General features: G+C 71.7%; 53 protein-coding genes, 1 tRNA gene and 1 pseudogene (1 of these 55 cut by a window edge). 25 read left to right on the top strand and 30 right to left on the bottom strand.

The features are described from left to right. Positions 1–1,144, top strand: partial view of a 2-oxoacid:acceptor oxidoreductase subunit alpha gene (locus EAD98_RS15370; RefSeq protein ID WP_121654741.1) — the 3' portion only. It extends 704 nt beyond the left edge of the window; only the last 1,144 of its 1,848 coding nucleotides appear in the window; the start codon falls outside the window, past its left edge; it ends in the stop codon at positions 1,142–1,144. Beyond that, complete coding sequence (locus EAD98_RS15365; protein ID WP_121654740.1) at positions 1,137–2,171, top strand: 2-oxoacid:ferredoxin oxidoreductase subunit beta; 1,035 nt, start codon at positions 1,137–1,139, stop codon at positions 2,169–2,171. Before EAD98_RS15370 ends, EAD98_RS15365 begins: the two co-directional genes overlap by 8 nt. A 120-nt stretch (positions 2,172–2,291) precedes the next feature. Here the strand turns inward: EAD98_RS15365 and EAD98_RS15360 are convergent, their stop codons facing one another. Then, a complete protein-coding gene (locus tag EAD98_RS15360) occupies positions 2,292–4,055 on the bottom strand; it encodes a trypsin-like serine protease (RefSeq protein ID WP_158609801.1) in 1,764 nt (587 codons plus the stop codon). A gap of 462 nt (positions 4,056–4,517) precedes the next feature. Beyond that, the gene (locus EAD98_RS15355) at positions 4,518–5,162 is read right to left on the bottom strand and encodes an FMN-dependent NADH-azoreductase (RefSeq protein WP_233583837.1); all 645 of its coding nucleotides are present in this window, start codon (positions 5,160–5,162) and stop codon (positions 4,518–4,520) included. Between the two features lie 82 nt (positions 5,163–5,244). On the opposite strand from EAD98_RS15355, the gene EAD98_RS15350 reads away from it, so the two are divergent. Beyond that, on the top strand, positions 5,245–5,733 hold the full coding sequence (locus EAD98_RS15350) for a MarR family winged helix-turn-helix transcriptional regulator (RefSeq protein ID WP_199723419.1): 489 nt from the start codon (positions 5,245–5,247) through the stop codon (positions 5,731–5,733). Positions 5,734–5,755: 22 nt separating this feature from the next. On the opposite strand, the gene EAD98_RS15345 is transcribed toward EAD98_RS15350, so the two are convergent. Further along, positions 5,756–6,769 carry a TrkA family potassium uptake protein gene (locus EAD98_RS15345; RefSeq protein WP_121654736.1) on the bottom strand — a complete coding sequence of 338 codons (1,014 nt, stop codon included), beginning with the start codon at positions 6,767–6,769 and terminating at the stop codon, positions 5,756–5,758. A gap of 205 nt (positions 6,770–6,974) precedes the next feature. On the opposite strand from EAD98_RS15345, the gene EAD98_RS31780 reads away from it, so the two are divergent. The 4 genes and pseudogenes from EAD98_RS31780 (at position 6,975) to EAD98_RS15330 (ending at position 9,443) form a co-directional block, all read left to right on the top strand. Further along, a complete protein-coding gene (locus EAD98_RS31780; protein ID WP_255421226.1) occupies positions 6,975–7,109 on the top strand; it encodes a hypothetical protein in 135 nt (44 codons plus the stop codon). Between the two features lie 113 nt (positions 7,110–7,222). Further along, positions 7,223–7,456: pseudogene (locus tag EAD98_RS15340) on the top strand (helix-turn-helix domain-containing protein); the annotation flags it as partial. Between the two features lie 400 nt (positions 7,457–7,856). Further along, positions 7,857–8,456, top strand: coding sequence for a ClpP family protease (locus EAD98_RS15335; protein WP_121654735.1), 600 nt, complete (start codon positions 7,857–7,859; stop codon positions 8,454–8,456). Positions 8,457–8,684: 228 nt separating this feature from the next. Further along, on the top strand, positions 8,685–9,443 hold the full coding sequence (locus tag EAD98_RS15330) for a hypothetical protein (protein WP_121654734.1): 759 nt from the start codon (positions 8,685–8,687) through the stop codon (positions 9,441–9,443). Positions 9,444–9,519: 76 nt separating this feature from the next. Here the strand turns inward: EAD98_RS15330 and EAD98_RS15325 are convergent, their stop codons facing one another. Continuing rightward, complete coding sequence (locus EAD98_RS15325) at positions 9,520–10,005, bottom strand: hypothetical protein (RefSeq protein ID WP_121654733.1); 486 nt, start codon at positions 10,003–10,005, stop codon at positions 9,520–9,522. A 437-nt stretch (positions 10,006–10,442) separates the two neighbouring features. Between EAD98_RS15325 and EAD98_RS15320 the strand changes: the two genes are divergently transcribed. Beyond that, on the top strand, positions 10,443–11,636 hold the full coding sequence (locus EAD98_RS15320; protein WP_233583839.1) for a hypothetical protein: 1,194 nt from the start codon (positions 10,443–10,445) through the stop codon (positions 11,634–11,636). A 229-nt stretch (positions 11,637–11,865) separates the two neighbouring features. Here the strand turns inward: EAD98_RS15320 and EAD98_RS15315 are convergent, their stop codons facing one another. Continuing rightward, entirely contained in the window at positions 11,866–12,330 is a 465-nt protein-coding gene (locus EAD98_RS15315) for a hypothetical protein (protein WP_121654731.1), read from the bottom strand. A gap of 67 nt (positions 12,331–12,397) precedes the next feature. Next, positions 12,398–12,470 (bottom strand) — tRNA-Arg (locus EAD98_RS15310). Positions 12,471–12,776: 306 nt separating this feature from the next. Between EAD98_RS15310 and EAD98_RS15305 the strand changes: the two genes are divergently transcribed. Beyond that, the gene (locus EAD98_RS15305) at positions 12,777–14,006 is read left to right on the top strand and encodes a serine protease (RefSeq protein WP_121654730.1); all 1,230 of its coding nucleotides are present in this window, start codon (positions 12,777–12,779) and stop codon (positions 14,004–14,006) included. A gap of 65 nt (positions 14,007–14,071) precedes the next feature. Here EAD98_RS15305 and EAD98_RS15300 read toward each other — a convergent pair whose 3' ends face one another. From EAD98_RS15300 to EAD98_RS15270, 7 genes are all read right to left on the bottom strand, one after another. After that, positions 14,072–15,217, bottom strand: a complete 1,146-nt coding sequence (locus EAD98_RS15300; protein ID WP_121654729.1) for an alanine racemase — start codon at positions 15,215–15,217, stop codon at positions 14,072–14,074. Beyond that, complete coding sequence (locus EAD98_RS15295; protein WP_121654728.1) at positions 15,214–16,812, bottom strand: IucA/IucC family siderophore biosynthesis protein; 1,599 nt, start codon at positions 16,810–16,812, stop codon at positions 15,214–15,216. The genes EAD98_RS15300 and EAD98_RS15295 overlap by 4 nt, the downstream gene beginning before the upstream one ends. After that, positions 16,809–18,440, bottom strand: coding sequence for an IucA/IucC family protein (locus tag EAD98_RS15290; RefSeq protein ID WP_121654727.1), 1,632 nt, complete (start codon positions 18,438–18,440; stop codon positions 16,809–16,811). The genes EAD98_RS15295 and EAD98_RS15290 overlap by 4 nt, the downstream gene beginning before the upstream one ends. Beyond that, entirely contained in the window at positions 18,437–19,606 is a 1,170-nt protein-coding gene (locus EAD98_RS15285; RefSeq protein WP_121654726.1) for an acetyl-CoA carboxylase biotin carboxylase subunit family protein, read from the bottom strand. Before EAD98_RS15285 ends, EAD98_RS15290 begins: the two co-directional genes overlap by 4 nt. An 86-nt stretch (positions 19,607–19,692) precedes the next feature. After that, positions 19,693–21,159, bottom strand: a complete 1,467-nt coding sequence (locus EAD98_RS15280) for an MFS transporter (protein ID WP_121654777.1) — start codon at positions 21,157–21,159, stop codon at positions 19,693–19,695. Positions 21,160–21,251: 92 nt separating this feature from the next. After that, positions 21,252–22,508: an MFS transporter gene (locus EAD98_RS15275; RefSeq protein ID WP_121654725.1), complete on the bottom strand. Its 1,257-nt coding sequence runs from the start codon at positions 22,506–22,508 to the stop codon at positions 21,252–21,254. Then, a complete protein-coding gene (locus EAD98_RS15270) occupies positions 22,505–23,215 on the bottom strand; it encodes a siderophore-interacting protein (protein ID WP_121654724.1) in 711 nt (236 codons plus the stop codon). Before EAD98_RS15270 ends, EAD98_RS15275 begins: the two co-directional genes overlap by 4 nt. A gap of 214 nt (positions 23,216–23,429) precedes the next feature. On the opposite strand from EAD98_RS15270, the gene EAD98_RS15265 reads away from it, so the two are divergent. The 3 genes from EAD98_RS15265 (at position 23,430) to EAD98_RS15260 (ending at position 25,324) form a co-directional block, all read left to right on the top strand. Continuing rightward, complete coding sequence (locus tag EAD98_RS15265; RefSeq protein ID WP_121654723.1) at positions 23,430–23,990, top strand: GNAT family N-acetyltransferase; 561 nt, start codon at positions 23,430–23,432, stop codon at positions 23,988–23,990. Between the two features lie 218 nt (positions 23,991–24,208). Beyond that, positions 24,209–24,394 (top strand): hypothetical protein, encoded by a 186-nt coding sequence (locus EAD98_RS30690; RefSeq protein WP_147457400.1) that lies wholly within the window; start codon positions 24,209–24,211, stop codon positions 24,392–24,394. A 129-nt stretch (positions 24,395–24,523) separates the two neighbouring features. Continuing rightward, on the top strand, positions 24,524–25,324 hold the full coding sequence (locus tag EAD98_RS15260) for an SDR family NAD(P)-dependent oxidoreductase (RefSeq protein ID WP_121654722.1): 801 nt from the start codon (positions 24,524–24,526) through the stop codon (positions 25,322–25,324). 24 nt (positions 25,325–25,348) lie between these two features. Here the strand turns inward: EAD98_RS15260 and EAD98_RS15255 are convergent, their stop codons facing one another. The 4 genes from EAD98_RS15255 to EAD98_RS15245 all read right to left on the bottom strand — a co-directional run bounded on the left by EAD98_RS15255 (position 25,349) and on the right by EAD98_RS15245 (position 29,281). Beyond that, entirely contained in the window at positions 25,349–26,416 is a 1,068-nt protein-coding gene (locus tag EAD98_RS15255; protein ID WP_121654721.1) for a DUF2855 family protein, read from the bottom strand. A gap of 104 nt (positions 26,417–26,520) precedes the next feature. Further along, positions 26,521–26,694 (bottom strand): hypothetical protein, encoded by a 174-nt coding sequence (locus EAD98_RS31260; protein ID WP_199723418.1) that lies wholly within the window; start codon positions 26,692–26,694, stop codon positions 26,521–26,523. 359 nt (positions 26,695–27,053) lie between these two features. Next, complete coding sequence (locus EAD98_RS15250) at positions 27,054–27,386, bottom strand: nuclear transport factor 2 family protein (protein ID WP_121654720.1); 333 nt, start codon at positions 27,384–27,386, stop codon at positions 27,054–27,056. 287 nt (positions 27,387–27,673) lie between these two features. Further along, entirely contained in the window at positions 27,674–29,281 is a 1,608-nt protein-coding gene (locus EAD98_RS15245; RefSeq protein WP_121654719.1) for an MFS transporter, read from the bottom strand. 112 nt (positions 29,282–29,393) lie between these two features. Here EAD98_RS15245 and EAD98_RS15240 point away from each other — a divergent pair, with 112 nt between their 5' ends. Beyond that, on the top strand, positions 29,394–29,873 hold the full coding sequence (locus tag EAD98_RS15240; protein ID WP_121654718.1) for a helix-turn-helix domain-containing protein: 480 nt from the start codon (positions 29,394–29,396) through the stop codon (positions 29,871–29,873). A gap of 152 nt (positions 29,874–30,025) precedes the next feature. Here EAD98_RS15240 and EAD98_RS15235 read toward each other — a convergent pair whose 3' ends face one another. The 5 genes from EAD98_RS15235 to EAD98_RS15215 are packed head-to-tail and all read right to left on the bottom strand — an operon-like array spanning position 30,026 to position 37,408. After that, the gene (locus EAD98_RS15235) at positions 30,026–32,242 is read right to left on the bottom strand and encodes a glycoside hydrolase family 27 protein (RefSeq protein WP_121654717.1); all 2,217 of its coding nucleotides are present in this window, start codon (positions 32,240–32,242) and stop codon (positions 30,026–30,028) included. Positions 32,243–32,288: 46 nt separating this feature from the next. After that, a complete protein-coding gene (locus EAD98_RS15230; protein WP_121654716.1) occupies positions 32,289–34,376 on the bottom strand; it encodes an alpha-galactosidase in 2,088 nt (695 codons plus the stop codon). Next, complete coding sequence (locus EAD98_RS15225; protein WP_121654715.1) at positions 34,373–35,194, bottom strand: carbohydrate ABC transporter permease; 822 nt, start codon at positions 35,192–35,194, stop codon at positions 34,373–34,375. The genes EAD98_RS15230 and EAD98_RS15225 overlap by 4 nt, the downstream gene beginning before the upstream one ends. Further along, complete coding sequence (locus EAD98_RS15220) at positions 35,194–36,111, bottom strand: carbohydrate ABC transporter permease (protein ID WP_121654714.1); 918 nt, start codon at positions 36,109–36,111, stop codon at positions 35,194–35,196. Before EAD98_RS15220 ends, EAD98_RS15225 begins: the two co-directional genes overlap by 1 nt. Before the next feature lies 1 nt (position 36,112). Beyond that, a complete protein-coding gene (locus EAD98_RS15215; RefSeq protein WP_121654713.1) occupies positions 36,113–37,408 on the bottom strand; it encodes an ABC transporter substrate-binding protein in 1,296 nt (431 codons plus the stop codon). A gap of 146 nt (positions 37,409–37,554) precedes the next feature. Here EAD98_RS15215 and EAD98_RS15210 point away from each other — a divergent pair, with 146 nt between their 5' ends. The 9 genes from EAD98_RS15210 (at position 37,555) to EAD98_RS15170 (ending at position 45,320) form a co-directional block, all read left to right on the top strand. After that, complete coding sequence (locus tag EAD98_RS15210; protein WP_233583835.1) at positions 37,555–38,313, top strand: SDR family NAD(P)-dependent oxidoreductase; 759 nt, start codon at positions 37,555–37,557, stop codon at positions 38,311–38,313. Positions 38,314–38,350: 37 nt separating this feature from the next. After that, entirely contained in the window at positions 38,351–39,061 is a 711-nt protein-coding gene (locus EAD98_RS15205; RefSeq protein ID WP_121654711.1) for a FadR/GntR family transcriptional regulator, read from the top strand. Then, the gene (gene dgoD, locus EAD98_RS15200; RefSeq protein ID WP_121654710.1) at positions 39,058–40,203 is read left to right on the top strand and encodes a galactonate dehydratase; all 1,146 of its coding nucleotides are present in this window, start codon (positions 39,058–39,060) and stop codon (positions 40,201–40,203) included. Before EAD98_RS15205 ends, dgoD begins: the two co-directional genes overlap by 4 nt. Beyond that, on the top strand, positions 40,197–41,054 hold the full coding sequence (locus EAD98_RS15195) for a hypothetical protein (RefSeq protein ID WP_121654709.1): 858 nt from the start codon (positions 40,197–40,199) through the stop codon (positions 41,052–41,054). The genes dgoD and EAD98_RS15195 overlap by 7 nt, the downstream gene beginning before the upstream one ends. After that, positions 41,051–41,671: a bifunctional 4-hydroxy-2-oxoglutarate aldolase/2-dehydro-3-deoxy-phosphogluconate aldolase gene (locus EAD98_RS15190; RefSeq protein ID WP_121654708.1), complete on the top strand. Its 621-nt coding sequence runs from the start codon at positions 41,051–41,053 to the stop codon at positions 41,669–41,671. The genes EAD98_RS15195 and EAD98_RS15190 overlap by 4 nt, the downstream gene beginning before the upstream one ends. Next, positions 41,668–42,600 carry a sugar kinase gene (locus EAD98_RS15185; protein WP_121654707.1) on the top strand — a complete coding sequence of 311 codons (933 nt, stop codon included), beginning with the start codon at positions 41,668–41,670 and terminating at the stop codon, positions 42,598–42,600. Before EAD98_RS15190 ends, EAD98_RS15185 begins: the two co-directional genes overlap by 4 nt. Before the next feature lie 43 nt (positions 42,601–42,643). Then, the gene (locus EAD98_RS15180) at positions 42,644–43,516 is read left to right on the top strand and encodes an SMP-30/gluconolactonase/LRE family protein (RefSeq protein ID WP_121654706.1); all 873 of its coding nucleotides are present in this window, start codon (positions 42,644–42,646) and stop codon (positions 43,514–43,516) included. 99 nt (positions 43,517–43,615) lie between these two features. Beyond that, complete coding sequence (locus tag EAD98_RS15175) at positions 43,616–44,719, top strand: L-dopachrome tautomerase-related protein (RefSeq protein ID WP_121654776.1); 1,104 nt, start codon at positions 43,616–43,618, stop codon at positions 44,717–44,719. 73 nt (positions 44,720–44,792) lie between these two features. Continuing rightward, positions 44,793–45,320 carry a DUF421 domain-containing protein gene (locus EAD98_RS15170; RefSeq protein ID WP_121654705.1) on the top strand — a complete coding sequence of 176 codons (528 nt, stop codon included), beginning with the start codon at positions 44,793–44,795 and terminating at the stop codon, positions 45,318–45,320. 32 nt (positions 45,321–45,352) lie between these two features. Here the strand turns inward: EAD98_RS15170 and EAD98_RS15165 are convergent, their stop codons facing one another. Beyond that, complete coding sequence (locus EAD98_RS15165; RefSeq protein WP_121654704.1) at positions 45,353–46,108, bottom strand: dienelactone hydrolase family protein; 756 nt, start codon at positions 46,106–46,108, stop codon at positions 45,353–45,355. Positions 46,109–46,273: 165 nt separating this feature from the next. Between EAD98_RS15165 and EAD98_RS15160 the strand changes: the two genes are divergently transcribed. Both EAD98_RS15160 and EAD98_RS15155 read left to right on the top strand, forming a co-directional pair. After that, a complete protein-coding gene (locus EAD98_RS15160) occupies positions 46,274–46,723 on the top strand; it encodes a hypothetical protein (RefSeq protein ID WP_147457399.1) in 450 nt (149 codons plus the stop codon). Positions 46,724–46,783: 60 nt separating this feature from the next. Then, positions 46,784–47,167 (top strand): SAV_915 family protein, encoded by a 384-nt coding sequence (locus tag EAD98_RS15155; RefSeq protein ID WP_121654702.1) that lies wholly within the window; start codon positions 46,784–46,786, stop codon positions 47,165–47,167. Here EAD98_RS15155 and EAD98_RS15150 read toward each other — a convergent pair. The 7 genes from EAD98_RS15150 to EAD98_RS15115 form a co-directional block, all read right to left on the bottom strand. After that, positions 47,155–47,835, bottom strand: coding sequence for a response regulator (locus EAD98_RS15150; RefSeq protein WP_121654701.1), 681 nt, complete (start codon positions 47,833–47,835; stop codon positions 47,155–47,157). The genes EAD98_RS15155 and EAD98_RS15150 overlap by 13 nt on opposite strands. Beyond that, on the bottom strand, positions 47,832–50,384 hold the full coding sequence (locus EAD98_RS15145; RefSeq protein WP_121654700.1) for a DUF4118 domain-containing protein: 2,553 nt from the start codon (positions 50,382–50,384) through the stop codon (positions 47,832–47,834). Before EAD98_RS15145 ends, EAD98_RS15150 begins: the two co-directional genes overlap by 4 nt. A 74-nt stretch (positions 50,385–50,458) precedes the next feature. After that, complete coding sequence (locus EAD98_RS15140) at positions 50,459–51,340, bottom strand: potassium-transporting ATPase subunit C (protein ID WP_121654699.1); 882 nt, start codon at positions 51,338–51,340, stop codon at positions 50,459–50,461. Next, positions 51,340–53,547 carry a potassium-transporting ATPase subunit KdpB gene (gene kdpB / locus EAD98_RS15135; protein WP_121654775.1) on the bottom strand — a complete coding sequence of 736 codons (2,208 nt, stop codon included), beginning with the start codon at positions 53,545–53,547 and terminating at the stop codon, positions 51,340–51,342. The genes EAD98_RS15140 and kdpB overlap by 1 nt, the downstream gene beginning before the upstream one ends. Before the next feature lie 20 nt (positions 53,548–53,567). After that, positions 53,568–55,223 (bottom strand): potassium-transporting ATPase subunit KdpA, encoded by a 1,656-nt coding sequence (gene kdpA / locus EAD98_RS15130; RefSeq protein WP_121654698.1) that lies wholly within the window; start codon positions 55,221–55,223, stop codon positions 53,568–53,570. Further along, positions 55,223–55,312: a K(+)-transporting ATPase subunit F gene (gene kdpF, locus EAD98_RS15125; RefSeq protein WP_036390805.1), complete on the bottom strand. Its 90-nt coding sequence runs from the start codon at positions 55,310–55,312 to the stop codon at positions 55,223–55,225. Before kdpF ends, kdpA begins: the two co-directional genes overlap by 1 nt. Positions 55,313–55,737: 425 nt before the next feature. Continuing rightward, complete coding sequence (locus EAD98_RS15115; protein WP_121654697.1) at positions 55,738–56,778, bottom strand: TRM11 family methyltransferase; 1,041 nt, start codon at positions 56,776–56,778, stop codon at positions 55,738–55,740. A 72-nt stretch (positions 56,779–56,850) separates the two neighbouring features. On the opposite strand from EAD98_RS15115, the gene EAD98_RS15110 reads away from it, so the two are divergent. Then, positions 56,851–57,109: zf-HC2 domain-containing protein (locus tag EAD98_RS15110; RefSeq protein WP_147457398.1), on the top strand; the 259-nt coding region annotated here is incomplete at its 3' end.

Raw genomic sequence — 57,109 nt, 5'->3', positions numbered from 1 at the left:
CATCACCGGCAACGCGGCGCTCTCGCTGGGTCTGGTCGCCGCTGGCGTCCGCTCCGGGCTGCCGGTCTTCCTCGGCGCGTACCCGATCACGCCGGCGTCGGACATCCTGCACGAGCTGAGCAAGCACAAGCGCTTCGGCGTGCTCACCATGCAGGCGGAGGATGAGATCGCGGCGGTCGGCGCGGCGCTGGGCGCGTCGTACGGCGGGTCGCTCGGGGTGACCACCACCAGTGGCCCCGGCGTGGCGCTCAAGAGCGAGACGATCTCCCTCGCGGTGGCGCTGGAGCTGCCGCTGGTGATCGTGGACGTGCAGCGTGCCGGCCCGTCCACGGGCATGCCGACCAAGACCGAGCAGGCCGACCTCAACATGGCGCTCTACGGCCGGCACGGCGAGGCGCCCGTCGCGGTGATCGCGCCCCGGTCGCCGTCGGACTGCTTCTTCGCCGCGCTGGAGGCGGCCCGGATCGCGCTGACCTACCGCACTCCGGTGATCCTGCTGTCCGACAACTACGTCGCCAACGGCTCGGAGCCGTGGCTGCTGCCCGACGTGGAGTCGCTGCCCGACCTGCGGGTGGAGTTCGCCACCAAGCCCAACGGCGACGACGGCACCACCTTCCTGCCCTACCTGCGCGACCCGGAGACCCTGGCCCGGCCGTGGGCGATCCCGGGCACGGCGGGTCTGGAGCACCGGATCGGCGGCCTGGAGAAGGCCGACAAGACCGGCGACATCTCCTACGACCCGGCCAACCACGACTTCATGGTGCGCACCCGGGCGGCCCGGATCGAGACGATCCCGGTGCCGGACATCGAGGTGGAGGACCCGGACGGCGACGCCCGCGTGCTGGTGCTCGGCTGGGGTTCGACGTACGGGCCGATCGGTGCGGCGTGCCGGCAGCTCCGCCAGCGGGGCCTGTCCATCGCCCAGGCGCACCTGCGGCACCTGGCCCCGATGCCCGCCAACCTGGCCGAGGTCCTGCGCTCCTACGACCGGGTGGTCATCCCGGAGATGAACCTGGGCCAGCTCGCCCACGTCATCCGGGCCCGCTACCTGGTCGACGCCATCAGCTACAACCAGGTCCGCGGCCTGCCGTTCACGTCCACGGAGCTGGAGACGACGCTGGAAGAGGTGCTGAAGAATGTCTGAGCCCGTCGCCCTCAAGCTCACCGCCAAGGACTTCAAGTCCGACCAGGAGGTGCGCTGGTGCCCCGGCTGCGGCGACTACGCGATCCTGGCGGCCATCCAGCAGTTCATGCCGGAGCTGAACATTCCCCGGGAGCGGACCGTCTTCGTCTCCGGCATCGGCTGTTCCTCCCGGTTCCCGTACTACATAAACACGTACGGGATGCACTCGATCCACGGCCGCGCCCCGGCGATCGCGACCGGTCTCTCGGTGTCCCGGCCCGACCTGTCGGTCTGGGTGGTCACCGGTGACGGCGACGCGCTCTCCATCGGCGGCAACCACCTGATCCACGCGCTACGGCGCAACGTCAACCTCAAGATCCTGCTGTTCAACAACCGGATCTACGGGCTGACCAAGGGGCAGTACTCGCCCACCTCCGAGGTCGGAAAGGTCACCAAGTCGACCCCGGCCGGTTCGGCGGACGCCCCGTTCAATCCGCTCTCCCTCGCGCTCGGCGCGGAGGCCAGCTTCGTCGGTCGGACCATCGACTCCGACCGCAAGCACCTGCAGTCGGTGTTGCGGGCCGCCGCCGAGCACCAGGGCTCCGCGTTCGTGGAGATCTACCAGAACTGCAACATCTTCAACGACGGGGCGTTCGACCAGCTCAAGGATCCGGCCACCCGGGACGACTACCTGATCCGCCTGGAGCACGGGCAGCCGATCACCTTCGGCGCCGACGGCCGGTTCTGCGTGGTGCACCCCCCGGGCGGGTTCGGCCTGGAGGTCCGGGAGACCAGCTCGGTCCGCCCGGAGGAGATCGTCGTGCACGACGCGACGGTGGCCGACCCGGCGTACGCGTTCGCGCTGTCCCGGCTGCCCGGCCTGGACCTGCGGAACACCCCGATCGGAGTGTTCCGCTCGGTGGACCGCCCCTCCTACGACAGCGTGGTGCAGGAGCAGCTCGCCGCAGCGCGTGCGAAGGTCACCGAGACCCCCGAGCAACAGCTCGCCGGGCTGCTGGGCAGCGGGGACACCTGGACCATCCTCTGACCCTCGCGGCGGCGGTGGCGCAGCGCGCCGGACCGACCGCCCGGAGCTGCAGACACGACGAGAAGGGCCCGCAACCGATCCGGTTGCGGGCCCTTTCCGTTCGCGGTGGCGCAGCCCCGATCAGAAGATCGGGTTGAAGCCGCCCCAACCGCTGGAGATAACCTTGCCGCTCGCGTCGAGCCACTGGCCGTAGCCGTTGGTGGTGTACAGACGCATCTGGTTACTGCTGTTGACGCCCAACAGATCCATCATGTTGTCGCCGCTCCAGTCCCCCGGAACCATGATGTTCTTGTAGTTGGCCCAGCCGCTGCCGATCTGGGTGCCGGACGGGTTGGTCCAGCCGCCCGCGCCGTTGGACTGGTACATCTTCAGCACGCCCGTGGAGGTGCGGCCGATCAGCACCTCCAGCCCGTCACCCTTCCAGGCGCCCGGGGTGAGGAACAGGTTGAACCCGTTCCAGCCGGTGCCGATCCGGGTGCCCGACGGGTTCTCCCAGCCGCCCGCACCGTTGCTGGTGTAGCGGATCAGGTCGCCGTTGGACTTGCGGACCATCAGGCTCGGCCGGTTGTTGCCCAGCCAGTTGTTCGTCACCATGAGAGCGGTGAAACCCGCCCACCCGCTGCCGATCTTCCGGGCCCCGCCGACGAAGTTGCCCGCGCCGTCGGAGTCGTAGATGAACAGCTCACCGGTCGGCTTCATGGCCATGATGGACGGCTTGTTGTCGCCGTTCCAGTTGTAGACCCGGAAGACCCGGGTGAAACCGGACCACCCCGCGTTGATCTTCTTCTTGTCGTAGAAGCCGCCGCTACCGTCGTTGGAGAAGCCGCTGCCGTAGTACAGCTGGAGGTTGCCCGCGCTGTCCCGACCGATCAGGTCGGTGTGCCCGTCGCCGGACCAGTCGGCGTTGATCAGCTTCGGCCGGGTCAGGTCCGCCTTGACGGCGTTGCTGTAGTAGCTCAGCCGCTCGTAGTAACCCGGGGACGAGCCGCACGGCTCGAAGCCCCAGTCGGTGATACCGACCTGGACCCCGTTGACGAGCAGCGGACCTCCCGAGTCACCCCCGCAGGTGTCGCTGCTCGGCGTGTTGTCGGTGCCCGAACCGGCACAGATCATCCGGTCGGAGCGGTAGAACGTGCCAGCAACCGCCGCACAGTCCGCGTTGGACCGCATCGGGACGGTCGCCTTGCGCAGCCGGCTGTCCATCACCGCGTCGTCCGACGCGGTGACGCCGTAGCCCGCGATCTGGGCCGAGGTGCCGGCGGCGTACGGGCTCTGGTCGCCCTGGGCGCTCAGCGCCACCGGGGTGTACGCGCTGGGCAGGTTCTGCTTGAGCGTGAGGACCGAGACGTCGTCCAGGATCGGAGCGTAGGGGTCCTGGTACTGCTGGGCGATGTTCCAGCTCGGGTGGGTCCAGGTCGAGCTGACCTCGGCGACGTAACCGCTGCCGGGGATGATCTGACCGTTGCTGTCGAACAGCCGGTCCTTGCCGGCGAGGACCCGCGTGGTGCCGGGCCCGTCGGCGGTGCAGTGCGCGGCCGTCAGCACCTTGTTGGGGGCGATGATCGTGCCGGTGCACCAGTAGAAGTAGGACTCCCCATCTTCCTGGAAGCTGGTGATGATGCCCACGATGTACGGAAACTCGGAGGCGCTCGCCAGGCTTCCCTGGAAGACCTTGGGAGACGCAATCGAGCCGGACTCGAACACCCGGCCCTTGGCACCCGGCTCGGGAAGCGTGAGCTTCCCCTTGCGCAGGTTCGGCAGCTTGTTGAACCGGTCCGGTTGCGAACTGCTCGCCGCGTCGTACACGCCACCCCCGGTGGGGGCGGCCTGAGCACTGGTCGCGGGTGCGACGGCCGCTGCGCCCGTGAGAGCGAGGGCCGCCACGACACCGGCGTACCACCGCCGTCGGGCTCCTGCGGATGTTGCCACTTCAGCCACTGATTGCTTCCCGTCGTTCGATTAACGAGGCGCTCGGAACGGCCCGGATGAGATGCGTCCGACCGGACGGGAAGAGCACGATCGACGCCGGGAGCGATGGCCCCGTGCGAAAAGTGTTGCCCCCGTCGTGCCTGCGCCAACGACACCGCGCCGAACACTCGCTACGGCGACCCCATTGGCAGTTCCAAGCCGCCACACCGTAGCAAGCATCCCGGGACGAAAGAAGCTCCAAATAGAGGAGCTTCGCTCAGCCTAGGGGTCGAATCGTGCAGCTCGAAGGATCATCGGCGGGAGCACGTGCGATCTGCACGTTGGCAGCCTCCGGCCAGTCGAACGTGGGTGCCGGAGGGGCGGTGGCTGGCCTTTCGATGCGGAACGGCCAGCCACCGTCCGAACGGGAAGCTCCGGTCAGCGCTGCGCGGAAGCCGGCAGCCAGAGGTTGTCGATCTCCTTCTCGGTTGCCGCGAGGCTCGCCTCGTGCAGTGGGATCAGTTCGGCCATCGCCGGGACCGACGGGGCGAGTGTCAGCTCGGTGCTGATGAAGCGCGGCTCCAGGCCGGTCTGCGAGAGGCCGTGCGGAAGCCACGGCTCGGCGTGGTCCCAGCCGTTGCGAGGCGTGCCCTCGCCGTAGCCGCCACCACGGGTGGCCAGCACGACGAATTCCCGCCCGCCGAGCAGCCCCTCCATGGACGCCGGGTCGTACGCCAGGCCCGGCACGATCAGGTGGTCGACCCAGGCCTTGACGCTGCTGGGCGCGCCGTAGTTGTAGAGCGGCAGCCCGAGCAGCACCACGTCGGCCTGCTTCACCTCGTGGACCAGCTGCTCGCTGAGCTCCCAGGATTCGCGCTGCGCAGGGGTGTGCTGGTCGGGGGGCGTCATCCGGGCCAGGCCGCCGGCCGCGTCCAGGTGCGGCAGCGGCTCGGTGCCCAGGTCCCGGTACGTCACGCTGCCGTCGGGGTGGGCCGCCTGCCAGACGGCGACGGCGCGGGCGGTGAGCCGTCGGCTGACGGACCACTCACCGCGGATACTCGAGTCGATATGCAGGAGATGCATTATTTCCCTTCCGGAGATCGTCTGTGCAGCACCAACTATTTATAGCAGGCCGATGTTCCCCGGGCTCGGTAGACTGGGTCACATGTCCGCCGCGCCGCTCGACTCCTCGGAGCACCGCTCAGGCCCGCTGCTGGACCATCTGGCCCGGCGCATGCGGCTGCGGTCCGAGTCGGTGCTGACGCCGCTCGGCCTGCGGCCCCGGCATCTGGTCGCGCTCACCGTGTTGCGGGACGGCGGCGGCACCAGCCAGCAGGCGCTCGCCAGCACCCTGTCCATGGACGGCACCAACATCGTCGGGCTGCTCAACGACCTTGAGTCGATGCAGCTGATCGAGCGGCGGCGCTCGCCCGAGGATCGCCGCCGGCATGTCGTCGAACTGACCGATGACGGGGCAAAACGCCTCAACGAGGCCGAGTGCGCCCTCGCCACCGCCGAGAACGAGGTGTTGGGGGCACTGGAGCCCGACGCACGGGAGACGCTCTACCAACTGCTCCGGCGGGCTGCCAGCGGGACGACGATCGCCTGCGAAGCGGTGATCCTGGAGGACACGTCGCCCGCCGACAACCGCTGACGCCGCTGCTGCGACGGGCGGCTCAGACCGCCGAGGTCGACTGGGGGCGGTCGTCGCGGACGTGCACCAGCATGTCGCCGGTCTCGATCACCGCGCCGGCCCGGTCGGCCAGGGTGACCACCTTGCCTCGCCGCACCAGGGCGATGACCAGGGATTCCAGCTCACGGGGCGAACGACCTACCTCGTCCCGCTCCGCCGAACGCATCGCCAGCGCCATGCCCTGACCCGGGGTGAGCAGGTCCTCCACCACGTCGATGAGCGGCGGCGCCGAGGTGGAGAGACCGAGCAGGCGACCCGCGGTGGCCGAGGAGACGATCACGTGGTGCGCGCCGCTCTGCTTGAGCAGCGGGGCGTTCTCCGCCTCCCGGGCGGCCGCGATGATGCGGACCTGACCGGCGGTGAGCTGCCGTACGGTCAGCGCGACAAGCACCGACGCGTCATCACTGTCGGTCGCGATGATCACGGCCTTCGCGTTCCGTACGTGCGCCTCGTTGAGCACCGACGACCGGGTCGCCGAGCCCTCGATGGCGACCAGCCCGGCCGAGGTGGCCTGCCGCAGGGCGGCGGTGCTGCGCTCCACCACCACGATCCTCGACCGGTCCAGGCCGTTCTCCATCAGGGCGGAGACCGCGCTGCGGCCCTTGGTGCCGTAGCCGCAGATGATGACGTGGTCCTTCACGGTTCTCCTCCACCGCGACAGGCGACGGCCGGTCCGGTACTGCTCGGTCAGGACTTCCAGGGTGGTGCCGACCAGGATGATCAGGAAGAACACCCGGGCGGGCGTGACGAAGAGGACGTTGACCAGCCGGGCCGACTGCGCGGCCGGGGTGATGTCGCCGTAGCCGGTGGTGGAGAGCGAGACGACCGCGTAGTAGAAGCAGTCGAGCAGCGTCAGGCCGTCCTCGTTGACGTCGCGGTAGCCGTCCCGGTCCAGGTAGACCGCGCTGACCACGGCCAGGACCAGGCCCAGGGCGGCGGCCAGCCGTAGGCTCAGCGCGCTCAGCGGGCCCCGGCGCTGCGCAGGGAAATGGATCACCGTCGGACCTGCTCCGCCACCGTCGCCTGCACGCCCACAACATAGCCGGTACGGCGCAACCACCGGCCCGGGGTGGCCGACCGGGCAACCGATCACGGAACCGGGCCCGACTACCGGGCGACAACGACGAACCGTCGACCCGAACACTACGGTCGATGGGCACCCGGCGCGGTTCGGCGGGCAGGGTGGCAACGAGTCGCTGACCGTGTACGACGTCGACGGGGCGACCGTGGCGATCGACGACCACGCGCTGCTGCCCGCTGGCGGCACCCGGGCCCTGTTCCGGGCGGTCACGCTCGTGCCCGAACCGGCCGAATGGCACACCCACCTGCGCCGATGAGGCTGCGGGCCCGCGCCGGCGACTCGGCGCGGGCCCGTACCGGGCGGCCAGCACGGCCGGCAACAGGCATGATGGGGGTGTCCCCGGCCGACGACCGCGAGAGTGAGGCCCGCATGTCGTTGCTGCGACGAGTGATCGGCGGAGTGCTGCGCCGCCACCGTCAGCGTCAGGGCCGCACGCTGCGCGAGGTGGCCCAGTCGGCCGGCGTGTCCGTGCCCTACCTGTCGGAGGTCGAGCGGGGCCGCAAGGAGGCCTCCTCGGAGGTGCTCGCGGCGATCTGCCGGGCGCTCGGCATCAGCCTCTCCGACCTGCTCGGTGAGGCCCGCGACGACATGCGCCGCGTCGAGCCCCGCCTGCCGGTCACACCGCGGGCGATGCTGACCCGACTCGAGCGGGTCGAGGTGGCCCGCCACGACACCGGCAACGCCACCCTGCTGGTGGGCCCACGCACCGGCGGGCTGGTCCTGCACCGGGAGCCAGCCGAGAGCGGGTCGGTCCTGCACGTCGGCACGACGGCCACCGCCGGTGGCTCGCGCCCCGGTCCGCGTACCGCCGCTCCGTCCGGTGGTTCACGCGCCCGGCTGGGCGCGCGGGCACTGACCGCCGCGTAGGTCGCGCCGGTTCTGCCGTCGGCGGATCTGCCGCCGGCAGAATCCCTGGGCCAGCCACCGTCGCCGCACGCACGCTGGAGGGGCCGGTTCACCGGGCGGTCCCGCCGCCCGCCGGCGCGGCGGAGGGCGGCTACGAATGATCGAGAATGGCGTGCGGATGCTGGACGGCGGGCAGCCGTCCTTCGGTGACCAGGTGTTCGAGCGGCTGCTGAGGGAGCGGATCGTCTTCCTCGGCACCGAGGTGACCGAGGAGTCGGCCAACCAGATCTGCGCCCAGATCCTGCTGCTCGCCGCCGAGGACGCCGAGCGGGACATCTACCTCTACATCAACTCGCCGGGCGGCTCGGTGAGCGCCGGGATGGCGGTCTACGACACGATGCGCTACGTCCGCAACGACGTGGCCACGCTGGCGCTGGGGTTCGCCGGCTCGATGGGGCAGTTCCTGCTCTGCGCGGGCGCGGCCGGCAAGCGGTACGCGCTGCCGCACTCGCGGATCATGATGCACCAGCCGTCCGGCGGGATGGGCGGCACCGCCTCGGACATCACCATCCAGGCGGAGAACATGCTGCACGTGAAGCGGACCATGCAGGAGCTGATCGCACAGCACAGTGGACGGACCCTGGCCGAGATCCAGCGGGACTGGGACCGGGACCGCTGGTTCACCGCCGAACAGGCCCTGGAGTACGGCCTGATCGATCACGTGCTCGCCCGGGCCGAGCAGCTACCCACGGACTGACCCGTGCCAGTGCCGGACGCGGCCCCCTCGATCCGCGTCCGACCAGGCACGTACGGGCCCGAGTAGTGCCGGCCCCGATACGTCGGAGCCTATTCCCACCGGTGGGAATAGGCTGGCTGGCGAGGCGTAGCGCATTTCCACGGTTTCTCGTTACACAGACAGACGTGAATCGCGGGAGGGTTGATGCCCGGGCAAATAGGCCAGCGGCTGTCCGTTAGGGTCACGTCTATGCGTCGACTGATCCCAACCCTTTCGATCGCCCTCTTCGCCGCCCTCGTGGCGGGCTGCGGCACCGACTCCGGCGGCGACTCCGCCGCACCCCCAGCCGCCGCGTCCAAGGCCGACCCGGTCACCACCATCCGGCAGGCCATGGATCGCAGCCTCGGCGGCACCGTCACCATGGACGCCTCGGTGAAGGCCGGCACCCAATCGATCACCCTCAGTGGAAAGATGGATCCCGCCTCCCGGGTGGTCCAGGTGACCGGCAACGCTCCGGAGCCGATGGAGGCCCGCCTGATCGGCGACGCCGCCTACATCAAGTCGGACTCGCTCGAGGGCGAGAAGCCGTGGATGAAGATCGACCTCACCAAGCTCCGGCCGACCAGCACGCTGCGCCAGTCCTTCGACATCAAGGCGCAGACCGGCCTCATCGGCGGCGTCGTGTCCGCGCAGGAGGTGGGCGGCGGCCGTTACACCGGTACCGCCGACCTGGGCAAGGCGGCCGAGGCCGCCAGCACCGATGGCGGCATGCGCGAGGGCCTGGAGTCGTCGGCGAAGCTGGCGAAGGACCCGAAGGCGATCCCGTTCGAAGCGACCGTCGACGCCGACGGCCGTCTCACCGCGCTGTCCTACACGATCGCCACGAAGACCGTGGGTGATCTGGTCACCGACATGCGCATGAGCGGCTTCGGCGAGAAGGTCTCGGTGAGCGCGCCGCCCGCCAACGAGACCGAGGCGGCCTCCGCGGAGATGTACAAGTTCCTCTGACCCTGGTGGAAAGCGGTGCCCTCCGGATGATCCGGAGGGCACCGACCGTTTCCGGCGGGGAACACCGTCGCCGCGATCAGTTGTCGCGATCGGCCGCGTGCGCGACCGGCGGCCGGGCGCGCTTTGCCGTCGTGGTCGCGAGGACCCCACACACGGCCGTGACCAGTCCGAGGGCCCCCGCGGCCTGGTTGACGTACCCCGGCACGGACGATGTGATGTACGTGCCGCCACGGCCGAGGTGGCATTCGAAACGGAGCGGCAGGTAGCTGACTCCGTACCCGGTGACCTGACTCGCCAACTGCGGCCCGCCTTCCCGACACGGTTGGATCGGGGAGGACCCGGCTCCACCGTCCTCCGCCTGCAGCACCGCGACGCCGAGGTGGAGAAGTCCCCACGTGTAGACGGCGATGGTGCCGGCACCGGCGAGGAGCGCCGCCACCCGCAGCCAACCGGCCCGGGAGCGCCCTCCTCTCCGGAACGCCGCGACGAACCCGCGAACGGCGAGGACCACCGCGGCGGCGGCCCCGGCCAGCGCGGCGAGAAGCAACACGAGAAACAACATGGCGACGTCCTTGGTTTGGCGGGGCCGCCGCGCCGAGCGGGCGGCGCGTGCTCGGTCCGGTCAGGCGAGCGTGCTCCGTACCCAATCACCCGCTGACGGCCCTGTTCAAGACCGCACGCCTGCCAGTTGTGGGTTGGCGTCACTTCCATCGAAGGACATGCACATGAAGGTTGTCGGTCCGGTCGTTGGGCATTCGACTTCTGCGGTGTTCACACTCCTTCGTGGACATGCCATCACCGTCGATCAGTGGCCTCCCCCAAGCGGTGTAACGAGGCTTGATCTTGTAGCGCTCAGCAGACGGACAACAGGAATTTGTTGTCCCGGCCGGGTCTGTCGACCCGGAGTCATCCCTCCGACGGAAGGATCCGATGTCTGCAACCTCTGGACACCGCCTCGTCCGGCTCAGTGCGCTCGCGGGGAGTTCACTGGCAGTGACCATGGTGGGTCTGCTCGGCGCGGCCCCCGCCAGCGCGGCACCTGCCCGGGCCGACCTGGTTGTCACCGCGAGCCTCGACTCCACCGAGGTTCCTGACACCGGCGGCTCGTCCGCCCTGACGGTTGGCCTCCACAACGCCGGCGCCAGGGCCAGCGAGGACGTCACCCTGGCTCTGTCCCTGCCCAACGGCACCTGGTTCACCGACGGTTTCTCGGTCCCACCCAGCTGGCGGTGCACCTTCCAGGCCCCTGCCACCTGCACCCACGCGCCGCTCGCGGCTGGTGCGACGGCAGAGCCGCTGCGCATCCCGTTCGGCGTGGACGCCGGCACGGTCGGCAACGAGATCCTGGTGAGCGCGACCGCCACCGGCGGTCGCGAGTCGTCCACCGCCAACAACACCGGTCAGGCCAGCCTGCGCTACATACCCGGCACGGTGGACGTCGGGTTCGTGAGCGAGTCGAGCGACCACGAGTTGATCGATGGTGAGGTGTTCGGCCTCAGCTCGTACGTGTCGAACAGCGGGACCTCCCCCTCCGGCGACCTGACCGTCACCGTGCCGCTGCCCACCGGCGCCGTTCGGTACAGCGAGAGCAACGAGGGCTGGGCCTGTGACTACGGCGACGACCTCGCCGGAGGCCAGCCGGGCTGGCGCTGCACCCACGGGCCGCTGCGCCCGGGCGAGAACAGCGCCGGACTCGACATCGCGGCCACCATCTCGGGCGCGAACCCCGGCGACGTGCTCGACCTGACCGCCACCCTGTCGACCAGCTCGACCGAGACGACCCTGGACAACAACACCCTGCGCACCCGGGTGACCGTCCTCCAGCCGGCGACCGTACGGGGCGTCGTCTGGGTCGACAGCGACCGGGACAACGTCCGGGACGCCGGCGAGCCCGGTGCACCCCCCGGCGAACAGGGCATCTACCAGATCGTGGTGGGCGGCCAGGGCTTCGGTGCGGTGGCCACCGTGAACCCGGACGGCACGTACACCGCCCAGGTGCGGCCGGGCACCTACCGGACCGAGTTCTACGTACGCGACCCGTACAGCTTCATCACCTCGCCCGATTCCGACCTGGTCTACTACCTGAACGAGACCGGCGGCTCCAACAGGTACGGCCACAGCGACTGGGTCACGCTCACCAGCGGCGAAGAGGCGGTCATCGACGCCGGCGTCGTGTCCAAGTACCTGGGGTGACCAACTAACGGTGACAGCGAGGGCTCGGTGGCGTCGGCCGGCCATGCCGTCGCCACCGGGCCCTCCGGCACGCGAGTTGAGTCGCTGACTCGCACGGCGTCCTGGTGGCAGCACGTCGTCTCGGGCACGCCAATGCCAGCATGACGACCCCGCCACTGCGCCCGCGGGCCGCTGACCTGTTGATGCCAGGCAGCCGCCATCGAAGACACCTACACCCTGTCCTGACCGGTCAGGTCCACAGATCGCCGTAGAAGTCCTCGTCATCGTCGGCTGGCGGCAGCGGCGTCCGCCACCACAGCTCGATGAGGAACTCCTCGGTGTCGGCCTGCCTCCGGTGGACCCGGACGCCGTAGACGCCGACTCCCTGCGGAAGCGCGATCACCGCCGCCCCTCCGGCGGCGATCAACTCGACGACCAACTCTCCGGTAGGGCAGTGCAGCTCAAGCTGTCGACATCCGTCCCAGAAGCCTCTGTCCGGCGCGGGCTCGCTGGCCCAGACCCGTAGCTCAAGACCGATCTCGGGCGGATACGAGGAGGCTGGGACGCTGATCTGGTACGTGGAACCGCCGGCTACCTGGCCCTGCGCGTCTCGGCGCGACTCGTTGTCGTCGCCGGCATCGCACCACACATCCCGCAGCAGGAAGAAGCCATAGGAGATGCTCAGGGCGGCGCAGTGGACGGCGAGGGGCTTCATGCCTCCAGAGGCTGGCACCACGGTCCGACAATTCCATGGTCAGCTGGCATTTCGCTGATCTTCGAAGTGCCCCCGGCAGGATTCGAACCTGCGACACACGGTTTAGGAAACCGATGCTCTATCCCCTGAGCTACGAGGGCGCGAGCGCCCAGTTTAGCGACCTGCCCGTCGACCCGCGTTGGCAGGGAGCCACCCGCTTCGACCTGCGCCGACCCGGTCGGCGGGGCCTGGCGACGGCCACCCGCGCGCCGGCGGCAGCACAACCCGACGACCCCACCGACGGGAACGCGGTCGAAAACGACGCGCTTCAGCCTGATCCGCCCCGTGGGACGAGCCGACGTGGGCCTCGTAGATCAATATAAGATAGATAGATTTGCATGTCTCGTTGGCTTCGGGTATGAAGTCTGCAAGCACGTCTGGGTGCTGGTTCCTGGGGAGGAGCGACGATGAAACATGCCCTGCGCCGCCTACGAACGGTGGCGGTCGCGCTCAGCGCCGGCACCCTCGGGTTGAGTCTGCTGTCGGTACCGGCCGCCGAGGCGTACTCGGTTCAACCTCTCGCACCGCACTCCGAGCGGGCACCCGAATCCGAGCAGTTCTCGGCCGAGGGCGTCACCACGGTCGGTGAACTCCGGACCATCAACGGCTCGCTGTCCTACGCCCAGGACGGCGGGACGCAGATCATCCGCCACCCCGGCGCGTCGTACGTCAAGGTGCACTTCAGCTCACTGCGCCTGGCGCACGGCGACTACGTGACGGTGTCGAGCCCCGACGGCCGGGAGAGCTACCGGTACGACCGCTACCTGAACCGGGCGACCGGCGCGGACTACACCACCGACGGGCAACCGGGCTTCTGGGCGATGTCGGTGGAGGGCGACACCGCGGTGGTGACGCTGCGCAGCACCCGCGCCTCCCGCAGCAGCGCCGCGACCATCGACCGGTTCTGGCGCGGCTACGACCGCGCGGAGATCGCGCAGCACAACTTCACCACGCAGTCGGTCTGCAGCACCGACGCCCGTCGCGACGTGGTCTGCTACCAGACCAGCCACCCCAACGAGTACGCCCGGGGCAGGGCGGTGGCGCGGCTGCTGATCAGCGGCGGTGGGTTGTGCACCACCTGGCGGGTCGGCAACACCAACCGCATGCTGACGAACAAGCACTGCTTCTCAACCCAGTCCGCGGTCAGCGGCAGCGAGATGCAGTTCAACTACCAGTGCGCGACCTGTGGCGGCTCGAACCCCGGCGCCGGCACCAAGGTCAGCGGCGCCACCCTCTACAAGGTGAGCAGCGGCGGCTCCAACCAACTGGACTACACCCTCTACTCGGTGAACAACTTCGCCAACATCCAGACGTACGGCACGCTGTACCTGGCGACGACCGCCACCACCACCGGCACGCGGATGTACGTTCCGGGGCACGGCGACGGCAGCCCGAAGCGACTGTCGATCTACGAGGACACCCAGAACGGCGCGAACTGCACCGTACGGAACGCGAACTACAACACCTGGAACATCAGCTACAGCTGTGACACCTCTGGCGGCAACTCGGGCTCGCCGGTGTTGAACGCCAGCCACCGCGTGATCGCCCTGCACCACCTCGGTGGTTGCCCGTCGAACCAGGGCGCGAAGGCACACCTCATCTACAACGAGATCGCCAGTTTGATCGACAACGGCTGACCACGGCTGACGACGTCGGGCCGTCGGGGCGCTGATGCGCTCCGACGGCCCACCGGCGTCCAGGGTCACGACCGCAACGGTCGGGCCGCCCAGTCGGCGGCCACCTGATCCGGGTCACCGGTGCGGAACAGCGGCGGCTCGTGCAGCAGGAAGTCGCGGTGACTGATGTTCCAGGCGTACGCCCCGGCCATGGCGAAGGCCACCACGTCGCCCACGCCGATCGTCCCCGCGGTGGCCGAGCGGGACAACACGTCCTTCGGGGTGCAGAGCTGGCCGACCACGGTGACCGGCCCGCCGTCGGTGCGCGGGCCGTCGGCATCCGGCCGCCGGTGCACGCTGAACGGCTGCGGGTGGCCCTTCGCGGCAGGTGTACGCAGGTGATGGGTGCCGCCGGCCACCACCGCGAACCACTCGCCGTAGGAGCGTTTCACGTCGATGACCTCGGTGAGGTACGCCCCGCAGTAGGCGGTGACCGACCGACCCGGCTCGATGCGCACCCGCAGGCCGGGATACTCGTCGAGGAGGCCCGCCAGGGCCCGGCCGTAGCTCACCCAGTCAAATCGCGATGCCGGGTCGGTGTAGTCGACGGCCATGCCTCCCCCGACATCGACCTCGGTGGCACCGACCTCGGCGACGGACCAGCGGACCACGGCTGCGGCGACCGCGCCGGCGAGCGGGGCGTCCAGTCCGCTGGCCAGGTGGGCGTGGATTCCGCGCACCTCGACGCCGGCGGGCGGCCGGCGGGCACACTCCACCGCGTCGGCCGGATCCATGCCGAACGGGCTGGGCCCGCCGCCCATCACCAGGCTCGCGCCCGGCACGTCCACCGGCAGGTTCACCCGCAACAGCACCTGGGCCGACCGACCCGAGGCGACGGCCAGCGCACCGAGACGCCGCAGCTCGGCCGGCGACTCGACGTGGATACGGTGCACCCCGGCGGCGAGGGCCGCGGCGAGGTCCTCGTCGGTCTTGCCGGGCCCGGCGTACGCGGCAGGCGCCCGGCCCGGCAGCACCTCGGCCAGCCTCCGCAGCTCGCCACGGCTGGCGGCCTCGAACCCGTCGACGACCGGCGCGAGCGTCCGCAGCACGCCCGGGTCCGGGTTGGCCTTGACCGCGTAGAGCAGCTCGACCCCCTGCGGCAGCGCGGCCCGGACGGACCGGGCGTGCGCGGCCAGCCCGTCGAGGTCGTGGACGTAGACCGGTCGGGTCATCGTGGCCCGCCCAGCGGATTCGCCACCGGCACGAACGGAGCGGCACGGTCGGCGTCGCGCCGCCACCGGACCAGCAGGTTCGCCTTGGCCACCAGCGGTTCCCCGTTCAACAGCGCCCGCAGTTCCGACGGATCGCCGAGATCGGCCGCCACCGCTTCGACGACCGCGCGCAGCTCCTGCCACAGCCGCGCTTCGATCCCCGGTCGCGCGTCGGCGAGCGCGCCGCAGACGCCGCCCAGATGGTTGACGAACAGGCAGTAGACGATCCGGCGGCGGGCGTCCCGTGGACCGTAGCCGACCTGCGGCGGGACGCCGTCCGGCCAGGTGGCCCACCGGTCGGTGTCCAGCTTCACCCCCTCCAGGTCCCGCAGCAGCATCCGCACCGGGCGGCGATCCCGGTCGAGGACCACGACCACGTTCTGCAGGTGTGCCTCGTGCACGACGCCGTGGCTGAGCCAACAGCGCAGCACCGCCGGCACCAGCAACCCGATGTACGCGCGCCACCAGGCGACCGGATCCGGCACGGCCAGTGGCGTGGCGGCCAGCGCCGCGGCCAGCAGCGGGGTGTCCCCGGGTCGCAGGTGCGGACGCAGGCCGGTGCGCAGGATCGTCCCGTACGCCTCGTCCGCGCCCGGGAGGCCGACGGTGCGGTAGGCGGGCTCGGCGAGCAGCCCGATGCCGGCCGGCATCGGCACCCGCGCCAGCAGCCCGGTCAGCGCGACCGCGCCGGTGAGTTCGTACCGTGCGTTCTTGCGCAGGCAGTTGGTGATCCGCACATGCAGGCTGGTCTTGAGGAACAGGTCGGCGTCGGGGGCGTAGAGGGTGCGGACGCTCGCTGTCGGCCGTACCGGGACACCGGCCGCACCGAGGTGGTGAAGCCGCGGGTCCGCCGGCGGGATCAGCGACAGCTGCCAGGGGTGCACGGGCAGCACCCGGTGCCCGGCCGGGGACCGCGGCGGGTCGAGGGCGGTGATCAGCGGGTCGAACGGTCCGGCGTTGGTGACGAGGTCGTCCGGTACGGCGAGCCAGTGCAGCCGGAAGGCGGTACGCAGCTCCGGCGCGTAGGCCCGCCAGCTGTCCGGAGCACCGCTGCGCCACTTCGGCGCGGGATGGTGGGGATGGCCGAAGACCAGCGACTGTTCGGATTCGACGTACGCGTCGATGGCCGCCTCGCCGGTGGGGGTGGGATCCTGCGCCGGGCGCTCGGCGAGCAGCCGGGCCACGGTGTCCCGGCTGGCCCGGACCTGCCCGAGGAACTCGTCGTTCACCTGGCCGGTACGGGCGGTCAGTTCCGCCGCGACCAGGCCCGCCAGGCCGGCCGCGTCCAGGTCCTCCCACCGGCCGGCGGCAGTCCTGCGCTGCACCGGGCCGGCGTAGCGGTGCGCGCCGAGCGAAGAGGTTCGCGCGACGGCGCAGCGGAGTGTCACGTCGAGGTGCCGCAGCAGCAGACGGGCGGTTCCGTCGACCACCGTGGCGTCGCCGTCGGGCAGAGCGATCTCGCGCAGCAGGCAGCCGAAGACGCTGTGGGCGGCGGCCAGGTCGGCGAGTCGGCCGGTGTCGACGCCCGGCCGGGAGCGCAGCTGTGCGCTCGTCATCGTGTCTCCCGGAGGTAGTTCGGGCCGGTGCGCCGGTAGTACTTGTTCACGTCGGAGCAGCCGAGCCGCTGCTTAGGCAGCAGGGTGCCGGCGGTGAGCATCGCCTTGATGGGTAGGTGAGCGGCCCGCAGGACCCGCTCGGTGAAGGATCGCGCCGCCGGCCCGTCGCCCCAACGGTCCCGGGCCGCAGCCAGCCGGGGCGCGAGCGCGGCGGCCGGTGACGGCACCGGCAGGCCTCGGTCGGCCAGGGCGATCAGGGGCGCCGCCGCGGCCAGGTGCAGGGTGATGGTGATGAACACGTCGGCCAGCTCCTGCGGGTCGCGCGCCCACATCCGCTCGTCCCGCAGCTCGAGCCCCACCGCGCCGCCCTGCCGGACGTCCAGTCGGGCGCCGTCGTTGTCCTTGTAGAGCAGGCCGACCGTCCCGTCGGGGTGCACCAGCAGGTGGATGTTCTGCGGGTGCGCCTCCAGGGCGATCCCGTGCCGTAGCCAGAGACAGACGTGCCAGTCGAGCAGGAGATCCAGGTAGGACTCCAGCAGCGCCTCGGGCCGCCCGGGGCTGACCCGTTCGAGGACGGTGCCCGCGACCGGGTCGGGTGCGGCGAGGGCGGCAACCGGCACCACCCGCACCCCGGCCAGATCGCGGGGGAATCGGCGCAGCAGGAAACCGCGGCGTTCGTCGCCGTCGACGTACGCGTAGGTGCTCTCGTCGGCATGGCGGATCCGGCCGACGAAGGCCGGTTCCGCGGTGGCGATCCGGTCGAGCAGCCCGGCGACCGTCGCACCGTCGGCCAGCGAGCCCGGGTGCAGCGTGCGCCGGTTGCGGGCCCCGAGGCTCGCGGTCGGCAGCGGCACCTTCAGGTGCAGGTACGGGTCGTGGTCGAGCGCGACGGTCCGCATGGAGAGGGTGGGTCGCGCGGAGATCATCGGCAGGTCCACCACCGGTAGCGCGTCGCGTGCCGCGGTCAGCGGATGCGCCGGCATCAACAGCTGATCCGGACGCGGCGCCCGCGGCCACCACGCGGGAAGGTCACCGGCGAGGGTCACCGCCTCGGCGGCCGCCGCGTACCAGCGCAGCGCGAAGCGTGGCGCGTGCTCGGGTGCGTACCGCAGAAGGTCGTCGTCGTCGAGCCCGTGCCGGCACCGGTCGGTGGGGTAGACCGGGTGGCCCTGGTGCGCGGCGAGCACGTCGTCCAGCAGCGCGGCCGGCATGCCGGTGGGGGTGCTCGCGCGCTCGGCGGCCACGGCCGCGAGCACGCGGGGCCGGGCACGGGTGGCGAGCCGCCGGGCCCGCAGGTCGGCGCGGCACTCGGCGGCGAAGTCCCGCCAGCCGGCCTCGGCCTCGACATCGCCGTCGGGAGCGAGCACCGTCAGCAGACCGTCCAGTGTGTCCGCCATCGTCACGAGGGTGTCGCGGTCGGAGACGACGTGCACCACCGGCGCGGCGCTGCGCAGGGCCTGCTGAAAGCCGTCCGCGCGAACCGGAATCCGCAGCAGCCCGGCGGTGTGCGGGACCTCCCACCAGCCGGGAGCTGCCAGCCTGCCTCGGCTGAGCAGACCGAGGTGGTCCTCGCGCAGCAGGGCGTCGAGCACCCGGAGGAACACCTCCCGCTCGCAGTCGTCGCTCACTCGACAATCGTCCACTGGAGGTCACGCCGGAAGACGGCCAGCGACCTCCGTACGGTGTCCTGGTCGGGGCCGATCCCGTGCAGCGCGGCGATGTAGTCGCGGTTGGTGCCGGTGTGGGCGGCGGTGCCGCCCACCTCGCGTAGGGGTCGGCAGCTCAGCCGGACGCCGTCGTGTGTGGTGTCCAGCCGGCCGGGCGCGGCGGCGAGCCGGCCCGTCCGGTCCGCGCAGACGTACTCGACCCGGGCGTGCCGGTCGATGGTGGCGGGCAGGTCGAGGGCGGCCAGCGGCTCACCGAGGTGCAGCCGGATCACGTACTCGAACAGCGGCACGCCGAGCAGCTCCGCGAGGATCAGATCCATCCGGTCACCGATGAGGCGGTAGTTGACCTCGATCAGGCGGACCCGTCCGTCCTGCACGACGTACTCGGTGTGGCAGGCGCCGAAGCCGACCCCGAGCGCGTCGAGTCGCGCCCGTAGCTGGGTGCTGGTCGACTCCACCGGGGGCGACCAGTCGAGGCTCTCCTCGGTGAAGGTCGGTGGCGGCCCGAGGTGGGTGCGCCACCCGCCGAGGTCGGCCAGCGCCGTACCGTCGCCGAGCGTGTCGTAGGTCCGCAGCTCTCCGGCGAGGTACTCCTCGACGACCAGGGCGACGTCCGGCCGCCGGCCGCGGATCTCGGTGACCCGGGCGGCCAGCTCCCGGTGGTCGGCCACGAGGTAGGCGTCCTCGCTGGCCACCCCCTCGCGGGGTTTGACCACCGCCGGGAACAGCTCGTCCGGGACCGTGGGTGGGGCACCGGGGTCGATGGTGGCCGAGCGGACGAGGTCGAGCCCGGCGGCCTCGATCGCCCGGCGGGCCGCGGCCTTGTCCTTGCAGAGACGTGCCGCGTCGGGGTCCTTGCCCGCAAGACCGAGTTTGCGGGCGGCGATGGCGGTCACCTCCTGAAGGTGGTCGCTGTTGGACAGCAGCGCCACCGGCCGGTCGGGTGCTGTCGCCGCGACCACCGCCGCCGCGTCCCGGATCGCGCACCGCGCCACCGGCGCATCGCCCGGCCAGTCCGCGGGTCGATCGGTCAGCACGGTGACCGGCAGCCCGAGCGAGGCCGCCGCCGGGAGGAACCCCTCCAGGACCGCGTCGGTGGGGTTGAGCGCGGTGAGGTAGAGCCGCATACCGCCTCCGTCGACCGGGACTATCGTCGCGATTAGGATAGCCTACCCTTATTGTGCGGGTATGCGCGGTCTGCGTAGTTCGGTGGCTACCCGCCGGCGGGCCCGGACTCCGATCGTTGCGCCCGGCGCAGCAGCCCGGCGGCCACCAGGCCACCGACCAGAACCGCGGCGGCGCCCACCGTCTGGCCGGTCTCCAACGCCGAGGCGAAGGCGACGGTCACCGCCTCCCGTTCCGGGCCTTCGTCGGCGGCGGCGAGGGCCGCCGGGAATGATCCGGCGCCGGCCAGGGCGGCCGGTAGCAGGGCGGCGAACCGAGCGTTCAGTACGGCGCCCAGCACGGCGATGCCGAGACTGCTGCCGACCTCGGTCATGGTGCCGTCGACCCCCGCGCCGGCGCCGGCCTTCTCCGCCGGGATCGCGCTCATCACCGCCTCGACGATCGCCGGGTTGGCCAGGGCGCAGCCGACGCCCATGACGAGCAGCCCACCCAGCAGCACCCCGTAGCCGTCGGAGGGGACGAGGGTGACCACCGCGAGACCACCCGCGAGCAACGTCATCCCCACGGCGATGGCGGCGGCCAGCCCGAGCCGACGGATCAGGGCCGTGGCGACGCCGCTGACGTTGAGCAGCACGATGGACAGAGCGAAGGGCGCCATCCGCAGGCCGGCCTCCCAGGCGGGGTAGCCGCGGACGAACTGCAGGTGCTGGGTGAGCAGGAACAGCGCGCCGGTGGCGCCGAACGTGATCAGGACGACGCCGGAGATCGCGCCGACGAAGCGCCGGTCCCGGAAGAAGTGCATGTCCAGCATCGGGTCGGCGGCCCGCCGCTCCCATAGAACGAAGAGCCCGAGCAGGAGTACGCCGACGGCCGCGGCGCCCAGCACCTCGCCCGACGCCCAACCCCGGTCCGGCCCGGAGATGATCGACCAGACGACGGCGGTCAGCCCGGTGGTGGAGAGCACCGCGCCGACCACGTCGAGGCGACCACCGGACGGATCACGGGACTCGGGGATCAACGCACGGCCGACCACCAGGCAGACCAGCACGATGGGGACGTTCATCAGGAAGATGGCGCCCCACGGCAGGTGGGCGAGGATGGTGCCACCGATCGGCGGTCCAACGGCGAAGCCCAGCGCGCTGGTGGCGGCCCAGATGCCGATGGCCCGGGACCGTTCGGCACCGTCGAAGACCTGCATCGCGACCGCGAGGGTGGAGGTGACCAGCAGCGCCCCACCGATGCCCATTCCGGCCCGCGCCGCGATCAACTGCCCGCTGGTGCTGGAGAGGCCGGCGGCCAGCGAGCCGAGCCCGAACAGGACCAACCCGGCGAGGAGCATCCGGCGGCGCCCGTACCGATCGGCGGCGCTGCCCGCGGTGAGCAGCAGACCCGACAGCACAAGCGCGTACGCGTTGATCATCCATTGCACGTCGGCGGTGCTGGCGCCCAGCTCGGTGGTGAGCACCGGCACCGCCACGGTCAGCACCGTGTTGTCCAGCACCACGACGAGCTGGGCGGCACAGAGCACGGCCAGGATGAGCCACCGGTGGGGCAGCCGGGCCGATGCCGTGGTCGGGGTGGCCGGCGAAACCGCCGGCTCACCGACGACCGGCGCGTGCACGGCCGCCCCGCGTCGGCCACCGGATGTCACGCCACCGCCCGCACACCGTCCGGCGTGTGCTCGGTGGCGGGCCCGGGGCTGGGACGCGGCGTGCGGGGGAACCGCCGCTGGTGTGCGAGGCCGAGGGCGACCCCGGCGACCACCAGCAGGATGGCGGCGACCGCGACGGCCGGATAGCCCACCTGGTCGGCCGCCGCGAGACCGAGGGAGGCGGCCACGAACGAGCAGACCAGCCCGAACGACGACAGCACGGTGAAGTCGGTGCCGCCGGTGTCGGGGCGGGAGTAGTCCATGTTGACCGTGTAGAGCACGACGTTGGCGATGGTGTACGCGACCATGAAACAGCAGAGCGCGGCGACCGTACCGCCCAGCGGCGCGCGACCGTTCATCAACGGCAGCAGCAGCATCGTCGACAACGCCAGGGCCAGGCCCCCGGCCACGAGCACACCGCTGCGCCCGAACCGCCCGATCCCGAGCCCCGCGACCAGACCGGCCACGATGGCCGGCGCGCTGACCACCACACCCGTCACCACGCCGATCCGGCCCAACGACCAGCCCGCATCGACCAGGGCCGGCGTCACCAGGGCGTACGCCATTCCAGCCCCGACGTACACGAGGGGCACCACGCCGAACGTCCACCACCGGCATCCCGGTTGGCCGAACACCGACAGCAGCGCCCGGTAGGCCGTGCCGACCCGGACCACCCGATCGGTACGGACCGGCTCGCGGAACCGCCACACCACCAGCAGGCCGACGGCCGTCAGCGCGGCCAGCAGGCTGATCGCCGGCATCCAGCCGAACCGGTCGTAGACCAGTACGCAGGCGCCGCCACCGAGCAGGTTGCCGAGGTAGCTCGCCGCCACCTGGATGCCGTTGCCGGTCCCCCGAGCCGACTCGGTGAGCATCCGCACGGCCACCGCGTCCACCGCGATGTCCTGCGTGGCGGAGAAGAGGACGTACAGCGCGCAGATGGCGATGACCGGGCCGAGCGCGTCGGCCGGGCGGGAGAACGGCAGCAGCGCCAGCAGGGCGAGCACCAGGGCGCTCTGGAGCACGAGCAGCCAGGATCGGTAGTGGCCGCGGCGACGGGAGCCGTACCGGTCGAGGATCGGCGCCCAGAGGAACTTGACGGGCCAGATCAGACCGACGATCTGCAGCAGCGCCAGGGTCTCCAGCGAGGTGCCGCCGTCGCGCAGGATGGCGGTCAGCCCGACGGTGATGAAGCCGATGCCGAGATACTGCGTGACGTACAGCGCGGTCAGGGTGCCGAGGCGACCCGTCATGCGGCTTTCCAGTACGCGAGGGACGTCAACTGCCCCTTGTCGACGCCCAGTGTGCGCCGCACGTGCCGGACGATGCTGCGGGTGCTGGCCGCCTCGCAGGCCACCCAGTAGTGGGCCGCGTCGCTGGCCGGCAGGGCCGCGCAGACCGTGTCGACCAGGTGTTGGCCGGAGTCGCGCCGAGGCACCCAGGTGACGTCGTGGTGCGCCCGGGCCCGTGGTGTGAGCGCCTTCTCGCCCTCGTGGGCGTACTCCAGCCAGACCGTCGCCGGGATGTCGGCGCTGACGTCGAGCAGGCTGTTCACCGCCGGCAGGGACGCCGCGTCGCCGACGAGGTAGAGGTGCTCGGGTGCGGGGTCGGGCAGGTGGAACGCGCTGCCCTGAACGGTGGCGCCGATGGTGTCGCCGACCTGTGCCGTGGTCGCCCAGCGGGCGGCGCAGCCGTCGTGGATGGCGAATTCGAGGCTGAACCGGCCGGTTGCCGGGTCGGGGTCCACCAACGTGTACGCACGCTGGTGTGCCCGGCCGTCATTGTCGAACCACAGCCGGATCCACATCGTCGGGTGGACCCCGCACGCCTCCAGCAGGCCGCCACCGTCCAGGAGCAGCCGCTGGTAGTGCCCGTCGATCGACTCGGTGCCCAGCACGGTCAACCGAAAGTCCCGGCCTCCCATGGCCTTGAGGACCAGGGCCTCCCAGTTCCGTTTCACGCACCCCTCCAGGTAAGGTCAGCCTTCGTTAGGGGAGGGTAACCTAACTCGGCACCTGACGGAACATGCGTCTCCCTCGCTTCGGCGCAGTGCAGCAAAGAGCCCCGCCCGCCGCGACGCCCCGGGAAGCGCGCCCGGTCGTGGGCCGACCGCATCGACGACCTCACCCGGTCACGGCCCACCTCCCCGCCCCTTCAGCAAAGGACAGCGCGACATGACATACCAGGAGAAGATCCCGGGCCTCGGCGAGTTGTCGCTGGTGACCGTCGAACCCGACCGGCACGCCGAACTCCTGCACACCTGGGTCACCCGCCCCCGCAACTCCTTCTGGGGCATGGGGTCGCACACGCTGGAACAGGTACGCGAGATCTACGCCTTCGTCGACAGCCTGCCGACGCACCACGCGTACCTGATTCTGATCGACGAGGAGCCGGTCGGCCTCTTCCAGACGTACCAGCCCGAGGCGGACCCGGTCGGCGAGCGCTACCAGGTCCAGCCCGGCGACGTCGGGATGCACCTGCTGCTCAGCCCCGACCGGCACCTCGCCCAGGGCCTCACCACCGCGGTCGGCCCCGCCCTCGCCCGCTTCCTGTTCCGCGACCCGGCCGCCCAGCGGATCGTCGTCGAGCCGGACGTGCGCAACCACCTCGCGCTACGTCGACTGGAGGTCGAGGGCTTCACCTTCGGGTCCGAGATCGACATGCCGGACAAGCGTGCCCAGCTCGCGTTCCTGACGCGCACCCGATTCGAGTCGGACCACCCGACGCCGGCCTGACCGCCGCCCGCCACGGTCGGGTGCGCACGGGGACGTGCGTCGGCGCATGACGATCGGCGATGCCGGGTAGGGTTCGGTGTACTGGTGTCGCCGGGCCTTCGCCCGAGATCGCGACACCGCGCTCTGGCGCCAGCGTGAGCGCCGCGTTCGTCACGAGGTTGTGCGGCAGGAGTTGCCGACGACCCGGACGCACTCCTTGTTGAAGACAGGACTCCTGCATGACATCGAACGGCAATGATCGACCGGTGTTGTTTCTCGCCAATTCGACCGCCGACGGGCTGGACAGCTCGGACGTGGCCTTCGACGGGAGCGAGGAAGCCATGCGACGACTACGCCACCCGTTCGCGGTGACGCCGGCCCGGCCGGCGGCGATGGCGGGCGACAACCCGGATCAGCGCGACTGATCCGGGGGCACGCCACCCGCCGTGCCCGACTCCCACTGCCGGGTCTGGCCGGCGCCGTTACGGTCGAGGTTGCCGGAAGCGGTCCCCCGACCCGGGGTGGCCGGGGAAACGCCGACGAACAGGACAACCATGACGGTTCACATCGATCTCGCGGGCAGGACCGCGCTGGTCACCGGTTCGACCCAGGGGATCGGCGCGGCCATCGCCACCGGCCTCGCGCGCGCGGGGGCCCGGGTGGCGGTCAACGGCCGTACCGCCGCCAGCGTCCAGAAGGCGGCGGTGGCGTTGCGGAGCGAGGTCCCCGGTGCCGACGTGATCGAGATCGACGCCGACGTCGCCAGCGACGAGGGCGCCGCGCGGACCCTCGACCTGCTGCCCACCGTCGACATCCTCGTCAACAATCTCGGCATCTTCGGCCCCACCCCCGCCCTGGAGATCTCGGATGACGAGTGGCGCCGCTACTTCGAGGTGAACGTGCTGGCCGGCGTCCGGCTGACCCGGGCCTACCTGCCCGGAATGATGGAGCGCGGCTGGGGGCGCGTGCAGTACATCGTCAGCGACTCGGCGGTGGCGATCCCGGCCGAAATGATCCACTACGGGGTCTCGAAGACGGCACTGCTCGGTGTCTCGCGCGGGTTCGCGAAGGCCGCGGCCGGCACGGGCGTGACCGTCAACTCCGTGCTCGCCGGGCCCACCCACACCGGAGGCGTCGAGAACTTCATCTCCGAGCTCATGGGCGACAGCCTGCCGTGGGATGAGGCGCAGCGGGAGTTCATGCGACTGCACCGGCCGCAGTCCCTGCTTCAGCGGCTGATCGAACCCGAGGAGATCGCCAACATGGTCACCTACCTCGCCTCTCCCCTGGCCTCCGCGACGACCGGCGCCGCGGTCCGGGTCGACGGCGGCTACGTCGACGCGATCATCCCGTAACCGTTTCGGTCGACCATCGGCCACTCACAACTGGACGACGTGACCCACCCGTGGTGGCGTACGGCCGTCGAGGACCTCCAGCCACGCGTGCCGTAGGGCTTCCGGCCCCGCACCGACCCGGACGTCGAGCCAGCCGGTCGCCACGGCGGTGAACAGTTGCCAGGCCTCGGCGAACCGTTGGTCGAGCCCTTCGCGGCCCCACTCCCGGCTGCGCTTGCGCATCTGGACCGGCGCGAAGAACACCTCCTCGGCGGCGTCGGCGTTCGGGGTCTGGTTGGTGAGCCCGACCGCGATGTCCCGCACGAGCTGGCCACCGAGGCGCCGTCGCAGAGCGGCGCGGGTCGATGGCGCTCCGGACAGGTCGAGATACACGGTCGGGACCACGTCGAGGAGGCCGATGTCGTCGTAGGAGAGGACCTCGTCGTAGCAGCCGAGCGACCGCGTGAAGGCGAGGTTGCCGGGTGAGGTGAGCCCCACCAGACGCGGGCCACGACCATGCAGTTCGAACGCCGTGGCGTAGGCGGTCTTGCTGGACGCCGACGACATCACCAACGACGCCGCGCCGTAGAAGCCGTTGTCGGCGACCTGGTCGGCCAGCATGAAAGAGGTGAAGAACAGCGGCCGGAACAGGATCAGCAGGTCCTCCTGCTCGGGCCGGTACGCCGGATCGCCGGTGGTCGACCGGTAGGCGTTGTACGGCGAGGGCAGCCCGGCCCGGTGCGTGCTCGCGTCGCGGAACCCGGACCCGTCCACCCGGTGCGGCCGGACCACGAGGTGACCCGCGGGCGGGAGGTAGCCGTAGACCCGCTGCCCCTCCGCGACCTCCGGAACCGTCGACGCGATCACCTCGGCGAAGCCCCACAGCGGCGGGAGCCCCCATTGCGACCCGAGCCCACGGGCGTCCGGCGGGAAGAACTGCCAGTAGCGCATCGACTCACCGAGCACCGCGTAGGTCACGTTGTTGGCGGTCAGGCCGACACGGTCCACCCGGAGCAGCGCCTCACCGTCGGACAGAGCGGACGTCGCGCCATCGACGATGGTGGTCCGGCCGAGGTCATCACGGGCCACGGCGAATGTCCATGAGGCAGGCATGGCCTGACGCTAGACAGTCCCAGAAACGGAGACAAGTGCACTCTCAGTGCAAAATCCCACTGAGCGCGGAGCGGGCCCGGCGACCGGCCCGCGCCCCGCCATCCTCACGGCGAGATGGCGTCGGCGAGGTCGGCCGGGTCGAGATGCAGGGTGGCAAGCAGGCCGGAGTGCTTGGCCGGGTCGACCCGCTCCGGCAGCTCGCGCTCCACCCAGTCGGCCCTGGCCTGCTGACCCCGGTCGCGGAGAGCGCTGACGATTCGGTGCCTGTCGATCATCATCTGGTGCTCCCTGGTTGGGCCGTCCGAAACGCTCATGCTCGCGGACGGCGGTGTGAACGGGCCGGAATCCACCACCGGCCAACGCGCCGAACCCGACTGCGCGGTGAAATCAGACGGCCGGGACGCGGTCGGTGATCAACCAACACGATCAGCACTCGCAGCGACTGGGGATGACGATCGTTGACGCCCCTTGGGCTGGTGGCGACGTATGGCGACCACCGGGGTCCCGGGCGACACGCTCACCGTACGCCCTCGGTGCGCTGCCCTGCACCTCGCACGGGCGATCCACGAAACCCCGGAAGCCGACCGCAACGGCAACAGCGGTCCGCGGGACAGCTTCGTCGATCGTGCGCGGCTCGTCAGGGTGCGATGCGCAGGGCCCTGATCACGTTGGCGTCGTAGTCGCTGAAGCGGAACCGAAGCCCGGCGAACGGGCTGCCGGGAAAGTCGCCGGTGATCGTCGCGGTCACGACGGTGCCGGCGGGCGTGTCCTGCACGTCGGTGAGGTCGTACGACACCCGGGACACCGCACGGCGCCACTCGCGGATGGCCGCGATGCCGCGGTACTCGGTCGACTCGTCCTCGACGACGGCGTCATCGGCGAACAGGGCGAAATAGTCCTCGGAGTCCGGCTGGCCGGCCAGCTCGAAGTACCGGCGGATGATGGTCGGCGCGACCTGGTCGGCAGTCATGGGTTCGATGTCCCTTCTGGACACTGTTGTGCGGGTCGGGTCAGACCGTCGACATGGTGCCGCCGTCGATCATGCGGCGACGTTCGCCGGTTGCGGTCGAAGGCCACCTCGACCAGCCGCGCCGGGCGACCCGGCGGGACTCCGCTCGGGGATTCCCTCAGGTACCCGGGAGCGGTGTCCCGGTCGACGCCGTTTCGGACGGCGAGACGGTCGACCAGCGCGTCGGCGGCGGTAATGGTCAGAGTAAAGCCGGGGTGTGACGCTGTGACCCGGACGCCGTACGGCGCCTAGTGCTGGTGCGGCCGGTTGCGGACCAGGGCGAGAGCGAGCACGGCGGTCGCGAGGAAGACGATGCCGTTGACCCGCAGCCCGGCCTGCACACCGGCGGCCAGGGCCTCGGCGAGGGCCGACCGGACCGGGTCGGGCAGCGCCGGGTCGCCGGTGGCGCCGCCGGCCACCGCCGTCCGCACCGCCGTCCGAGTGGGCTCGCCCACCTGGTGAGCGGCGAGCCGGTCGGGCAGGTCGGCCAGCATCGTGGTGGTGAGCAGCGTGCCCAGCAGGGACGAGCCGAGCACCGAGCCGACCTGGCGGGCGGCGTTCACCGCGCCGGAGGCCATGCCCGCCTGGGCGGGCGCGACGCTGGCCAACGCCGCCGCCGTCGCCGGGGCCACCACCAGGGCGCTGGCGGCACCGAACAACGCCAGCAGCGGCCAGCGCTGGTCGAACGGGGTGGCCGGGCCCTGGGCGGCCAGACCGAAACTGGCCGCGGCACCGAGGACGAGGCCGGCGGTGAGCGGGGCCTTGAATCCGGTACGGCGGATCGCCCGCCCGGCGGCGAAGGCGACGACCGCGTAGACACCGAAGAGCACCAGCATCCGCCAGCCGGTGTCGAGCGGGCTGAGGGCCTGAGCACGCTCGTGGAACAGGACGAGCAGGATCGCCACACCGGTGAAGCCGAACAGCGACACCGCCGCGACGACCATGACGGCGCTGAACGACGCGGACCGGAACAGCCGTACGTCGAGCATCGGTGCGCTGGCGCGCAGTTCGACCAGCACGAACCCGACCAGCGCGGCGGCGGAGACGATCCAGGTCGTGGCCACGACCGGGCTGGTGTAGCCGTCCCGGCCGCCCCTGATCATCGCGTAGACGGCGGCGGCGATGGCGATGGTGCCGAGCAGCAGGCCGGCTACGTCCAGGCGACCCGCGCCCTGCCGGGACTCGGCCACCCCGATCGCGGCCACGACGAGGGTGACCACGCCCAGCACGATCGTCGACAGGAAGACGCTGTTCCAGTGGAAGTGCCGCAGCAGGGTGCCGGCGATCAGCGGGCCGACCGCCAGGCCGATGCCGGAGGCGGCCGACCAGGCGGTGATGACCTCGGTGCGGCGGTGCGGGTCGGTGAAGGTCGCGCCCAGGATCGCCAGGCTGTTCGGCAGGATCAGTGCGCCGCCGAGACCCGCCACCAACTGCCCGACGATCACCCAGGCCACGGTGGGAGCACCGGCCACGACGGCGCCGCCAACGATCATGGTGAGGACGCCGGCGCCGAACATCCGCCTGCGCCCGTACCGGTTGCCCAGCGTGGCGGCGGACAGCACCAGGCTCGCCACCACCAGGGTGTAGGCGCTGGGGATCCAGATGACGGTGGTCGGGTCGACCCGCAGGTCTCGCTGGATGGTGGTCAGGGCGGACACCGTCGCGGTGATCTGGAGGAACGTGATCATCGCGCCCAGGCACATGGCGATCAGCGTCACCGCGTGCGAGCCGCGGATGGCCCGACGCCCGGTGCCGGCCGGCCCGGATGTCCGCGGCCGGTCAGCTCTGCCGGGCCGGTCGGCGTCCTGTGGGCGTGTCGACCCGGTCAGGGCGGTGCTGCTGGGCTGAGTGGTCACGAAACGTCCTCAAAGTCAGTCGATTCCGGATCTGACTTCTGCTTGGAGAAGCCAGCAGTCACCCAGTGAAGCACCTGACTAGCTTCACCGCAAGCCAGGTACGCTGGAAGGCATGGAGGACCTCCGGAACGACCGCGACTCCTGGTCGAACGCGAACTGCTCGATCGCACGTGCGATGGACATCGTGGGCAGCAGGTCAACGATCCTGATCATGCGCGACGCCCTGCTCGGCACGAGGCGTTTCGACGACTTCGTCCGCCGAGTCGGGATCGGTGAACCCGCCATGGCGGCCCGACTCAAGGAACTGGTCGGCGCCGGCCTCCTCGAACGGATCCCCTACCGGGAGCCGGGGCAGCGCACCCGCCACGAATACCAGCTCACGGCCAAGGGGCGCGAACTCGTGCCGGTCATCACCGCGCTGCGCAACTGGGGCGACACCTGGGCCACCGACGACACCGGCCCGCCGATTCTCGCCACCCACCACGACTGCGGCCAACCGGTCCGAGCGGTCCTCCGCTGCGAAGCCGGCCACGACGTCGCGGACGGTGACGTCGACATCATCGCCGGCCCGGGGCTGATCCGGCAGGGGTGATCCACGCACGGCCGGGGCACGGTGGCCGGCATCGAAGGCCGGGACGCGCCACTGGCCCTGGCCGTCCTGCGCAGGCGCCGGGAACTCGTCCCGGCCTGATCCCGACGGCGTGCCGCCGGCGGGTCGAACCGCCGACGGCACGCCACGAGAGATCAGAGGACGATCTGGTGCACCCGGTCGTCGACGCCGCGTACCGCCAGCCAGGCGCCGCCGTCGGCGCCGGCCGCGGCACCCGGTGCGCCCCGGAACGCGTCGGTGGCGAACTCGCCACGACGGAACCAGCCGCCCCACGCCCCGTCGACCAGGTTGCGCTGCCAGAGCCGGTTGTCGGCGGCCAACGCGAAGAGGTACACCCGGCCCGCGGTGGCGAGCATGGTCGGACTGCCGCTGGTGGTGCCGCCCAGGTTCGTCCAGGCCGACCAGGTGGTGCCGGTCCGGCTGCGCCACCACACCTCGTCGGTCCGGCTGCGGACCGCGACGTGCAGCACGCCGGCGTCGTCGACAACGGCACTCGGCCGGCCGTAGATCGGTCGGTCCTCGGGCGCGCCGATGCCCGTCCAGCCGCTGCCCGGGGTGCGCGACCAGAGCTTGCCGTCGGCGCCGCGGGCGATCAGCGTCCACTGGGTCGGGCTGGTCCAGGCCACCGTGGGCCCGTCGGTCACCGTGCCGCCCAGACTGCGCCACGGACCCCACTTCCCGGCGACGTAACTGCGCTGCCAGGCCGCGTTGTCGGTGCCCCGTACGAAGACGTCGAGCCGGCCGTCCGGCGAGGCGTACGCCGCGGGCTGGCCGAGGATCCGACCGCCGACCGGGCCGCCGAGGGAGGTCCAGTGGGTCCCCCAGGTCGCGCCCGAGCGGGTGTTCACCGCCAGCGCGCCCTGCGCCGTGCGGACGAAGGCTGCCGCGTGCGTGTCGTCCACCCGGACCAGCGCCGGGCTGGCGCTGGCGGTGCCGCCGAGGCTGACGCCGGCGACCTGGTCGGTGCCGGTCAGGCCGAGCATGGCCACTCCGTGCGCCGGGACCTGGACGGTGTACGAGCCGGTGAACGGCTGGACGCCGGCGGTGCCCGGCGCAGCGTCGACGGTGGTGCGGGCCCACAGGTCACGGACCGCGACCGGCCCGCCGAGCGCGACGTCGGCGAAGTTGACGGTGATCTCCTGGGCGGTGTCGTGCCGGTTGAGCAGCGCGACCGCCCGCCGACCCGAGCCGGTGAGCACCTTGCTCCAGACCTGCGCGTCGGTCCCGGTGTCGGCGACCTTGACGCCCTGCCGGACGAGCCGGTCCTGGTTCACGGCGATGATCTCCGGGTTGGTCAACGCCGAGATCATCTCGCTGGGCAGGCCGCGCGGGTCGGAGCCGATGACCAGCGGGGCGGCCATGATGGACCACATGCCGAGCTGGGTCTTGGACTCCTCCAGGCTCAGCTCGTACCCGCCACCGGGCAGCGGACGCATCGGCAGCAGGTAGTCCGGGTCGTTGTAGTGCCCCGGCCCGGTGGCCACCGGGTGGTACGCGTTGACGTCCATGTTGCGCAGCACCCACGGGAACGCCCACTGCGGCGTCGGGTCGGTGAGCCCCACGTCGGTGTACGTCCGCCAGGAGTCGGCGACGGTGGGCGCGTACGTGTAGGTCCAGGTGGAGAGCTGCTCGGGGGTGTACGGGCCGCCGCCCCAGTCGGAGCTGACCGGGTTGCAGATGTTCAGCAGCATCGGTCGGGGCGACTGGCGTACCGCCTCGGCCAGCTCACGGAAGGTGGTCTCCGGGTCGAGGCCGGCGGCCCGGCCGCAGAGCCAGTCGGCCTTGAGGGCGTCGAAGCCCCAGCCGCCGAACTGGGCGATGTCGGCCTGGTAGTGGCCGTTGCTGCCGAGCCCGCACTGCCCGGGCAGGTACGGCCCGGCGTCCGTGTAGATGCCGGCCTTCATGCCCTTGCTGTGGATGTACGCGGCCAGCGCGGCCATCCCACCCGGGAAGCGGGCGGGATCGGCGACGAGCTGGCCGGCCTCGTTGCGCGGGGTGGGCGCGGCCCAGTTGCCGTCGATCCAGACGTAGGTGTAGCCGGCGTCCCGCAGGCCGCTGCTGACCATGAAGTCGGTGACCGACCGCACTTCGGCCTCGGTGGGGTCGCCACCGAGACCGAAGTAGGTGTTCCAGCCCTGGTAGGGCGTCGGGGCGAGCCCGCTGTTGAAGAAGGTCGGCGCACCCTGGTCCTCGGCGCCGGTGGCGGGGGCGTGGCCCGGTTTACCCGGTCCGCCGTGGCCGCCGGCCTTCGGTGGGTCGGCGTGCGGTGGGCCGGCCATCGCCGGCATGGGGCTGGCCAGGCCCAGGCCGAGAACGGCCAGGGCTGCGGTCAGCGGTCGGTTCAGGCGCATGGAGGTACTCCTGTCCCTCGGGGGCGGGGGTGGTGGTGCTCCGGCCTCAGTCGCGGGTCAGCACGATGAGGTCGGCGTCGTGGGCCGCGCTCCACTGCACGGGCAGGCCGACCGCGGCGAGGTGGCTGCCGGAGTAGTGGCGGCCGCCGTGCCGGTAGCGGGCCGCCGGGTCGAGGCCACGCAGGGGTAGCCGGACCGGGCGGGACGGCAGCAGGCCGGTGCCGTCGAGCCGTCCGGTGTGCCAGGCCAGGACGACCACGCGGCGCTCGTCCGGCGCGGTGTACTGCACCGCGCAGCGGGTCTGGTCGGGGCCTCCGATCAGGTGCACCTCGCCGTGGGTGACGACGTCCCGGATCTCCTTGTAGCGGGCGATCCAGCCGGCGGCCTCGGCCCGCTCGGCGGGGGTCCAGGCCCGGATGTCCGCGCCGATGCCGAGCACGCCGGCCATCGCGAGCACGAACCGGAACGCGAGCGTTCGCGGGCGGGGGTCGAACAGGCCGGGCGCGTCGGTGACCCAGGAGCTGAGCAGGTGCGGGGCGTTGGCGTGCAGGAAGCCGTACTGGATGGCCAGCCGGTCCAGCGGTCCGGTGTTGTCGCTGGGCCAGAACACGTCGGCCCGGGCGGCCATCGCCAGGTCGGTGCGCGCGCCCCCACCGGCACAGGCCTCGATGAGCACGCCGGGGTGGTCCCGGCGCAGCCGCTCGTAGATCCGGTGCAGGTTGGCCACGTGTGCGCCGTCCAGGTCGAGCGGGCCGACCCCGCCCGGGCGCCCCGGCTCGGTACGCGGCCGGTTGAAGTCCCACTTCAGGTAGTCGATGTCGTACCGGCGGAGCAGACCGTCCACGGTGGAGTGGACGAACTCGGCGACCTCCGGGCGGCCCAGGTCGAGCAGGTACTGGTTGCGGACCGGGGTGAGCGGACGGCCGTGGACGGCGTAGACCCACTCCGGGTGCTGGGCGTAGAGGGTCGACTTCGGGTTGACGCACTCCGGCTCGACCCAGAGCCCGAAGTTCAGCCCGAGCGCGCGGACGTCGGCGATGAACGCGTCGAAACCGGCCGGGAATTTCGCCGGGTCCGGCGTCCAGTCGCCCAGCCCGGCGGTGTCGTCGTCGCGGCCGACGAACCAGCCGTCGTCCACCACGAACGTCTCCACGCCCAGCTCGGCGGCGATCTCGGCGAGCGCCAACTGGCTCTTCGCCTCGACGGCGAAGTAGGTGGCCTCCCACGAGTTGTAGAGCACCGGGCGCGGGGTGAGTCGGTCGGCGGCGAGCAGCCGCTGGTGGGTGTGCCAGACCCGGGCCAGGCCGTCCAGGCCGTCCGGGCTGTACGCCCCGGTCACCTCGGGCAGCGTCAGCCGGTCACCGGGGGCCAGCTCCAGCGGGCCGTCGACCAGCTGCCGGCCGGCCCGGACCCGGGTCAGGCCCCCGGTGTCCCGCTCGGCGCTGATCTCCCAGGAGCCGGTCCAGGCCAGGGCCAGAGCCCAGGCCGGGCCGGTCGGCTCGGCGGTGTCCCGTACGGCCAGCCAGGGCACGTGCAGGTGCCCCGGCACGCCCTGCGCGCTGCCGATGGTGAACGTGCCGTGGCCCAGCTCGACGTGGGAGAGCTGGAACTCCTGCGACCACTGCCCCCACTGGTGGCTGAGCAGCGCGCCGTGCGGCGTCGGCACGCAGAACCCGGCCGACCCGGCCCGGACGACCCGCAACGGACCGGTGCCGTCGTTGCTCAACTCGACCCACCGCTGCACCACGTCGGTGCCGGCGGGCACCCGGTAGTGCACGGTGGCGCGCAGCCCGGTCACCGGGTCGGCGAAGTCGACGGCCAGCTCCCGCTGGTCGGCATCGGCCCGCACGTCGGTGTGGACGAAGCCGACCCGGCGGTCCCCGCTGGCGGTCTCGACGACCAGGTCGGCGCCGGTGAACGGTCGGTCGGCGTCGGTCGCGTACTCGATCGGGGCGGCGTCCCCGGCGGTGAGGAACGGCACCGGGCCGTCGTAGGCGACCGGGGACGGGCCGTCGGAGACCCCGTGCGGGCCCCACGCGACCAGCTCCAGCCAGCGGCCGTGTGCCGGCACGGTCACGGTGTACTCGGTGTGCGCGCCACGCAGCGTCCAGCGCTGCCCCGTCGTGGCGGTCACTTGACCGCTCCGAGCGCCAGGCCGGAGACGAAGTGCCGCTGGAAGCGCAGGAAGACCGCGACCGTCGGTACGGCCGCGATGACCGTGCCGGCGGCGATGACGTTCCAGGACGAGACGAACTGCCCCTGGAGGCCGAGCAGGGCCGGGGTGATCGGCATGTTGTCGTCGGTGCGCAACACGGTGATCGCCCAGAGCAGGTCGTTGAAGATCCAGGTGAAGGAGAGCGCCCCGAGCGCGGCCAGTGCGGGCCGGGTCAGCGGCAGCATCACCCGGGTGAAGATCTGCGCCGTGCCGGCGCCGTCGATCGTGGCCGCCTCCTGGATCTCACCCGGCAGGTCCCGCATGAAGCCGTGCAGGACGAAGGTGTAGAAGCCGAGCCCGAAGCCGACCTGTACCGCGATGAGCGCCCAGAGCGTGTCGTACAGGCCGGTCAGCTCGCTGAACTTGGACACCGGGATGAGCAGGATCTGCGGTGGCAGCAGGTTGCCGGCGAGCATCAGCAGCAGGATGGTCCGCCGGCCGGGGATGCGGAAGCGGCTCAGCGCGAACGCGGCCATCGCGGCCAGACCCAGGCTCAGCGCCACCGACGGGATGGTGACCAGCATGCTGTTGATGAGGGCGCGCAGCTCGCCGCCGTCGGTCCACGCCTGCCGGTAGGTGTCCAGGGTGAAGGACCGGGGCAGGCTGCCGACCCCGTGGGCGGCGATGTCGTCGAACGTCCGGGTGGACATCACCACGACCCAGATGACCGGCCCCAGCCAGAGCAGCGAGAGCAGGATCATTCCGGTGTGGAAGCCCCCGGTGCGGAGCTTGTTCATCACGCTTCCTCCCGGAAGGCGCGGACCAGGTAGCCGAGGATGACCGCCAGCGCCAGCACGAAGATCACGACCGCGATCGCGGAGGCGTAGCCCAGCCGCAGGCTCTGGAACGCGGTCGAGTACATGTAGGTGCTGAGCAGCTCCGACGAGTGGTACGGGCCGCCCTTGGTCAGCGACCAGACGATGTCGAACGAGCGCAGCGAATCGATCACGATGACCGACAGCACGACGGCGTTGACCCCCTTGAGCTGGGGAATGGTGACGTGCCGCAGCCGCTGCCAGGAGTTGGCGCCGTCCATCCGGGCCGCCTCGTGCAGCGCCGGGTCGATCGCCTTCAGTCCGGCCAGGAACAGCACCATCACGTAGCCGATCTGCCGCCACAGGGCGGGCAGGATCACCGCGTACAGCGCGGTCTGCGGATCGGCGAGCCAGGGCCGGATCAGCTGCTCCAGGCCGACGGCCCGCAGCAGCGTGTCGGCGATGCCGTCGGGCTGGTAGAAGACCCTCCAGACCAGCGCGGTCACCACCAGGGAGAAGACCACCGGGGTGAACAGGGCGGCCCGGTAGAAGCCGACCCCACGTCGCTCCTTCTGCAGGACCAGCGCCATGCCGAAGCCACCCAGCACGGAGAGGCCGCCGAAGAGGACCAGCCAGATCACCGTGTTGAGCAGCGCGCCCCGGAAGGTGGCGTCGCCGGCCATCTCCACGTAGTTGTCGACGCCGACGAAGGTGGGCGGCGACATCCCGTCCCAGCGGGTGAGGGAGAACCAGAAGCCCTGGAGCGCCGGCCAGAAGACCCAGACGCTCTCGACCGCGAACGGCACGAGGACGAACGCCACCAGCAGCGGCGACAGTCGAGCCGACCGTCGCCGCCGCCGGGTGGGGGTGACCGAAGTCGTGGAGATCGTTGCTGTCACGTCAGCCCTTGAAGACCTTCTCGGCGCCGGCCTGCCACTCCCGCAGGATCGCGTCGATCTGGTCCGGCTTGTCGATGAACTTGGTCAGCGCGGTGTCCGCGGTCGGCTGGAGCGCGTCGCTCGAGTCGCGGTTGAAGAACTGCGTCAGCTCCTTGGCCTCGTCGAGCATGGCCTTGCCCTTGACCACCAGCGGCGAGTCGGACGCCTTGGCCTTCGGGTTGGCCGGCAGGACGATGCCGGAGCTGGCCTTGACGTACGCCTCCTGCGCCTCCACCCCGGAGAGGTAGGTGAGCAGGGCCTTGGCGCCGGTCGGGTTGGCGGTCTTCGCGCTGGCGAAGAAGCCGTCGGTCGGCGCCTCCTCGGCCAGGGGCACCGCCGGGTCGATGATCGGGAACCGGAAGAAGTCCAGGTCGCCGAGGGCGTCCTTGGGTGCCGCGTCGGCGAAGAACGTGCCGATCAGGAACATGCCGGTCTTGCCGGCCAGCAGCGCGGTGGTCGCCTCCTGGAACGGGTACGCCTTGCCCTTCGGGTCGAAGTAGGGCAGGGCCTCGCGCCAGCGGGTGAAGACCGCCTTGACCTTGGGGTCGTCGAAACGCTGCTTGCCGGCGAGCAGCTCGCGGTGGAACGGGGCGCCGTTGATCCGGATGTTGAGGTAGTCGAACCAGGCCGAGGCCACCCAGGGGGTGTCGCCGAGACCGATGCCGATCGGCGGAATGCCCTTGCTCTTCAGCGTCTCGCACAGCGCCAGGAAGTCGGTCCAGGTCTTCGGCTCCTGCACGCCCCACTTGGCGAAGTTGGACTTGCGGTAGAAGAAGCCCCACCAGTAGTTGTTCATCGGCACGAAGATCTGCTTGCCGCTGGCGTCGGTGGAGAGGGTGCGCAGCGACTGGGGGTAGTCGCCGAGCGACTTCCAGACGTCGGAGACGTCGAGCAGCAGGTCGCGGCTGGCGTAGTCGTTGGCGACCGAGCCGGCGTACCAGGTGTAGAGGTCCGGCGGGTTGGCCGAGGTCAGGTACGTCGGCAGCTGGGTCCGGAAGGTCTCCGAGGCGATCGTGTTGAGGCTCGCCGTGCCCTTGCCCTGCGTGTTGAAGTTCGCGATCAGCTTCTCCATCGCCGCCTTGGCCTGCGGCGAGGAGAGGTTGGACTGGATGGTGACCGCGCCGGAGCTGTTGCTCGCCGTCGGCTCGCTCGCGGAGCTGGCGCACGCGCTGAGGAACGAGCTGGCGCCGAGGGCACCCAGGCCGGCGAGCCCGAGGTGGCCAAGGAATCGCCGGCGACCGGGGTCGAAGTCGCTCACGGGGGTGTCCTTCCTCTACGACACGTAGCGTCACGGCGCAATGTGTCGGCCATGTGAATGGTGTGACCAGAAGGTTGCATCGACCCTCGGCGGCTGTCAAGATATCTTCGTAATTAATGATTAGATGAGATCAAGGCGAGGGTCAGGTGGATCAGCTTATGCGCCGGCTTGAGGGCAAGAACGCGCTGGTCACCGGTGCGATGGGCGGAATCGGCGCGGCCACCGCCCGGCGGCTCGCCGCCGAGGGAGCGGCCGTCGCGCTGCTCGACGTGGCCGATTCGACCCCGCTGGCCGACGACCTGACCGCACGCGGCAACCGAGCACTGTCCGTAATGGGCGATGTCAGCGACGAGGCCGACTGGTCGGCCGCCGTGGCGGCGGTGCGGGACCACCTCGGGCCGGTGGACATCCTGGTCAGCACCGCGTACGCCGTGCAGGTCGCCCCGGCGCACGAGACCAGCCGGCAGTCCTGGGACCACCAGCTCGGCGTCAGCCTCACCGGCTCCTTCCTCGGCGTACGCGCCTGCCTGGACGATCTGCGGGCGCGCGCGGGCGCGGTGGTGCTGATCTCCTCGGTGCACGCGCTGGTCGGGCTGCCGGGCCGGCCCGCGTACGCCGCGGCCAAGGGTGGCCTCGTCGCGCTCGGCCGCCAGCTCGCCGTGGAGTACGGCCCACAGGTGCGGGTCAACACCGTGCTGCCCGGTCCGATCCTCACCGACGCCTGGGCCGAGGTGTCCGAAGAGGACCGCCGACGCAGCGTCGCGGAGACCGTGGCGAAGCGGTTCGGCACGCCGGACGAGGTGGCCGCGACGGTGGCCTTCCTCGCCTCACCGGACGCCGCCTACGTCACCGGCGCGAGCCTGGTGGTGGACGGTGGCTGGACCGCGGTGAAAGCCTCGGCCTGAGAGATCGATACCGACCAGCGAGAAGGCCAGGAGAGCATTGGCACAGTACGCACGCCGCGGCGTCCACGGGCAGACCGTCGAAGCCATCGCCCGCCGCATCCTAACCGGTGAGATCCCCGCCGGGGCGACGCTCAACATCGTCGCGTTGCAGGAGGAGTTCGACGTCAGTCTGACGGCGCTGCGCGAGGCGCTGAAGGTCCTCTCGGCCAAGGGCATCGTCGACGCCCGGCAGAAGCGCGGCACGTTCGTCCGGCCGCGCGCGGACTGGAACCTGCTCGACGGTGACGTGATCCGCTGGCAGTTCGCCGAAGGTCCCCACGAGCGCCTGCTCGACCAGCTGCACGAGGTACGCGCCATCATCGAGCCGGCCGCCGCGCGACTGGCCGCCAGCCGGGCCACCGAGGACGACATCGCGGCCCTCGACCGGGCGCTGGTCGAGATGGCCGAGGCAAACGGCGACCCCGCCGCCGCCGTCGCCGCCGACCTCTCCTTCCACCGTGCGCTGCTCGCCGCCACCCACAACGAGCTGCTGGAACGCATGGAGGTGGTGATGGAGACCGGGCTCGCCGAGCGGGACCGGCTGGTGCACGGCGGCGACGCGCACGACGACCCGGTGCCCAGCCACCGCGCGGTGGTCGACGCGCTGCGGGCACGCGACGAGACGGCGACCGAGGCGGCCATGCGTGAGTTGCTGGACAAGGCCGTCCGGGACGTTGAGAAGGCACGGGGACAGAAGGGCAGTCGGTGAAGATCGAGCGGATCGAGACCTTCCTGGTCGCGCCACGATGGTTGTTCTGCCGGGTGGAGACCGACGACGGGCTGGTGGGGTGGGGTGAGCCCGTGGTCGAGGGGCGCGCCGAGGTGGTGCGCAGCGCGGTCGAGGTGCTCTCCGAATACCTGATCGGCGAGGATCCGCTTCGGATCGAGCAGCACTGGCAGGTGCTCACCAAGGGCGGCTTCTACCGGGGCGGCCCGATCCTCTCCAGCGCGGTCGCCGGCCTCGACCAGGCGTTGTGGGACATCGCCGGGCAGGCGTACGGGGCGCCGGTGCACGCCCTGCTCGGTGGGGCCGTCCGGGACCGGGTGCGCATCTACTCCTGGATCGGCGGGGACGAGCCCGACGAGGTGGCCGACGCGGCCGCCGGCCAGGTAGCCGCCGGTCTCACCGGGGTCAAGATGAACGCCTGCGGACGACTCTCCGCCATCCCCACCTCCGCCGAGGTGGACGCGGTTGTCGGCCGGGTCGCCGCCGCCCGGGAGGTGCTCGGCCCCGACCGGGACATCGCGCTGGACTTCCATGGCCGGGCCGGGCTGGCCGCGATACGCCGGATCCTGCCCGAGCTGGCTCCCCTGCGTCCCTTCTTCGTGGAGGAACCGGTCCTGCCCGACCAGGCCCACCACCTGCGCGACATCGTCGCCGGCACGCCGATCCCGGTGGCCACCGGCGAACGGCTCTACGGCCGCTCCGAGTTCCTCGGCCCGCTACAGGCCGGGGTCGCCGTGGTTCAGCCCGACCTGTCGCACGCCGGCGGGATCTCCGAGGTGCGCCGGATCGCCACACTGGCCGAGACGTACGGGGCGTTGCTGGCCCCGCACTGCCCGCTCGGCCCGATCTCCCTGGCGGCCAGCCTCCAGGTGGCCTTCGCGACGCCGAACTTCCTGATCCAGGAGCAGAGCATCGGCATCCACTACCACTCCGGCTCGGAGCTGCTGGACTACGTCGTCGACCCGGAGCCCTTTCGGTTCGTGGACGGGCACATCGCCCGGCCCGACCGGCCCGGTCTGGGCATCACCGTGGACGAGGCGGCGGTCCGTCAGGCCGCCCGTACCCCGCACGCCTGGCGAAACCCGGTCTGGCAGCACCGCGACGGGTCGTTCGCCGAATGGTGACCGGGGCGGCCGGGCCGGTGCCGCTGCGGGTGGCGTACGACGCGGCGCGCGGCGGCCGGTGGACCAGCCTGCGCGGCGGCGGCCGGGAATGGCTCTGGCGCGGGCCGGAGCCCGGCCGGCACGACGTACGCCCCGACGACGCGTTCATCGACGCCGGCGGGTTGGAGGAGTGCCTGCCCACCGTGCGCGGCCGGCCCGACCACGGCGAGGTGTGGTCCCGGCCGTGGCGGACAACCGCGCCTGGCACGGTGGTCATCGAGCGCCCCACGTTCACGGTGACCCGCCGCATCACCGACTCCGACGGCGTGGTGGTGGCCGACTACCGGCTGGCCGCCGACCCCGGCCACCGGTTCGTGTGGGCGGCGCACGCCCTGCTCGACCTCTCCGCGGGGGCCCGTCTCGACGCACCCGCCGGCACCCTCACCCGGCTGCATCCGGAGGCCGCCGCGCTGCTCCCCCCGGCCGCCTGGCCCGCCGGCAGCCCCTGGCTGACCGGGCCCTGGCCGGCACCGGCCGGGCTGGCACTGGATACGCTGGGCCCGGACGACGGGACCGCGCTCGGCGCCGTGCTGCTCGACTGCCCCCGGGTCCAGGTGACCGACGGCGCCGACCGGCTGACCCTGGAGCTGGAGTGCGACGGCCAACCCCGCAGCACCGCGCTCTGGCGCAACCTGAACGGCTGGCCGGCCGCCGCCCCCTACCGCAGCGTCGGCGTCGAACCGATGCTCGGCGCCGCCTTCGACCTGGCCGATGCCGGTCCGTCCGACGCGGCGGTCGTCCCGCCCGCCGGTGAGGTCGCCTGGCGGCTCACCATCTCCGCCCACCGTTTCCACCGAGGACGATCGCGATGAACCTGCTGCACGAGTTGCGTACCCACCGACTGCTGGCGATCGTGCGCGGGCCCGATCCGGCCGCCGCGCTGTCCGCGGTGCTCACCATGGCCGAGAGCGGCGTCGCGCTGGTCGAGGTGTCGCTGACCAGCGCCGACGCGCTCGGCATCATCCGACGGGCCCGAGCCGCCCTGGGCCCGGACTTCGCCCTGGGCGCGGGCACCGTGCTCAGTGCCGAGGACGCCCGCGCGGCGGCCGACGCGGGTGCCGGCTTCCTGGTCACCCCGGCGTTGGCGCCGAGCCTCGCCGAGGCCGACCGGCTCGGGCTGCCGGTGCTGGCCGGCGCGCTCACGCCCACCGAGGTGGTGCAGGCCAGCAACGCGGGAGCCGCCGCGATCAAGCTCTTCCCGGCCTCGCTGGGTGGGCCCGACTACCTCGGCGCGCTGCGCGACCCGTTCCCCGGCACCGCGTTCGTGCCGGTCGGCGGAGTCGACGCCGACGGCGCACGGCGCTACCTCGACCGCGGCGCCGTCGCGGTGGGCGTCGGCTCCCCGCTGCTCGGCGACGCGGTTCGCGGCGGCGACCCGGAGGCGCTGCGCGAGCGGGCCGCCGCCTTCCTCACGGCGGTCCGGCCGTGACCGACCTGCTCACCCTCGGCGAGACGATGGCGGCCTTCCGCACCACCGGGCCGCTGCGGCTGGGCGGCACCGCCGGCATCTCGGTCGCCGGCTCCGAGTCGACCGTGGCCATCGGCCTGGTCCGGCTCGGCCACCGGGCCGCCTGGGTCGGGGTCACCGGCGCCGACGAGCCCGGCGAACTGGTCCGCCGCACGCTGCGCGCCGAGGGCGTCGACCTGACCTGGTCCAGGATCGACCCGACGGCGCCCACCGGGCTGATCCTCTTCGAGTCCCGGGTCGCCGACATCAACCGGGTCACCTACCACCGCGCCGGGTCGGCCGGATCCCGACTGCGCTCCGCCGACGTCACCCCCGCCTTCGACCGGCCGCCCCGGCTGCTGCACATCACCGGCATCACCTGCGCGCTGGGCGCCGAGCCGTACCAGGCCGTCGTGGAGGCGGTACGACTAGCCCGCGCGGCGGGCAGCACCGTCTGCCTGGACGTCAACCACCGGCACCGGCTCTGGTCGGTCGCCGAGGCCGGTGCCGCGCTACGGCCGCTGCTGCCGTCGGTCGACCTGGTGGTCGCCTCCGACGACGAGCTGGCCGTGCTGACCGACGCCGCCGACCCCGTCGCGGACCTGCGGGCGGCCGGCGTGACCGAGGTCGTGGTGAAGCACGGCGCCGACGGGGCGACCAGCCACAGCGCGGACGGCACGGTTCACCGGCCCGCCCGCACGGTGCCGGTGGTGGACACCGTCGGCGCCGGCGACGCCTTCGTGGCCGGGCTCCTCTCCGGCTGGCTGGACGGGGCCGACGCGCCGGCACGGCTGGACCGGGCGGTCACCACCGGCGCGTTCGCGGTGGCCACCCGGGGCGACTGGGAGGGCCTGCCCGACCGGTCGGAGCTGGCGCTGCTCGACCACGGGCCCGGCGGCACCGTGCGCTGACCACCGGGCCGACAGGCCACCGGTGCATCGTTGGAGGAGCGAGATGGAGCTGACCGAACCGACCGTGTGGAGCGCGGACCGGTTGGAGCTGGGTGAAGGGCTGCGCTGGGTGGCCGACCGGCTGGTCCTGGTCGACCTGCTGGCCGGGCGGCTGCTGGAGACCGGTGGCGACCAGCCGGGCCCACTGCGGGAGCTGCGCCGGTTGGATGTCCCACTGGGCGCGGTGGCCCCGATGGCCGGCGGCGCCGGTGACTGGCTGGCCGCCGCCGGGACCGGCGTCACGCTGCTGCCCGCCACCGGCGACCCCCGGCCGGTCGCCGACCTGGTCGCCGACGGACCCGAGCCGGCCCGGATGAACGACGCGGTCGCCGACCCACACGGCCGGTTCTGGGCGGGCAGCATGACGTACGCCGGGGTGCCCGGTGGCGGCACGCTGTACCGGCTCGCTCCCGGCGCGGCGCCGGTGCCGGCGGTGACCGGGCTGACCGTGCCGAACGGCCCGGCGTTCGACGCCGACGGCACCACCATGTACCTGGCCGACTCGCCGCGCGGCGAGGTCGACCGGTTCCGCGTCGACCCGCGTACCGGGGCCCTGCACGGGCGGGAGCCGTTCCTACGGCTGTCCGCCGACGAGGGCGGCCCGGACGGAATGACGGTCGACGCGGCGGGCCACCTCTGGGTCGCGCTCTGGGGCGGCTCGGAAGTACGCCGTTACCGGCCGGACGGCACGCTGGACCGGGAGATCCGGCTGCCGGCGAGCCAGCCGGCCGGCATCTGCCTGGGCGGCCCCGACCTGCGCCGGCTCTTCATCGGCACCGCCCGGTACGGGCTCACGCCGGCCGGGCCGGTGGACGGCGCGTTGCTCGCGGTGGACGTTTCCGTCCCCGGCCTGCCCACCGCGCTCGCCGCCGGCTGACCGGAGGCATATCGGACGCCGAGGCGGGAATGACCACCTGCGGCCGGCGTGTGTCCGGCCGGCAGGGGGCGAGGTGATGAGATCCGTGGGGTGGGCGTCATGAACGGGCCGGTCGGCGACGAGCCGCTCGGCGAGCTTGAGCTGGTACACACCTTCACCGGCCCGATGCCGACCGGGGTGAGCGTCTCGCACCAGGGCCGGATCTTCGTCAACTTCCCCAAGTGGGGCGACGAGGTGCCGGCCACCGTCGTCGAGCTGCGCGACGGCCGGGAGATGCCCTACCCCGACCAGCCGTGGAACGACCCGTCCGGCGACGACGACGTGGGCGCGTTCATCTCGGTGCAGAGCATCGTGGTGGACCCGGCCGACCGGCTCTGGGTGCTGGACACCGGCAGCCCGATGTTCCAGCCGACGAAGCCCGGCGGGCCGAAGCTGGTCCGGGTCGACCTGGACACCGACACGGTGGCGCAGGTGATCACGTTCCCGCCGGACGTGGCGCTGCCCACGACGTACCTCAACGACGTCCGCTTCGACCTGCGGCGGGGCGAGGCGGGGGTCGCGTACATCACCGACTCGGCGGCCTCCGGCCCCAACGCGATCATCGTGGTGGACCTGGCCAGCGGGGCATCCTGGCGGCGGCTGCACGACCACCCGTCCACGAAGGCGGAGCCGCTGACGACGTTCCGGCCGGTGGTCGAGGGCCGGCCGTTCCTCGAACGGCCGGCGGACGGGCCGCCGAAACCGGTGTCCATGGGCGCCGACGGCATCGCCATCTCGGCCGACGGCACCCGGCTGCACTACTGCCCGCTGGCGTCCCGCCGCTGGTACAGCGTGGCCACCGAGGCGCTGGCCGATCCGGGGGTCACCCAGGAGGCGGTTGCGGCGACGGTCGTCGATGAGGGCGACAAGGGCACCGCGTCGGACGGGCTGGAGTCCGACGACGCCGGGCGGATCTACCTCACTTCCTACGAGCACAACGCGGTGCTGCGCCGGCGGCCGGACGGCGAGTACGAGACCCTGGTCCACGACCCTCGACTGCTCTGGCCGGACACCATGTCGGTGGCCACCGACGGCTACCTCTACGTGACCGCCAACCAGCTCCACCGGCAACCGCAGTACCAGCGGGGCCAGGACCTGCGGCGCCGGCCGTACGCGCTGTTCCGCACCCGGATCGACGCCGGGCCGGTGCTCCTGCGCCGCTGACCGCCGCGAGCTGATTCCCCTCGATCGCGCGGCCGGCAGGCATGGCGGGGGCGACCGGGGGGTAGCCCGTCAGGTGGCCGACTGGTCAGAGCTGTTCATCCCGGACACTCCACTGTTGGAGATCGTGGTCCGGGGCAGCGTCATGTACCTCGCGCTGTTCACGCTGCTGCGGGTCATCCTCAAACGGGAGAGCGGCACCACCGGCGTCACCGACCTGCTGGTGATCGTGCTGCTCGCCGACGCGGCGCAGAACGGCCTGTCGGGCGGCTACAACTCGATCACCGACGGGGTGCTGCTGGTCGCCGTGATCATCGGTTGGTCGTACCTGCTGAACGCCGTCGCCTACCGGTGGCCCGCCGCCGCCCGGCTGATCCGGCCGGGCTCGCTGGTGCTGGTACGGGACGGACGGATCCTGCGCGCGAACATGCGTCGGGAGCTGATCACCGACGAGGAGCTGTACACCCTGCTGCGCAAGCAGGGCGTCACCGATCTCGCCGAGGTCCGCGAGATGCGGATGGAACCCGACGGCCAGTTCAGTGTCACCACCCGCATACCCGGCCGGTCCCGCGACGATTCCGGCGCCTCGGGCGGCTTCGGCTGACCGCGTGACCGACGAGTGCCGCCCGCCGGTGGTCAGCGGGTGGGCAGGGTGCGGTCGAGCAGGTCGAACAGGGCGACCCAGTGGCGTTCGGTGGCCTGCTCGTCGTAGGCCGCGGTGTCGGACATGGTGTAGCCGTGGTGTGCGCCCTCGTACACCTCAGAGCGGTACCGGACGCCTGCGGCGTTGAGTGCCTTCTCCAGCGTGGCGATCTGCGCGGGCGTCATCGACTGGTCCTCGTCGGCGTGCCCGAAGTACACCTCGCCGGTGATCGAGCCGACGCCCAGGTGCGGGCTGTCCGGCGCCTCGGTGACGATCCGTCCGCCGTGGAAGCTCGCCGCCGCGGCGATCCGGTCCGGGTGCGCCTCGATGGCCCGCAGCGCGTTCGTGCCGCCCATGCAGTAGCCGGTGATCGCCACGGGGCCCGGCCGCACGTCGTCGCGGGCCGCCAGGAAGTCGAGGTACGCGGCGGTGTCCCGGCTGATCACGTCGGCGGTCAGCGCACCGACCAGCGGCATGATCTTCTCCAGGATCGCGCCGCGCTGGTCCGCCTCGCCGAGGCGGGACAGGTCGAACAGCGGCGCACGGCCGGCCCGGTGGAACAGGTGGGGCATCAGCACCAGGTATCCCCGGGCCGCGATCCGCTCCGCCATCTCCACCAGGCGTGGACGCGGGCCGAACGCGTCCTGGAACAGCAGCACCGCCGGAAACGGACCGTCGCCGTCCGGACGGGTGAGGCATGCGTCCGCGACTCCGTCGTCGGTCACGATGTCCACGGTCGTCGTCTGCACCGGTCCTCCTCGTACGCAAATCATTGGTCCGTCACGAACGCTACTCGTCGCGCCCGGTCGCCCCACCGGCAGTCGGCGTGAACAGGGCGTCAACGTTTGGCGGTGTCCCGTCAGAACGGCGTATCGACAGGCCGTCCGTCGCCGCCGGGTGGTGACGATGGGTCCATGAGTCCTTGGCGGATGACGCGCTGGGAACGGGGACACCTGCCGACCGGCACCCAGGCACCGGCGGCGTGGGACGACGCGCCACCCGATGGCCGCCCCGGCCACCTGGCGGAACCTCCCACGACCGGGCCGGGCGAGCCCGAACGGCGGCACGAGGCGCTGGTCAGCGTCCGGCTCGGCCCGTCCGCGCCCGGCAGTCACCTGGTGGAGTACCTGCGGCAGGAGCCGTGCGCCGTCGCCGCCTGGTGGATCGCAGCCGACGTCGACGCCGTGGTGCGGCTCTCCGCCGACAGCATGACCGTGTTGCACCGTGCCGTGGCCGACCTGCGACGCCGCGCCGGTGTGGAGGTGGTGGTGGCGCACTTCATCCTCCGTGCGCTCGACCTGACCACACCGGCGGATCCGCGTACCGCGAAGGACGCCCCGGCGTGGACGGTGTCCGCCGCGTGAGCCGCCCAACCGATGATCGCCGCCGCAGTTGCGGCACGAATGGAAAGGATCGCCCCGACCATGGACGAGGCCCCGATAATCTACGCCGTTCCGGTGCGTGAGCTGCCGGGACGGCCGGTGGGGACCGTACGGACCGGCCGGTCACCACAGGGTCAGCGGGTGGGCATCGCCTTCACCCGGCTGGAGCTGCTGGTCGCCGCGATGGGCGCGGACCAGGCGTGGGAAGAGCTGTGCGAGTCCGCCCTGCGCAGCATGCTGCGCCCGCTCGGCATCGACCGGATCCAGGTCGACCCGCTGCTGGTGGCGCCGCCGCTCGACCCGTCCTTCGGCGACCGGGCCGCGCCGACCGTGCCGGCCCGGGGACCGGGACGCCCCGTCGACCCACGGCCCGCTGCCGATCCGGTCCCGGTGGGCACCGCGGCGGGCGCCGGTCAGGGGCGGTAGCGGTAGCCCATCCCCGGCTCGGTGATGAGGTGCCGGGGTCGGGCCGGGTCGTCCTCCAGCTTGCGCCGCAGCTGGGCCAGGTACTGCCGCAGGTAGTTGGTCTCGTTCTGGTACTCCGGCCCCCACACGTCGTGGAGCAGCTGGCGCTGGCTGACCAGCTTGCCGGGGTGGCGCAGCAGCTTCTCCAGCACGCTCCACTGAGTGGGGGTCAGCTTGACCTCGGTGTCGTCGTCCCGCCAGACGCGGTGGTCGGCGAGGTCGACGGTGTGTTGCCCGATCCGCAGCGCGGGCACCGCCTCGCTGGACGCGCCGAGTCGCCGGGTGACCGCGCGGATGCGGGCCAGCAGTTCCTCCACCCCGAACGGCTTGGTGACGTAGTCGTCCGCGCCGGCGTCGAGCGCGGCGACCTTGTCCTCGCTGCCCGCCCTTCCGGAGAGCACGATGATCGGCACGCTGGTCCAGCCGCGCAGGCCGCGGATCACCTCGACCCCGTCGATGTCGGGCAACCCGAGGTCGAGCACCACCAGGTCGGGCGGGTGGCTGGCGGCGGCCTTCAGCGCGGCCGCCCCGGTGCCGGCGATGTCCACGTCGTACCGGCGGGCGCGCAGGTTGATCCGCAGCGCCCGCAGGATCTGCGGTTCGTCGTCGACGACCAGGATGCGCGTCATTCCGGTGGCCCCTCCGAGCTGGTCTGCGCGGCGGCGGGCAGCCGCAGCACCATGGTGAGCCCGCCGCCGGGCGTGGTCTCGGGGCTGATGCTGCCACCCATCGCCTCGGCGAGACCCCGGGACAGGGCGAGCCCGAGGCCGACGCCGGTCTGGTTGTCCCGGTCACCGAGGCGCTGGAACGGCAGGAAGACGTGCTCCCACTGGTCCTCCGGGATGCCCGGACCACGGTCGATGATCCGCAGCTCCACCTGGCCGGCGTGTGCGCTCGCGGTGACGGTGGGCGGCTGTCCGGGCGGGCTGTACCGCAGCGCGTTCGCGATGACGTTGACCAGCACCCGTTCCAGCAGGCCGGGGTCGGCGGTGGCCGCCGGCAGGTCGGGCGGGATGTCGGTGCCGACGGCCGCGGCGGGCGGGCCGAGTTCGTCCAGCGCCCGGGGTACGGCGTCCTCCAGGCCGATCGCGGTCGGCGTGATGCCGAGAACGCCGGCCTGGAGCCGGCTCATGTCGAGCAGATTCCCGACCAACCGGGCGAGCCGGTCCAGCGACTCCTCGGCAGTCTCCAGCAGCTCCTCGCGGTCGCTCTCGTCGAACTCGATGTCGGGGCTGCGCAGGCTGGTCACCGCCGCCTTCGCCGAGGCCAACGGGGTACGCAGGTCGTGGCTCACCGCGGCGAGCAGCGCGGTGCGCATCCGGTCCGCCGCGGCGAGGGGTCGGGCGGTGGCCGCCTCCTCAGCCAGCCGCTCCTGGCGCAGCGCGAGGGCGGCCTGCGCGGCGAACGCCTCGACGATCCGCCGGTCGGCCGCCTCCAGCCGGCGGCCGCTGAGCACGACGGTGATCCGCTCGTCGACCGGCACCGCCGTCTCGCCCTCGTCGGGTGTGCAGGCGGGCCGCTCGCCGATGCTGGCGACCACGCGCCAGGCGTGCTCCTCGCGGGCCCGCCCCGGCCGTCCGCTGGCCTCCTCGGCCAGCTCCAGCACGCTCACCGCGCGCAGCCCGAAGGTCTCCCGGAGCTGGTCCAGCAGCGCGGGCAGCGGACGTTCGCCGCGCAGCACGCCGCCGGCCACGGCGGCGAGGGTCTGCGCGTCGGCGGCGGCCCGCGCCGCCTCGCGGGTCCGCCGGGCGGCCACGTCGACGATCCAGCTCACCGCCAGCGCGACGCCGACGAAGACGGCCAGGGCGAGCAGGTTGTCCGCCTCGGCGATGGTCAGCGTGCGGTAGGGCGGGGTGAAGAACCAGTTCAGCAGCAGCGAACCGCCGAGCGCGGCGACCAGGGCCGGCCACAGCCCGCCGACCAGCGCGACCCCGACGACCCCGGTGAGGAAGAGCAGGATGTCGTTGGTCAGCGTCAGGTCGGGCAGCGTCCTCAGCAGCAGGGTGAGCAGTGGCATGCCGAACACGGCCAGGGCGAAGCCGAGCAACCGGCGCCGCCGGGACAGCGCCGCCGGCACGGCCCCCGCCCGGCGTCCCCTACCGGCCTCGGTGTGGGTGACCAGGTGCACGTCGATCGAGCCGGAGAGCGCGGTGGTGGTCACGCCGACGCCGCGGGCGAACAGTTGCGCGAAGCGGCCCCGCCGGCTGGCGCCGAGCACCAGCTGGGTGGCGTTCACGCCACGGGCGAAGTCCAGCAACGCCGCTGGCACGTCGGCGCCGAGCACCTGGTGGTAGGTGCCGCCGAGGCTCTCCACCAGCACCCGCTGGCGGGCCAGCTGGGCCGGGTCGGCGCCGGCGAGGCCGTCGCTGCGGGCCACGTGCACGGCGAGCAGGTCGGCGCCCTTGCTGCGGGCCGCGACCCGCGCCGCACGGCGGATCAGCGTCTCGCCCTCCGGGCCGCCGGTCAACGCCACCACGACGCGTTCCCGGGCCTCCCAGGTGGCCTCGATGCCCTGCTGGCTGCGGTACCGGTCGAGTTGCTCGTCGACCTTGTCGGCGAGCCAGAGCAACGCCAGTTCGCGCAGCGCGGTGAGGTTGCCGACCCGGAAGTAGTTGCCCAGCGCCGCATCGATCTTGTCGGGGCGGTAGATGTTGCCGTGCGCCATCCGCCGGCGCAGCGCCTCGGGGGTCATGTCGACCAGCTCGACCTGCTCGGCGGCGCGGACGATCTCGTCCGGCACGGTCTCCCGCTGGGTGGTGCCGGTGATCTGGGCGACGACGTCGTTGACCGATTCCAGGTGCTGCACGTTGACCGTGGACAGCACGTCGATTCCCGCGTCGAGCAGCTCCTGAATGTCCTGCCAGCGCTTGTCGTGCCGGGAACCGGGCACGTTGGTGTGGGCCAGCTCGTCCACCACCGCGATCTCCGGCCGGCGGGCCAGCACGGCGTCGAGGTCCATCTCGGTGAACTCGGCGCCCCGGTAGCTCATCGTGCGGCGCGGGACCTGCTCCAGGTCGCCGACCATGGCCGCGGTGTGCTGGCGGCCGTGGGTCTCCACGAAGCCGATCACCACGTCGGTGCCGCGCGCGGCCCGCCGCCGCGCCTCCTCCAACATGGTGTACGTCTTGCCGACGCCGGGAGCGGCCCCGAGGTAGATGCGCAGTTCTCCGCGTGCCACGGGAACCATCCTCTCTGAAAGGAAGGGCCCCTTCTGCCCACCTGGTGCGGGTGAAGGGGCCCTTCCCGACACGGTCAGCGGGGCGGGAACTGTTCGTCGAGCGCGATGTTCAGCTCCAGCACGTCGACCCCGGGCTCGCCCAGAAAGCCGAGCCCCCTCCCGGTGGTGTGCTCAGCCACCAGCCGGCGCACCGCCTCCAGGTCCGCGCCACGCTCGCGCGCGACCCGGTTCACCTGCAGCTCGGCGTACGCCGGGCTGATCTGCGGGTCGAGGCCGCTGCCGCTGGCGGTGACCGCGTCAGCCGGCACGGCCGGGTCGGCGGGGGCGTTGCCGCGGATCGGGGTGACCACGCCACCGGCGGCGACGTAGTCCTCGCCGGGCTGGGCCAGCTCCACCGGCACCCCCTGGTAGGAGGGGACGAACGGGGTGGCCGGCGCGGTCTGGTTGACACTGACCACCCGGGTGACCGGGCCGGTCAGACCGTCCGCGCGGAAGACCGCCAGCACGGCGCCCACCCCGTCGGCGGTGCAGAACGGGCGCGCGCCGTCGACGCCGTTGAGCTCGCCGACGGACTTGCTGCGCCCGCAGACCTGGGTGAGCAGGCTCTCGCTGGACTCCTCCGGGTCGGTGGCGATGGTGTCGACCACGCTCTCGGGGCCGAGGTTGCTGGCCGAGGTGGAGGTCGGGTCGTAGCCGTCGCCGGCGGCGGAGGGGCGGGACTGGAAGTACCGCGGGATGGGGTTGCCGTCCGCGTCGGTGAAGGACTGCCCGATCAGCGCGCTGCCGACGGTGTTCCCACCGACGGTGATCAGCGAGCCGTCGGCCTTGTGGTTGAGGCCGGGCAGCTGACCGAGCGCTACCAGGGCCAGCGGATAGACCAGGCCGAGCAGCACCGTGAAGACGAGTACGGCGCGCAGGGCGGCGAGGTGTTGGGCGAGCCAGGTGGGTAGGCGCATCACGAAATCCCCGGGATGAACTGGATGAGCAGGTCGATGAGCTTGATCCCGATGAACGGCACGATGACGCCGCCCAGTCCGTACACCAGCAGGTTGCGGCTGAGCAGCTTCGACGCGGCGGCCGGCCGGTACCGCACGCCGCGCAGGGCGAGCGGGATCAGCGCGATGATCACCAGGGCGTTGAAGATGACGGCGGAGAGGATCGCCGACTCCGCGCTGGACAGCCGCATGATGTTCAGCGCGTCCAGGCTCGGGTAGAGGCCGGCGAACATGGCCGGGATGATCGCGAAGTACTTCGCGATGTCGTTGGAGATGCTGAACGTGGTCAGCGCACCCCGGGTGATCAGCAACTGCTTGCCGATCTCCACGATCTCGATCAGCTTGGTCGGGTCCGAGTCGAGGTCGACCATGTTGCCGGCCTCCTTGGCGGCCGACGTGCCGGTGTTCATCGCCACCCCGACGTCGGCCTGGGCGAGCGCCGGTGCGTCGTTGGTGCCGTCACCGGTCATCGCGACCAGCCGGCCACCCTCCTGCTCCCGCTTGATGAGCGCGAGCTTGTCCTCGGGCGTCGCCTCGGCCAGGAAGTCGTCCACCCCGGCCTCGTCGGCGATCGCCTTCGCGGTACGCGGGTTGTCACCGGTGATCATCACGGTCCGGATGCCCATCCGGCGCATCTCGTCGAACCGCTCCCGCATGCCGGACTTGACGACGTCCTTGAGGTGGATGACGCCCAGGGCTCGGGCGGGCTCACCGTCGACGTGCTCGGCGACGACCAGTGGGGTGCCACCGGTGCCGCTGATCGCGTCCACGATCTCGCCGACCTGTTCGGTCGGGTGTCCGCCGTTCTCGCGTACCCACTTCATCACCGCGGCGGCGGCGCCCTTGCGGACCCGACGGGCCGTGCCCACCGCCCCGCCGTCCACGCTGCCGTCCGGGGTCATGTCGACGCCGCTCATCCGGGTCTGCGCGGTGAACGGTACGAACGTGGCGTGCGGCATCACGCCGGGCTCGCGCTCGCGGAGCCCGAACTCGTTCTTCGCCAGCACCACCACCGAGCGACCCTCGGGGGTCTCGTCGGCCAGGCTGGACAGTTGCGCGGCGTCGGCCAGGGTCGCGGCCGTCACCCCTTCGACCGGTACGAACTCGGCGGCCTGCCGGTTGCCCAGCGTGATGGTGCCGGTCTTGTCCAGCAGGAGGGTGTTGACGTCGCCGGCCGCCTCGACGGCCCGGCCGCTCATGGCGAGCACGTTGCGCTGGACGAGGCGGTCCATGCCGGCGATGCCGATGGCGGAGAGCAGCGCGCCGATGGTGGTGGGGATCAGGCAGACGAGCAGCGAGATCAGCACCACCCCGGTGACACCGGAGTCGGTGATCGCGCCGCTGTCCGGCGCGGCCGCCTGGTACGCCTTGGAGAAGATGGCCAGCGGCTGGAGGGTGACCACGGCCAGCAGGAAGATGATCGTGAGCGCGGCGAGCAGGATGTTCAGCGCGATCTCGTTCGGCGTCTTCTGCCGGTTGGCGCCCTCGACCAGGGCGATCATCCGGTCGATGAAGCTCTCCCCCGGCTTCTGGGTGATCTTCACGATGATCCGGTCGGAGAGCACCTTCGTGCCTCCGGTGACCGCGCTGCGGTCGCCACCGGATTCCCGGATGACCGGGGCCGACTCGCCGGTGATGGCCGACTCGTCGACGCTGGCGATGCCCTCGACGATGTCGCCGTCGCCGGGGATGATGCCGCCGGCCTCGACCAGCACGATGTCGCCCTGACGCAGCTGCGGCGCGGGCACCGCCTCGTCACGGTAGGCGTTGGCCCGGGCACCCGGGGTCCAGTCGACCAGCCGGGTGGCGATGGTGTCCTGCTTGGCCTGCCGCAGCGCGGCGGCCTGGGCCTTGCCCCGGCCCTCCGCGACGGCCTCGGCGAGGTTGGCGAAGACCACGGTCAGCCAGAGCCAGACGGTGATCGCCCAGGCGAAGACCGACGGGTCGGTGACCGCCAGGACGGTGGTGAAGGCCGCTCCGGCCTCCACGATCAGCATCACCGGGTTGCGCCACAGCGTGCGCGGGTCGAGCTTGCGCAGCGCGTCCGGCAGGGACCGGATCAACTGCTTGGGGTCGAGCAGACCCCCGCCGACCCGGTTGCCCTGGGTCGCGGGAGTGCCGGGCGTCGGTTGCTCGCCGGTCCCGGATGTCACAGAGGTGACGGACATGTCCTCGTTCCTCATGATGGTCACAGCCCTTCGGCCAGCGGGCCGAGCGCGAGTGCGGGCAGGAAGGTCAGCGCGACGAGGACGACCGTGACGCCGACGACCATGCCGATGAACAGCGGTCGGTGGGTCGGCAGGGTGCCCTCGGACGCGGGGGTGGGTGCCTGGCGGGCCAGTGAGCCGGCCAACGCGAGCACGAAGATGATCGGCAGGAACCGGCCCAGCAGCATGCACAACCCGAGCGCGGTGTCCCACCAGGTGGTGTTGACCGTGATGCCGCCGAAGGCGGAGCCGTTGTTGTTGCTGGCCGAGGTGAACGCGTAGAGCACCTCGGAGAGGCCGTGCGGCCCGACGTTGAGCGCGGTGGAGTTGTTGCCGGTGGCGAAGGCCGCCGCCGTGCCGACCAGCACCAGGATGGGCGTGATCAGGAAGTAGAGCGAGGCGAACTTGATCTCCCGCGAGCCGATCTTCTTACCCAGGTACTCGGGGGTGCGGCCCACCATCAGGCCGGCCACGAAGACGGTGATCACCGCGAGGATGAGCAGGCCGTAGAGACCGGACCCCGTACCGCCCGGGGCGACCTCGCCGAGCATCATATTGAACATCGTCATCATGCCGCCGAGCGGGGTGTACGAGTCGTGGAACGAGTTGACCGCGCCGGTCGAGGTCAGCGTCGTGGCGGCGGCGAAGGTGGCCGAGTTCGACACGTCGAACCGGACCTCCTTGCCCTCCAGCGCCGCTCCGACCGCCTGCGGCACCGTGCCGTGGCCAACCAACTCGAAGACGTTGGTGATGACCACGCTGGCGAACGCGAGGATGGCCATGACCGCGGCGATGGCGTAGCCCTGGCGCTTCTGCCCGACCATCCGGCCGAACACCCGGGGCATGCTGAACGGGATCAGCAGGATCAGGAAGATCTGCAGCCAGTTCGTCCAGGTGGTGGGGTTCTCGAACGGGTGGGCGCTGTTGACGTTGTAGAAGCCGCCACCGTTGGTGCCCAGCAGCTTGATGACCTCCTGGCTGGCCACCGGACCACCGGTGATCGTCTGGGAGCCGCCGGTCAGCGTCGTCACGTCGGTGCCGCCGGACAGGTTCTGCACCGCCCCGCCGATCATCAGCGCGATGGCGCCGAGCACGGCGACCGGCAACAGGATCCGCAGGGTGATCCGGGTCAGGTCGACCCAGAAGTTGCCGAGCTGGCCGGTGCGGCTGCGGGCGAATCCCCGCAGCAGCGCCACCGCCACCGCGATGCCGACCGCCGCCGACACGAAGTTCTGCACGGCCAGGCCGGCCATCTGCACCAGGTGACCCATGGTCGACTCACCCGAGTACGACTGCCAGTTGGTGTTGGCCACGAACGACACGGCCGTGTTCCATGCGCCGTGCGGCACCACCGGGTCGAAGCCCAGTGACAGCCACAGGTGGTTCTGCACCCGCTGGAACAGGTACAGGAACAGGAGCGAGATCGCGGAGAACGCCAGCACGCTGCGGGCGTACACCCCCCAGGTCTGCTCGGCGGCCGGGTTGACCCCGACCAGGCGGTAGATCCCCCGCTCGACCCGGGACTGCCGGGTGCCGGAGACCGCCCGGAACATGTAGTCACCGAACGGCTTGTGGACGGCGACCAGGGCCGCCACCAGCGCCAGCACGAAGATGATGCCCGCTGTTGTCATGGTCATCAGAAGCGCTCCGGAAACAACAGGGCGAACACCAGGAACGCGCCCAGGACGATCGCGAGCACCAGACCGACGGCATTGACCGCGTTCACAGCTTCTCCACCGCCCGGACCACCAGGGCGAGCGCTGCGAACAGCGCCACGGTCAGGACCACGAACACCACGTCAGACACGCTGACTCCTCATAGCGGAAAGGTTCGTCGCGACCGCCTTCCGGTCGCGCCGGGCAATCAAAGCCCCACCACCTCCCCGACGGCAGGGGTCATAACGCGACCATGACGGCGGTGAACCATTTCTTGACGCGGTTTTCACACCCGCCGAGTCAGCAGGTGAAATGCGGCACAGACCTCGCTGCTCCTCGAGGTCAAGACCAGTTGTCCGTCCTTTGCTCTGCACCTACGGAGGCACCAGCTACAGACCGTGACTGTCGCCTCCGCGGGTGCAGAGCAAAGGACGCACGGAGGGACCAGGCGCGACCCAGATGGGGTGGCGCATGGCGCGGCGGGGGCGGAGGCCGGTCAGGCCGGCTTACGGGCCACCAGCACGTCACGCATGATCGACTGGTCCACCCGGTGCCGCAACGCGCGGTACGGCTCCGCGTCGACCACGGTCAGGCCGGCGGCGGCCAGCGCGGCCGCCGCGTCGTCCCGGCTGGCCACGTGGGTGTTCCAGGAGATGCCGAGCGCCCCACCGGGGCGCAACAGCCGAGCCCAGACCGGCGCGGCGTCCGCGAGCAGCGCCAGCGGGTCCCGGGTCAGGCCATGATCGGCGGTACGACTGCCGTGCTGGACGCCGTACGGGGCGTCCGCGACGACCAGGTCGACGGTCTCCGGCCGGAAGAACTCCCCGGCGCGGGTGGTGTCGGCGTTGACCACGTCCAGCAGTTGCAGGTCCCCGGCCTTGTGCGCCTCGCGGGTAGGGGCCAGCTCGATCCGCACCCGGCGACCGACGACCTTGCGCTCCCGACGCACCGGCCCCGACTCCAGCACCCGATGCTTGATCCGCTTCTGCTTCAGCCAGGTCGTGACGAACGCCCGGTAGGCCTCGACGTCCTTCTGGTCGCGCTCGACCCCGGCGGCGTCGAAGCCGTACATCAGCGCCTGGTTGAGGGTGGTGCCCCGACCGCAGAGCGGGTCGAGCACCCGGAACCGCCGGCTGGTCAGCTCGGCGGCCCAGTCCGAGGCGAGCAGCGTGACGTTGAGCAGCAGCTTGGTGAACTGCTCGTTGGTCTTGCCCGGGTACTTCTGGATGGTGATCAGGTCGTCGTCGTAGCGGTCCAGCCGGTTCCACTCGATCGGGCGCAGCAGGTCGCCGACGATCTCGAACAGCGCGTACCCGGCGGAGAGATTGCCCAGGACGGCCAGGTCCCGCTCGGTCAGCCCGTCGCCGGTGAAGGTGACGTAGGACGCTCCTCCGACGACCTCGGTGTCCAGCTCGCCGATCCGGCCGTCCAGCGCCGAGTGGCCGAAGATCTCCAGCTCGGCCCGGGTGAGGTCGATGGCGGAGCGGGCGTACACCCGGTTGGTGGAGGGCAGGATCAGCAGGCCGTAGCGCGTCATGGTCCGGCGAGTATTCCACAACCCGCCCGGGCCTCCGGGAACTGGAGCGGGGGCCGGACCGACTACCCGTACATGGGGTGTGAGCAGTGGCGGGAGGTCCTGTCGGCGCAGCTGGACGGCGAGGAGACCGCCGAGGAACGGGCAGCGGGGCAGCGGCACCTCGACGGGTGCGCGGAGTGCCGGGCCTGGTTCACGGTGGCGGCCGGGGTGACCCGTCGGGTGCGTACCCGCCTGGTCACCGAACCGCCCGACCGGACCGACGCGATCCTGGCCGCCGCAGTGCCGCCGGCCCGCCGGTCGCGCTGGCGGCGGCGGCTCGGCGCGGGCCGAC

The organism is Micromonospora sp. CV4 (genome assembly GCF_003667455.1).
Taxonomy (GTDB): Bacteria; Actinomycetota; Actinomycetes; order Mycobacteriales; family Micromonosporaceae; genus Micromonospora.
Note: the sequence above shows the minus strand (reverse complement) of the source record. Positions and strands in the feature narration are given on the sequence as shown.

Coding starts and splice junctions, on each gene's coding strand:
- EAD98_RS15365 (WP_121654740.1), top strand. CDS start 1,137: ATGTCTGAGCCCGTCGCCCTCAAGCTCACCGCCAAGGACTTCAAGTCC.
- EAD98_RS15355 (WP_233583837.1), bottom strand. CDS start 5,162: ATGCATCTCCTGCATATCGACTCGAGTATCCGCGGTGAGTGGTCCGTC.
- EAD98_RS15350 (WP_199723419.1), top strand. CDS start 5,245: ATGTCCGCCGCGCCGCTCGACTCCTCGGAGCACCGCTCAGGCCCGCTG.
- EAD98_RS15335 (WP_121654735.1), top strand. CDS start 7,857: ATGATCGAGAATGGCGTGCGGATGCTGGACGGCGGGCAGCCGTCCTTC.
- EAD98_RS15330 (WP_121654734.1), top strand. CDS start 8,685: ATGCGTCGACTGATCCCAACCCTTTCGATCGCCCTCTTCGCCGCCCTC.
- EAD98_RS15325 (WP_121654733.1), bottom strand. CDS start 10,005: ATGTTGTTTCTCGTGTTGCTTCTCGCCGCGCTGGCCGGGGCCGCCGCC.
- EAD98_RS15320 (WP_233583839.1), top strand. CDS start 10,443: ATGGTGGGTCTGCTCGGCGCGGCCCCCGCCAGCGCGGCACCTGCCCGG.
- EAD98_RS15315 (WP_121654731.1), bottom strand. CDS start 12,330: ATGAAGCCCCTCGCCGTCCACTGCGCCGCCCTGAGCATCTCCTATGGC.
- EAD98_RS15305 (WP_121654730.1), top strand. CDS start 12,777: ATGAAACATGCCCTGCGCCGCCTACGAACGGTGGCGGTCGCGCTCAGC.
- EAD98_RS15300 (WP_121654729.1), bottom strand. CDS start 15,217: ATGACCCGACCGGTCTACGTCCACGACCTCGACGGGCTGGCCGCGCAC.
- EAD98_RS15295 (WP_121654728.1), bottom strand. CDS start 16,812: ATGACGAGCGCACAGCTGCGCTCCCGGCCGGGCGTCGACACCGGCCGA.
- EAD98_RS15285 (WP_121654726.1), bottom strand. CDS start 19,606: ATGCGGCTCTACCTCACCGCGCTCAACCCCACCGACGCGGTCCTGGAG.
- EAD98_RS15275 (WP_121654725.1), bottom strand. CDS start 22,508: ATGACGGGTCGCCTCGGCACCCTGACCGCGCTGTACGTCACGCAGTAT.
- EAD98_RS15265 (WP_121654723.1), top strand. CDS start 23,430: ATGACATACCAGGAGAAGATCCCGGGCCTCGGCGAGTTGTCGCTGGTG.
- EAD98_RS30690 (WP_147457400.1), top strand. CDS start 24,209: ATGACATCGAACGGCAATGATCGACCGGTGTTGTTTCTCGCCAATTCG.
- EAD98_RS15260 (WP_121654722.1), top strand. CDS start 24,524: ATGACGGTTCACATCGATCTCGCGGGCAGGACCGCGCTGGTCACCGGT.
- EAD98_RS15255 (WP_121654721.1), bottom strand. CDS start 26,416: ATGCCTGCCTCATGGACATTCGCCGTGGCCCGTGATGACCTCGGCCGG.
- EAD98_RS31260 (WP_199723418.1), bottom strand. CDS start 26,694: ATGATGATCGACAGGCACCGAATCGTCAGCGCTCTCCGCGACCGGGGT.
- EAD98_RS15250 (WP_121654720.1), bottom strand. CDS start 27,386: ATGACTGCCGACCAGGTCGCGCCGACCATCATCCGCCGGTACTTCGAG.
- EAD98_RS15240 (WP_121654718.1), top strand. CDS start 29,394: ATGGAGGACCTCCGGAACGACCGCGACTCCTGGTCGAACGCGAACTGC.
- EAD98_RS15235 (WP_121654717.1), bottom strand. CDS start 32,242: ATGCGCCTGAACCGACCGCTGACCGCAGCCCTGGCCGTTCTCGGCCTG.
- EAD98_RS15225 (WP_121654715.1), bottom strand. CDS start 35,194: ATGAACAAGCTCCGCACCGGGGGCTTCCACACCGGAATGATCCTGCTC.
- EAD98_RS15195 (WP_121654709.1), top strand. CDS start 40,197: ATGGTGACCGGGGCGGCCGGGCCGGTGCCGCTGCGGGTGGCGTACGAC.
- EAD98_RS15190 (WP_121654708.1), top strand. CDS start 41,051: ATGAACCTGCTGCACGAGTTGCGTACCCACCGACTGCTGGCGATCGTG.
- EAD98_RS15180 (WP_121654706.1), top strand. CDS start 42,644: ATGGAGCTGACCGAACCGACCGTGTGGAGCGCGGACCGGTTGGAGCTG.
- EAD98_RS15175 (WP_121654776.1), top strand. CDS start 43,616: ATGAACGGGCCGGTCGGCGACGAGCCGCTCGGCGAGCTTGAGCTGGTA.
- EAD98_RS15160 (WP_147457399.1), top strand. CDS start 46,274: ATGAGTCCTTGGCGGATGACGCGCTGGGAACGGGGACACCTGCCGACC.
- EAD98_RS15155 (WP_121654702.1), top strand. CDS start 46,784: ATGGACGAGGCCCCGATAATCTACGCCGTTCCGGTGCGTGAGCTGCCG.
- EAD98_RS15150 (WP_121654701.1), bottom strand. CDS start 47,835: ATGACGCGCATCCTGGTCGTCGACGACGAACCGCAGATCCTGCGGGCG.
- EAD98_RS15140 (WP_121654699.1), bottom strand. CDS start 51,340: ATGCGCCTACCCACCTGGCTCGCCCAACACCTCGCCGCCCTGCGCGCC.
- kdpB (WP_121654775.1), bottom strand. CDS start 53,547: ATGTCCGTCACCTCTGTGACATCCGGGACCGGCGAGCAACCGACGCCC.
- kdpA (WP_121654698.1), bottom strand. CDS start 55,223: ATGACCATGACAACAGCGGGCATCATCTTCGTGCTGGCGCTGGTGGCG.
- EAD98_RS15115 (WP_121654697.1), bottom strand. CDS start 56,778: ATGACGCGCTACGGCCTGCTGATCCTGCCCTCCACCAACCGGGTGTAC.